The sequence below is a fragment of the Chondromyces apiculatus DSM 436 genome (assembly GCF_000601485.1).
In the GTDB taxonomy this organism is placed as follows: domain Bacteria; phylum Myxococcota_A; class Polyangia; order Polyangiales; family Polyangiaceae; genus Chondromyces; species Chondromyces apiculatus.
Genome location: NZ_ASRX01000088.1, coordinates 1 through 51,645, shown reverse-complemented (window position 1 = coordinate 51,645; position 51,645 = coordinate 1). Strand labels below are relative to the sequence as shown.

At 71.3% G+C, this 51,645-nt stretch carries 40 protein-coding genes and 1 pseudogene; 32 read left to right on the top strand and 9 right to left on the bottom strand.

All coding sequences use genetic code 11. From position 1 onward, the window contains the following. From CAP_RS54515 to CAP_RS37765, 4 genes are all read left to right on the top strand, one after another. Window positions 1-2,317: GNAT family N-acetyltransferase (locus CAP_RS54515; protein ID WP_231511933.1), on the top strand; the 2,317-nt coding region annotated here is incomplete at its 5' end. Between the two features lie 228 nt (window positions 2,318-2,545). Beyond that, the gene (locus CAP_RS37775; protein ID WP_156041498.1) at window positions 2,546-3,805 is read left to right on the top strand and encodes a GNAT family N-acetyltransferase; all 1,260 of its coding nucleotides are present in this window, start codon (window positions 2,546-2,548) and stop codon (window positions 3,803-3,805) included. Between the two features lie 140 nt (window positions 3,806-3,945). Next, window positions 3,946-6,243 carry a hypothetical protein gene (locus CAP_RS37770; RefSeq protein ID WP_052376692.1) on the top strand — a complete coding sequence of 766 codons (2,298 nt, stop codon included), beginning with the start codon at window positions 3,946-3,948 and terminating at the stop codon, window positions 6,241-6,243. Window positions 6,244-7,214: 971 nt separating this feature from the next. Further along, window positions 7,215-7,805: a Uma2 family endonuclease gene (locus CAP_RS37765; protein WP_044249993.1), complete on the top strand. Its 591-nt coding sequence runs from the start codon at window positions 7,215-7,217 to the stop codon at window positions 7,803-7,805. On the opposite strand, the gene CAP_RS37760 is transcribed toward CAP_RS37765, so the two are convergent. Both CAP_RS37760 and CAP_RS37755 read right to left on the bottom strand, forming a co-directional pair. Beyond that, on the bottom strand, window positions 7,806-9,266 hold the full coding sequence (locus tag CAP_RS37760; RefSeq protein WP_044249992.1) for a POT family MFS transporter: 1,461 nt from the start codon (window positions 9,264-9,266) through the stop codon (window positions 7,806-7,808). Window positions 9,267-9,275: 9 nt separating this feature from the next. Then, window positions 9,276-9,812 carry a nuclear transport factor 2 family protein gene (locus CAP_RS37755; RefSeq protein ID WP_044250010.1) on the bottom strand — a complete coding sequence of 179 codons (537 nt, stop codon included), beginning with the start codon at window positions 9,810-9,812 and terminating at the stop codon, window positions 9,276-9,278. Window positions 9,813-10,033: 221 nt separating this feature from the next. On the opposite strand from CAP_RS37755, the gene CAP_RS37750 reads away from it, so the two are divergent. From CAP_RS37750 to CAP_RS37685, 13 genes are all read left to right on the top strand, one after another. Beyond that, window positions 10,034-10,462 (top strand): response regulator, encoded by a 429-nt coding sequence (locus CAP_RS37750; protein WP_052376691.1) that lies wholly within the window; start codon window positions 10,034-10,036, stop codon window positions 10,460-10,462. 276 nt (window positions 10,463-10,738) lie between these two features. Then, entirely contained in the window at window positions 10,739-12,274 is a 1,536-nt protein-coding gene (locus CAP_RS37745; protein ID WP_197041526.1) for a lipase family protein, read from the top strand. A 1-nt stretch (window position 12,275) separates the two neighbouring features. Further along, window positions 12,276-13,241: a hypothetical protein gene (locus CAP_RS37740; protein WP_044249990.1), complete on the top strand. Its 966-nt coding sequence runs from the start codon at window positions 12,276-12,278 to the stop codon at window positions 13,239-13,241. Window positions 13,242-13,436: 195 nt separating this feature from the next. Next, entirely contained in the window at window positions 13,437-13,874 is a 438-nt protein-coding gene (locus CAP_RS47235; RefSeq protein ID WP_063748815.1) for a FeoA family protein, read from the top strand. Then, the gene (gene feoB, locus CAP_RS37730; protein WP_044249988.1) at window positions 13,871-16,174 is read left to right on the top strand and encodes a ferrous iron transport protein B; all 2,304 of its coding nucleotides are present in this window, start codon (window positions 13,871-13,873) and stop codon (window positions 16,172-16,174) included. Before CAP_RS47235 ends, feoB begins: the two co-directional genes overlap by 4 nt. Window positions 16,175-16,185: 11 nt before the next feature. Continuing rightward, a complete protein-coding gene (locus tag CAP_RS37725) occupies window positions 16,186-16,368 on the top strand; it encodes a hypothetical protein (RefSeq protein ID WP_044249987.1) in 183 nt (60 codons plus the stop codon). Then, window positions 16,364-17,305: an AEC family transporter gene (locus CAP_RS37720; RefSeq protein WP_306413935.1), complete on the top strand. Its 942-nt coding sequence runs from the start codon at window positions 16,364-16,366 to the stop codon at window positions 17,303-17,305. Before CAP_RS37725 ends, CAP_RS37720 begins: the two co-directional genes overlap by 5 nt. Before the next feature lie 155 nt (window positions 17,306-17,460). Then, the gene (locus CAP_RS37715; protein WP_044249983.1) at window positions 17,461-19,518 is read left to right on the top strand and encodes a carbon starvation CstA family protein; all 2,058 of its coding nucleotides are present in this window, start codon (window positions 17,461-17,463) and stop codon (window positions 19,516-19,518) included. Between the two features lie 14 nt (window positions 19,519-19,532). Beyond that, a complete protein-coding gene (locus CAP_RS37710; RefSeq protein ID WP_081865688.1) occupies window positions 19,533-19,763 on the top strand; it encodes a YbdD/YjiX family protein in 231 nt (76 codons plus the stop codon). Between the two features lie 20 nt (window positions 19,764-19,783). Further along, window positions 19,784-21,268 (top strand): hypothetical protein, encoded by a 1,485-nt coding sequence (locus CAP_RS37705; protein WP_044249980.1) that lies wholly within the window; start codon window positions 19,784-19,786, stop codon window positions 21,266-21,268. A 23-nt stretch (window positions 21,269-21,291) separates the two neighbouring features. Further along, on the top strand, window positions 21,292-22,698 hold the full coding sequence (locus CAP_RS37700; RefSeq protein ID WP_052376690.1) for a DUF418 domain-containing protein: 1,407 nt from the start codon (window positions 21,292-21,294) through the stop codon (window positions 22,696-22,698). Between the two features lie 81 nt (window positions 22,699-22,779). Then, window positions 22,780-23,763 (top strand): M15 family metallopeptidase, encoded by a 984-nt coding sequence (locus tag CAP_RS37695; protein ID WP_081865683.1) that lies wholly within the window; start codon window positions 22,780-22,782, stop codon window positions 23,761-23,763. A gap of 83 nt (window positions 23,764-23,846) precedes the next feature. Further along, on the top strand, window positions 23,847-25,415 hold the full coding sequence (locus CAP_RS37685) for a hypothetical protein (protein WP_156041497.1): 1,569 nt from the start codon (window positions 23,847-23,849) through the stop codon (window positions 25,413-25,415). A gap of 43 nt (window positions 25,416-25,458) precedes the next feature. Here the strand turns inward: CAP_RS37685 and CAP_RS37680 are convergent, their stop codons facing one another. Continuing rightward, entirely contained in the window at window positions 25,459-26,958 is a 1,500-nt protein-coding gene (locus tag CAP_RS37680; protein ID WP_156041496.1) for an ARPP-1 family domain-containing protein, read from the bottom strand. A 198-nt stretch (window positions 26,959-27,156) separates the two neighbouring features. On the opposite strand from CAP_RS37680, the gene CAP_RS37675 reads away from it, so the two are divergent. The 6 genes from CAP_RS37675 (at window position 27,157) to nadE (ending at window position 35,287) form a co-directional block, all read left to right on the top strand. Further along, window positions 27,157-29,541, top strand: a complete 2,385-nt coding sequence (locus tag CAP_RS37675) for a sulfatase-like hydrolase/transferase (protein ID WP_052376689.1) — start codon at window positions 27,157-27,159, stop codon at window positions 29,539-29,541. Between the two features lie 377 nt (window positions 29,542-29,918). Continuing rightward, complete coding sequence (locus tag CAP_RS46480) at window positions 29,919-30,959, top strand: formylglycine-generating enzyme family protein (RefSeq protein WP_052376688.1); 1,041 nt, start codon at window positions 29,919-29,921, stop codon at window positions 30,957-30,959. Window positions 30,960-30,969: 10 nt separating this feature from the next. Continuing rightward, window positions 30,970-31,506, top strand: a complete 537-nt coding sequence (locus tag CAP_RS37665; protein ID WP_044249977.1) for an adenylyltransferase/cytidyltransferase family protein — start codon at window positions 30,970-30,972, stop codon at window positions 31,504-31,506. Between the two features lie 51 nt (window positions 31,507-31,557). Further along, on the top strand, window positions 31,558-32,577 hold the full coding sequence (locus CAP_RS46475; RefSeq protein ID WP_052376687.1) for a vWA domain-containing protein: 1,020 nt from the start codon (window positions 31,558-31,560) through the stop codon (window positions 32,575-32,577). A gap of 5 nt (window positions 32,578-32,582) precedes the next feature. Continuing rightward, the gene (locus CAP_RS37655; protein WP_197041524.1) at window positions 32,583-33,563 is read left to right on the top strand and encodes a pyruvate kinase; all 981 of its coding nucleotides are present in this window, start codon (window positions 32,583-32,585) and stop codon (window positions 33,561-33,563) included. Further along, a complete protein-coding gene (gene nadE / locus CAP_RS37650; RefSeq protein WP_044249972.1) occupies window positions 33,560-35,287 on the top strand; it encodes an NAD(+) synthase in 1,728 nt (575 codons plus the stop codon). Before CAP_RS37655 ends, nadE begins: the two co-directional genes overlap by 4 nt. 27 nt (window positions 35,288-35,314) lie before the next feature. On the opposite strand, the gene CAP_RS37645 is transcribed toward nadE, so the two are convergent. After that, complete coding sequence (locus CAP_RS37645; protein ID WP_275936561.1) at window positions 35,315-36,256, bottom strand: ADP-ribosylglycohydrolase family protein; 942 nt, start codon at window positions 36,254-36,256, stop codon at window positions 35,315-35,317. A 197-nt stretch (window positions 36,257-36,453) separates the two neighbouring features. Next, entirely contained in the window at window positions 36,454-36,804 is a 351-nt protein-coding gene (locus tag CAP_RS37640; protein ID WP_044249968.1) for a hypothetical protein, read from the bottom strand. Window positions 36,805-37,273: 469 nt separating this feature from the next. Between CAP_RS37640 and CAP_RS37635 the strand changes: the two genes are divergently transcribed. Beyond that, window positions 37,274-38,491, top strand: coding sequence for a vWA domain-containing protein (locus tag CAP_RS37635; RefSeq protein ID WP_044249965.1), 1,218 nt, complete (start codon window positions 37,274-37,276; stop codon window positions 38,489-38,491). Between the two features lie 262 nt (window positions 38,492-38,753). Continuing rightward, window positions 38,754-39,308 (top strand): chalcone isomerase family protein, encoded by a 555-nt coding sequence (locus tag CAP_RS37630; protein WP_044249962.1) that lies wholly within the window; start codon window positions 38,754-38,756, stop codon window positions 39,306-39,308. A 463-nt stretch (window positions 39,309-39,771) separates the two neighbouring features. On the opposite strand, the gene CAP_RS37625 is transcribed toward CAP_RS37630, so the two are convergent. Continuing rightward, complete coding sequence (locus CAP_RS37625; protein WP_044249960.1) at window positions 39,772-40,407, bottom strand: TetR/AcrR family transcriptional regulator; 636 nt, start codon at window positions 40,405-40,407, stop codon at window positions 39,772-39,774. A 147-nt stretch (window positions 40,408-40,554) separates the two neighbouring features. On the opposite strand from CAP_RS37625, the gene CAP_RS37620 reads away from it, so the two are divergent. The 7 genes from CAP_RS37620 (at window position 40,555) to CAP_RS46465 (ending at window position 49,034) form a co-directional block, all read left to right on the top strand. Next, window positions 40,555-41,859 carry an HlyD family secretion protein gene (locus tag CAP_RS37620; protein WP_052376686.1) on the top strand — a complete coding sequence of 435 codons (1,305 nt, stop codon included), beginning with the start codon at window positions 40,555-40,557 and terminating at the stop codon, window positions 41,857-41,859. A 115-nt stretch (window positions 41,860-41,974) separates the two neighbouring features. Beyond that, window positions 41,975-43,504 carry a DHA2 family efflux MFS transporter permease subunit gene (locus CAP_RS37615; protein WP_044249959.1) on the top strand — a complete coding sequence of 510 codons (1,530 nt, stop codon included), beginning with the start codon at window positions 41,975-41,977 and terminating at the stop codon, window positions 43,502-43,504. 61 nt (window positions 43,505-43,565) lie between these two features. Then, window positions 43,566-44,372, top strand: coding sequence for a tetratricopeptide repeat protein (locus CAP_RS46470; RefSeq protein WP_081865679.1), 807 nt, complete (start codon window positions 43,566-43,568; stop codon window positions 44,370-44,372). Between the two features lie 148 nt (window positions 44,373-44,520). Continuing rightward, window positions 44,521-45,621: a retropepsin-like aspartic protease gene (locus CAP_RS37605; protein WP_044249958.1), complete on the top strand. Its 1,101-nt coding sequence runs from the start codon at window positions 44,521-44,523 to the stop codon at window positions 45,619-45,621. A 558-nt stretch (window positions 45,622-46,179) separates the two neighbouring features. After that, entirely contained in the window at window positions 46,180-46,743 is a 564-nt protein-coding gene (locus CAP_RS37600) for a hypothetical protein (protein ID WP_044249956.1), read from the top strand. Window positions 46,744-46,872: 129 nt separating this feature from the next. Beyond that, window positions 46,873-47,367, top strand: a complete 495-nt coding sequence (locus CAP_RS37595; protein ID WP_044249955.1) for a hypothetical protein — start codon at window positions 46,873-46,875, stop codon at window positions 47,365-47,367. Between the two features lie 149 nt (window positions 47,368-47,516). Next, a complete protein-coding gene (locus CAP_RS46465) occupies window positions 47,517-49,034 on the top strand; it encodes a serine/threonine-protein kinase (protein WP_052376684.1) in 1,518 nt (505 codons plus the stop codon). A 34-nt stretch (window positions 49,035-49,068) separates the two neighbouring features. On the opposite strand, the gene CAP_RS37585 is transcribed toward CAP_RS46465, so the two are convergent. The 3 genes and pseudogenes from CAP_RS37585 to CAP_RS54510 form a co-directional block, all read right to left on the bottom strand. Continuing rightward, a complete protein-coding gene (locus tag CAP_RS37585) occupies window positions 49,069-50,385 on the bottom strand; it encodes a hypothetical protein (protein WP_044249953.1) in 1,317 nt (438 codons plus the stop codon). A gap of 10 nt (window positions 50,386-50,395) precedes the next feature. Continuing rightward, window positions 50,396-51,442 (bottom strand): hypothetical protein, encoded by a 1,047-nt coding sequence (locus CAP_RS46460; protein ID WP_052376683.1) that lies wholly within the window; start codon window positions 51,440-51,442, stop codon window positions 50,396-50,398. Beyond that, window positions 51,442-51,645 (bottom strand): annotated as a pseudogene (locus tag CAP_RS54510) (hypothetical protein); the annotation flags it as partial. The pseudogene CAP_RS54510 and the gene CAP_RS46460, both read right to left, overlap by 1 nt.

Sequence of the window (51,645 nt, the reverse complement as noted above, 5' to 3'; positions counted from 1 at the left end):
GCCGCCCGCGCCGCCCGCGCCCGACGCTCAGGCCACGCCGGCCACGCCGGCCACGCCGGCCACGCCCGACGCTCCTGCGCGCCTCGTGCGCGTCGAGGTCGAACTCAAGCTCCAGGCCTCCGAGATGGCCCAGGAAGAGATCCCGAAGGACATCGCCTTCCTCGACAAGCAGGTCCGCGACATCCAGTTCCTGAACGACGGCAAGTCGCTCGCCTTCGACGCCCCCGAGCACCTCGCCGAGCAACTCGGCAAGCAGGCCATCGAGATCGCCTACCAGAAGCAGCGCAGCCTCCGCGGCCTCGCCCGCAAGATCGTCTACCAGAGCCCCCGCATCGCCACGCCCGAGTTCCACGGCACCGGCATGACCGAGGGCATCCACGCCATGGGTCGCGGCCAGATCGCCCTGGAGGGCAACGGCCTCCGCCTCTACCGCTACTTCGACCGCACCCTCGCGGCCCTCGGGGATCCCTTCGCCCCGACGCCGATGCTCACCCCGACCCTCATCCCCACCACCACCCTGTCGAAGTGCGACTACTTCCGCTCCTTCCCGCACATCGTCACGTTCACGAGCCACCTCCCCGAGGACCGGCTCCGCATCGACGACTTCCGCAAGCGCCACGACACCCGTGACGACCTCGACGACCGCGCCCTCTCCGACCTGGTGACCCCCGAGGCCTGCCTCTCCCCCGCGGTCTGCTACCACGTGTACGCCGCGAACCGCGACCGGGTGATCGCCGCCGAGGGCCTCCGCTACGCCGTCGTGGGCCGGTGCTTCCGCTACGAGTCGAGCAAGATGACCGACCTGCGCCGCCTCTGGGAGTTCACCATGCGCGAGATCGTCTTCCTCGGCAGCCGCGACAACGTCCTCGGCCTGCGCGAGAAGGGCAACGTGCTGGTCTCGAACTACCTCGCCGACCACGACATCGCCGGCGAGATCCGCACCGCCAGCGACCCCTTCTTCATCGCCCCCGACGCCGACGCCAAGACCTTCTTCCAGCTCAGCTCCGACACCAAGTGGGAGATCTCGCTGCTCCTCCCGAACAGCGAGCGCCTCGCCGCCGGCTCCCTGAACTACCACTCCGACTTCTTCGGCCGCGCCTTCGCCTGCGACGTCGAGGGGGCGGGCCCCATGCACAGCGTGTGCGTCGCCTTCGGCCTGGAGCGCTGGGTCTACGCCTTCCTCACCCAGCACGGCGACGACCCCTCCCGCTGGCCCGACATCATCCGCCGCGCCCCCGAGATGGAGGGCACCGGTGCCGCCCGCGGCGCGAGCATCTCCATCCCTCCCCAGCCCGCCTGGCGCGGCAAGACCCCGGGCGAGGGCGGCCCTCCCTCCGTCGACCCCAGCGTCTCCATCGAGATCGAGCGCGCCGACGCCGTGACCGTCTCCCAGCAATCCGTCGAGGTGCTGCGCGAGGCCTGGGTCCCGCCCGCCCTCAACTACAGCGACGCGTACCTCGACTGGCAGCTCCGCTTCCCGGGCGCCAAGTCCATCGCCGTCACCGCGCGCGCCAGCGCCGAGATCGGGGGCTTCGCCGCCATCACCCCGCGCCGCCTCCGCCTCCGCGGGGAAGCGTCCCTCGCCTACCTGCTCTCCTTCGTCGCCGTGCGCCCTGCCTTCCGCGGCCGCGGCGTCGCCGGCAAGCTCTACGACGAGCTCCTCGACGCCCTCCGCGGCACCGGCCTCCCGGCCGTGGTGTACGTCGACGAGCACACCCCGGCCGCGCAGCGCGCCCTGCTCGGCTCCGCCGAGCGCGTGGGCATGCGCGCCAAGTCCCTCGGCCAGTACGCAAACCACGGCTTCGTCTCCTCCCACGAATCCGAGCGCACCCCGCTCGCCGTCCGCGAAGCCACGAACCTGGACGAAGTGCTCACCCTCATCGACGCCTGCAAGGACGACCAGGTGCTCTGGTCCGCCCCCGACCGTCTCCAGCTCGAGCACTACGCCCACGACCCTCGCGGCCGCAAAATCCTGCTCGTCGAAGAAGAGGGCACCCCGGTCGGCGCCGCCGCCGTCACCCTCGGCGAGATCATGAACACCCTCGGCGAGCTCGATCACATCACCACCGTCGACGCCCTCTGGGTCCCCGAGTCCACCCCGGCGCGCATCGCCAACCTCTTCCGCGCCGCCTCCCTCTCCTTCCCTGGTCAGACCAGCACCCCCGTCGTGAGCGCCCCCAACGTCGCCTGCATCCCCGCCGACGTCCTCCGCGCCGCCCGCATCCGCCCCACCGGCGCCGTCTACCAGGCCTTCGCCCTCCACGGCGAAGACCACCCCTTCCTCCAGGCCGAGCTCACCAACCTCGAAGTCGTCTGACCCACCCCACGCCCTGCAGAGCCACCGTCACGCTCTTCAGGGCTCCCCCCCGCACGCGCACGCTCCACCCGCACTCTCCACGCCCCTGACACCAGCGGCGAGAGAGCGTCCTCACACCGCGCGCTCACCGCACGGATCGCGTCCGGGTCGCTCCACACGATCTCGCACTTCTCCGCGCGTTTCCTCCGTCAATCCCCGCGCCCGCTGCCACACTCAGAGCAGGCCACCATGGATTCCCCGCATGCCTTCTCCATCCTGGCGCACTCGCTCCTCCGCACCGCACGCCTCCTCCGTCGCGCCGCCAGCGGACTGACCTCGCCCCCCAGCGCCTCCCCTGCAGCGCCCGGGAGCAACCCCCCGTCCTCCCACGCTCCCTCCGCAGCGTCCTCGTCGCCTTCCCCAGTGCCCCTCGCGCCCAGCACCACCCCTGCTGCCGCGACGCCCAGCACCACCCCTGCCGCCGCGACGCCCAGCACCACCTCCGACCCTCGCGTCCCCGTCCTCCAGATCGTCCTCACCCACCCCAGAGCCCCCCGCGTCTCGGCCGACGCCGGCCAGATCCTCCGCGACGCGTGCCCACCCCCCACCCTCCATTACAGCGACGAATACGTCGCCTGGCACCTTGGCTTCCCTGGCCCCTCGGCCACGGCTGCCATTGTCCGCAGCGGCTCCCACCCTGCGGGCGTCTTTGCCATCACCCCGCGCCGCTTCCAGCTCTCGGGCGCCACCAGCACCGGCCACCTCCTTTCCCTCCTCGCCGTGCGCCCCGAGCACCAGGGCCAGGACCTCGACGCCCGCATCTACACCGAGCTTCTCAACGTCGTGCAGAACCGCGGCCTCCTCACCCTCCTCTTCGCCGACGCCCACTGCGCCAGGAGCCAGCTCCTCCTCATGCGCACCGTCGAACGCCTCGGCTTCCGCATGAAGCGCCTTCACCCCCTGGTCAACCACGGCTGGTCTGCGCGCCGCGCTCCGCCGCGTACCCGCGATGCGCGCGTCGCCCGCGTCGCCCGCGACATCGGCGAGGTCATCGACGTCATCGGCGCCTGCGACGACGATCACATCCTCTGGGCCGCACCGGACGCCGCCCAGCTCGAACATTACCTCCGCGATCCCCGCACCCGGCGCCTCCTCGTCCTCGAAGAGGAGGGTCGACTCACCGCCGCCGCCACCGTCATGCTGGGCGAGGTCGTCAACAAACCGGGCAGCATCGTCCAGCTCCCCATCATGGATGCCCTCTGGATCCCCGAGCCCACCGTCGAACGCATCACCGCCCTCTTTCGCGGCACCGAGATCCTCTTCGAGGGCAGCGAGAACGTCCCGAGACGCGCCTCGCTGGTCAGCGCGCCCAACGTCTCCACCCTCCACCCCAAGCTCCTCAGCGCTGCGGGTCTCCGCCCTACGGGCGCGGTCTACGACGGCTTCCTGCTCCACCCCACGGGCCATCCCTTCCTCCACGCCGACGCCACGAACCTCGAAGTCGCCTGACGACGGCGCCGGGCGCCGTTGCTTGACACCCCCACGAAGGCCGCCCGACGATGCGCTTCACCGCATCACGCGCCGAAGGGCACGGGCGTCGCCGTCACGGCGCCTGGATCCAGCGAGCGCGCCGCTACACTGGAGGCATCATGTCGTCGCTGCTCGGCCTGAACGTAGAGAAGCTCCTCCCCGGCATCCCCGACAAACCGCTCGGCGCCCCGGAGATCCCCGTCAGCCTCGGCAAGGGCGCCGTGGAGGAGCCGGTCACCCTCGCGCTCGCTGGCGTCAACCTCGCCATCGCTGCCTCTGCCGAGGCCACCGTCGAGGCCTTCAACGCACCTGGCGACGTCGACCGCGAGGGCATCATCGCGGACAAGCCGAGCGCCACGGCCGACGCGAACGACCCCACCAGGGCGACGCCCGTCCTGTTCCTCGGCAAGCACGGCTGGCTCAAGTACGCCGTCCGCGTCCAGGCCAAGGCCACGGGCGAGGGCTCCATGCCGTACCTCTCCGGCAGCGGCAGCGGCGAGACCACGGCCCTCATCGCCGACTACCGCACCCACGCCCTCACCGAGAACACCCGCACCGCGGTCGCGGCCGACATCATGTCGCTCCGGCTCCCCTTCCTCGCGGATCACGTGGCCTCGCTCAAGATCGACGAGGCCCTCGTCCTCCGCGTCGGCGGCAACCTCTCCACCAGCCTCACCCTCCGCTGGGCCGACGTCTTCTCCACGAACCTCACCGCCCTCGGCCGGCTCATCCCCGCGGGCTCGGCCCTCGGCCTCACCATCGCCGCGGGCGCGTCCGTCACCGGCCTGGTCCGCCTCGCGGACACCTTCAACCTGGTCTTCTACCGGAGCGAGGCGGGCCGCATCCGGGTCCTCGTCCAGAAGGCCTCCGCCCGCGAGGTCAAGGTCGACGCAGCGCTCGCCGTCACCCTCGAGGCCACCGATCCCGCCGCCATGCGCGAGGCCGTCACCGGCGCGCTCGACGCGCTCGTCGGCACCACCGGCCTGCAGCGCTTCGAGGCCCTGCTCGCCAAGCTCAACGCCGACGACCTCACCGCCGAGGAGCGCGCCATCCTCCAGCGCATCCTCGACCGCATCGGCCTCGCCCACCTGGAGCAGGCCCCGGCCGAGCTGCGGCACGCCTGGGAGGAGCTGAAGACGAAGACCCGCGAGACCCTCGTCACCCTCGCCACCGAGAAGATGACCGCGGGCTTCACCTACGAGTACGAACGCCTCGCCGAGAACGCGACCCTCGCCGAGCTGAACCTCAGCGACACCCGCCTCCGGGAGCTTCACCCCCAGCTCATCACCCTGCAGCTCGCGTCCGTCCTCGCCCACCTCAGCCGCGACGAGCTGACGCATTACCTCCACCAGCAGACCCTCACCGCGTCGCAGGCCTGGGGGTTCTCCCTCGGCCTGCGCACCTGGTCCGTGCTCGGCAGCAAGGACGGCAAGACCCTGCGCGAGGTGCGCCTCTACAACACCCCCGATCACGTCGCGGGCCCCCAGAAGATCGCCTTCCTCGGCGCCCGCACCTACGAGGGCAGCCTCCTCGGGTGGAAGGCGGGCTGGGGGGGCGATCTCAAGGCGGGGATGACCCGCTTCCGACCGCACCCCACCGCGTCGGACTTCTCCTACGGCCTCTACCTGCACATCGCCCGCGGCGGCGCGCTCACCGAGCAGGAGCTGCGCGAGGCCATCGACGAGGGCGCGATCTGGGGCGCGTACCCCACGAGCGACATCGACGAGGTGCTCACCAAGATCAAGGCCACCGCCGCTGGCCGCCCGGTCCGCGCCCGTCTCGAGATGCGCCTCGACGACGACCTCCTCTTCCGCGAGATCGTCCGCCTCCTCTCCACGGGTCCCCGCGATCCTTACGCCCGCGCCCTGGCCCGCGCCCTGCCCTGGACCTCCAACCTCGCCAGGAACACCCCCGAGACCCGCACGCGCATCTACGCCCCGCTCTGGGCCCTCTACCTCCAGGACAAGGGCCGCGACTGGACCCCGACCGTCGCCGCCCGCAACGCCGAGTACCACCTCAAGCAGCGCCACCCCGACGCCTCCGACTACCGCCTCTGGGAGCGCGAGCAGCGCGCCGGCAGCCTCGCCGACGTGATCGGCAAGGAGTCCCGGAGCGGCGGCCCCAACGACTACCTGGGCATCTACCGCAAGTGGAGCGCGATGACCGTCGCCATGCTCCGCCTCCACCAGGCCATCCAGACCCGCACCGACTGGACGAACGTGAAGGTCGCCTTCCAGTCGCTCGACGACCTCTGGAAGAACTCCTTCGAACTCCGGACCTTCGGCGCCCTGCTCCTCGACGTGGCCGCGCAGACCGCCATCGGCAGCGTCGGCATCGAGCGCACCCTCACCGTCACCCTGGGCGAGGGCACCTCCGCCCACACCCTGACCTACGGCACCGCCCACCCCGACGACTGAGCGTGCCGTGGAAGCCGGCGCGCTGCTGGCCACGGGACGCACCACGCGGCTGCCTTGACGCGGAGACCCCTCCCCGGCGCAGAGCGGTCTCGTCGGGTCGCGATGCCGCCGCTCTGCCGGGAGGAAGGGGTGTCGTCGGAGACCGACGGCGCCATTTCCGCCGCGGGAACAGGTACGAAGGGCGCCGGCACCTCCCTGTCCACCGCGGGAACAGGTACGGAGGGCGCCGGCACCTCCCTGTCCACCGCGGGAACAGGTGCGGGAGGTCGGCAACGGCGCCCCCTCCGCCGGGGAACAGGTACGGGGGGACATCGACCGACGGCACCCTCCACGACCGAGAGGGGTGGAGGAGGCGCCACCCGCATGCTCTCCACCGGGAGCGAGGTGCGGGGGGAGCTGCCCTGCTCTTTCCGCCGTCGGAACAGGTGCAGGGGCTCTCCGACAGCAGGGCTCCCGGCGCGGGAAACCTCCGGAGGAGGAAAGCGCCGCACCCATGACCGCGGTGGACAAGGGCCTGTCGGAAACCGACGGCACCTCTTCCGCGGCGGCCCGCGCCTGTCGGAAACCGACGGCACCTCTTCCGCGGCGGCCCGCGCCTGGCGAGAGACCGACGGCACCTCTTCCGCGGCGGCCCGCGCCTGGCGAGAGACCGACGGCACCTCTTCCACGCAGGCGGAGGGCGACCTGGACCCCTCCTGCGCTTTCCGTCCCGCGAAGGAAGCGCCCTACGCCACCACCCACCCCTCGCTGACGCCCGCCATGGCACCGCCAGTCTCCGCCACACTCTCGCGAGGAAGCGAAAGGCTTGTTTGTCCGACAAAGAAGCTCATTTCTGAGCAGCAATGAGCACGGCATGGAGTGTGCCAGCGGCTGCTGATGTGCAACGAAGCCAGCATGTGCATCTGGAGAGAGCCTGGAGTAGCCTCCGTCCCGCTGCCGCGGATCTGCCACCGCGCTCACCGGAGACATTCATGGGTCACCCGGCTGAAAAACGACAACGGCCAGCCACGTACGCCGATCTCGAAGCCGTACCGGAACACCTGGTCGCGGAGATCGTGGGCGACGTGCTCTACACGTTTTCTCGCCCCGGTCCGGCGCATACCCGGACAGCAGGGCGCCTCGGCGCCATCCTCAATGGCCCGTTCGACATGGGCATGAACGGGCCGGGGGGGTGGATCATCCTGGGCGAGCCCGAGCTTCACCTCGGCCGGGAGGTGCTCGTCCCGGACCTCGCGGGGTGGCGCGTCGACAGGCTGCCCCGTGAGCCCGAGGAGGCGTACATCACGGTCGCGCCGGACTGGGTCTGCGAGATCCTCTCGCCGTCGACGGCGACGCATGACCGGAAGCGGAAGATGCCGGTGTACGCCGCGGCTTCGGTGCCGTGGGTGTGGCTCATTGATCCCCTCAAGCGCGTGCTGCAGGTGCTCCGCCTCGGGCCCGGTGGCGTGCTGGAGGTCGCGCAGGAGCTGAGGGGCGAGGACCGCGTGCGCGCGATGCCATTCGATGCGATCGAGGTGAGCCTGTCGGCGCTGTGGCCGCGCTGGAGTGGCCTGGATCCGTAGTCACCCGCGGGGGGGGGCGGCCTTGGGCTGGTAGTAGTCGACGACCGTGTAGCGGCGGGCGATGAGGCCGAGCACCACGGCGGCGACGAAGGCCATGACCGAATAGAAGAAGAACTGGGCCGAGCCGCGGAACACGTTCAGGTAGGAGGCGACCGCTACGGCCAGGTTGGCGGCGGTCACGGTCAGGTTCCAGAAGCTCATCACCGTGCCCTTCAGCTCGTGGGGCGCCTGGCTGTAGGCGAACTCCAGGCCCGTCGTGGAGATCAGGATCTCGGCGATGGTGAGCACGATGTACGGCGCGATCTGCCAGAGGATGGACAGGGTGGCGCCGCCCTCGATGGAGACCTCCAGGGAGCCGGCGATGATGTACGAGAACGCGCCGACGGCCATGCCGATGGTCATGCGCCGGAGCGGGGTCAGCTCGTAGCCGAGGCGCTTGAAGAGGGGGTAGACCACGCCGGCCGTGAAGGGGATGAGGAGCATCACCAGGGCCGGGTTCACGAGCTGCATCTGGGAGGGCTCGAACTTGAAGCCCCACACCATGGGGTCCATCTTCTTCGCCTGCACGACCCAGGTGGAGGCCTTCTGGTCGAAGAGCATCCAGAAGAAGGGGATGGGGGCGAAGAGCGCGAGGAGCCGGATGACGGCCTTGGCGCCCTCCACGGCGCGCTCGGGGTGCACCTTCCTGGCGGCGTCGAGCCAGTGCGTCCCAGCGCCCGCGGCACCGGCCCCCGCAGCGCCAGGGTCCGCGCTGCCCGCGCCCGCGCTGCCGCGATCCTTGAAGGCGCTGGCGATGACGCGCAGGAAGGAGTGGGGGTTCGGGCCGGTGGGCGGGATGACGACGTAGTGCTTGCGGCCCAGCCAGAAGATGAGGAGCGAGATGGCCATCAGCACGCCGGGGATGCCGAAGGCGACGGAGGGGCCATAGAGCTTCAGGGTCTTCGGCATCAGCAGCGACGCGAAAAAGGACCCGAAGTTGATGGTCCAGTAGAACATCGCGAAGACCTTCTTCACGAGGTGCTTGTTCTCCGCGGTGAACTGGTCACCGACCATCGCGGAGACGCACGGCTTGATGCCGCCCGAGCCGAGCGCGATGAGGAACAGACCGGCGTAGAAGCCCTCGCGGTTGTTCTCGAAGACGGCGAGGAAGGCGTGACCGAGCACGTAGAAGAGGCTCAGCCAGAAGATGACCCGGTACTTGCCGAAGAAGCGGTCGGCGAGGAAGCCCCCGAGCAGGGGGAAGAAGTACACGCCGCTGACGAAGAGGTGGAAGATGCCCTTGGCGGCGCCCTCGCGGGCGGCAGGATCGGGGTTGTGGTGGAGGAGCAGGTACTCGATCAGGAACACCGTGAGGATGTTCCGCATCCCGTAGAAGCTGAACCGCTCGCACGCCTCGGTGCCGATGATGTACGGGATCTGCCGCGGGAGCTTGTCGTCCGCGGTCGCGCTCGGGGTCGCCATGAGGCTCCTCTACTTGCCCTGGCTGCCCTGGCTGCCCTGGCTGCCCTGGCTGCCCTGGCTGCCCTGGCTGCCCTGGCTGCTCATGTACGCGCGCAGGCCGGCGTCACCCTTCTTGCGGATGGCGTTCTGCATGGGCGGGAGCCACCCGAAGAGGCGGCCCGTGAGGCCGAGGGCCTGGCCCGCCCAGCGGTGGAGGTCGAAGGAGTCGACGTGGCGCACGATCTTGCCGTCACGGAAGGTGAAGCGCGCGTCGATGACGTTGTGGACCATCCGCCCCGTCCCCGAGAAGAGGTAGTCGGCGTCCCAGTGGGCGCGGCCCGAGGTGTCGTCGGCGGCAATGTCGCTGGCGACGACCTTCAGGTCCTTCCCGCGCGCGCAGAGCATGCGCCACATCGAGCATGCCTCCTCGCCGTGGAGGTTCTGGAAGACGGCGTCGGAGAAATGGATGTCGGGCGCATAGTGGGCGACCATCCCCTCCGCGTCCCGGCGCGCAAAGCTGTCGTAGAAATCGCGGATGATCTTGGCATTGGGGTGGTTGGCATCCATGGGGGGCGGGAGCATACCCGGTTCTGGTACGGCGGATGCCCTGGGTGAGCGGCGCGAGGGCGGCGGGTGAGCGGCGGGCAGGCGGAAGCACAGGGAGGGCGGATGCGCTCCGGAAGGCGACGGGCAGGACCACCCCGAGGCCGGCCGTCGGTGAGGTGACTTGCACTGCAGGCCGGCTCCTTGCGCCAGGGTTGGCAGCAACTTTGCTTGCAGCGCCGTCCGTGGCCGACAAACCCGTGATTCTGGTGGTCGATGACGAGGACGACATTCGCGATGTGGTCAAGGAATTCATCCAGATGGAGACCGACTGCATCGTCGAGACGGCCTGTAATGGTCGGGAGGCGCTCACCATCCTCTCCGGCGTTTCGGGGCCATGTCTGGTGCTGCTCGACATGATGATGCCCATCATGGATGGCAAAGAGGTGCTCGACGCCATGCGGCAGAACGACAGGCTGGCGGCCATTCCGGTGGTGGTGGTCAGTGCGTCCCACGATGGGCCAGCGGAGGGCGCGGTCCGCTTCATTCGCAAACCGGTCTCGTTCAATGCGCTGATCGCGCTGGTGAAGGAGTTCGTCGCGATGGCGCAGGCCGCGTCCCAGGGCGCCGAGGAGCAGAGCGAAGCCAGCGACACTCCAGGCGACGGAATCTGAGTCTCCACGAGAGGCGCACCGGGTGCTCGGTCGCTCCGCTGCAATGGCCGTGTGTCCGCGCGTCCGTCGCCGCGTGAGCGCTCACGTGAGCGCTCATTGGGCGCGGCTCTCCGAGGCGGTGACCGTGTGGATTGGTGCGCCATAGCGGGGCGGTGACGCATGGAGGCCGGTGACCAATGCAGCGCCGGGAGGGGCCGCGGCGTGGATCGGTTTCTCCGAGGCGTCGGCGCGTTGGCTCGTGTAGGCTGCGCGCGTCTCACACAACGAGGTGATTCCATGCAGCTTCTTCGTTCCCGGCTTCCCTTGGTGCTGACCCTGCTCTCCGGCGCGGCGATCCTGTCCGCCTGCGAGGATGATGGCTCCGAAGTGAGCACGACGTCGACGTCGACGACGACCACCACCTCCAGCAGCAGCGGCGGAGGTGAAGGAGGCGAGGGCGGCACCGGAGGCACTGGTGGCAGCGGCGGCGAGGGTGGCGGAGTCGCGGCCTGGGATTTCCCGGCGCCCGTCGTGGCGGGGACGCCGGAGACCGACGCGGTCGCCGACGCTCCGGCGCGCTGCGGGCAGCCCGCGCACACCTGGCTCCGTGACGCGGACCTCGGGAGGATCGTCGCGCACGAGGACCTGGGCAGCTACCCCGCAGCGCTGCTCGCGGTGCTCGCCCAGCAGGCGGTGGGTGAGCTGCCAGTGGAGCTGGAGTACGACGTGGATCTGCACCTGGTCACGTACATGACCCAGGACCGCGGGGTGCCGCTGGAGGCGACGACGCTGGTGGCCTGGCCGAAGAACGTGCCGGCGGGGACGGCGGAGCTGCCGACGCTGCTCCTGCTGCACGGGACGACGGGTTTCCGGGACGGGTGCGGGCCGTCGGAAGAGCAGGAGTGGGGCGGGCTCGCGGCGGTGCTGGCGTCGGCGGGGTACGTGGTGGTGTCGCCCGATTACATCGGTCTCAAGGCGCGGGAGCCGGAGACAGGGTTCTTGCACCCCTACCTGGTGGGTCAGGCGACGGCGATCGCGTCGCTCGACGCGGTGCGCATCTTCGGGAGCTGGCCGGAGGAGCTGCGGGTGGGCGGGGCCGTGCCGTCGCCGAACCTGGTGGTGGTCGGCGGGTCGCAGGGCGGGCACGCGGCGCTCTGGGTGGATCGCCTGGCGCCGTACTACGCGCGGGAGCTTTCGCTCACGGGCATCGCGGCGACGGTGCCGCCGGCGGACCTGGTGGGGCAGGCGGAGCTGGCGCTGACGCAGCTCAGGCCGTCGACCGGGAACATGGTGGCCTTCTTCGGGGCGAGCGCCGGGTGGTACGGGGCAGGAGACAGGCTGGACGAGGTGCTGGTGTCGCCGCTCGACACGCAGGTGCCGGAGACGATGGAGTCGTCGGCGACCTGCGAGATCGACGGCGCGCTCGGGCAGCCGACGACGCTCAATCAGATCTTCCAGCAGCCGTTCCTGACCGCGGCGCAGGGCGGGAACTTCGAGGCCCTGGAGCCCTGGGGGTGCATGGGGTCGGAGAACGGCCTGACCACGACCTCGATCGCGCGCCTCCAGGACGATCCGGAGAGCTACGGGATCCTGTTCGTGACCGGCCAGGCCGACACGCTGGTGGACACGCCGAACGAGCGCGCCGCGTTCGAGACCCTGTGCAGCGGCGGGATCCCGATGCAGTACCTGGAGTGCGCGGGGGCTTCGCACACCGACGCGACCTTCGAGTCGATGCCGGAGATCCTGACCTTCCTGCAGGCGCGCCAGAACGGCACGCCGTTCGAGGCCGTGTGCACGGCAGGCGCGGCGGTGACGTGCATGGGTGCGCAGTGACGTGAGCCCGTTCAAGGTCGTGCTGGAGGGCGAGCCGATGGAACTCGCGGCGTTCGCTGGACAGGAGCCTTCCTGGGTGAGCGACGCCGCGGCGCTCCGCGATCTCGTCCGGCTCCCCTCCGGCATGGCCCTGCCCCCGCGGCCGCGCGGTGACACCAGCGAGACACCGGTGCTCGCGCCCTGGCGGGAGGGGATGCTGGCGACGGCGGTGCTGTGCCAGCCGCTGCGGCTGGGGCACCCGGACAAGGTGGTGGAAGCGCGCCCGGATCGTTCGTTCGGGCACGGGCGGGTGGCGTTCCTCGCGGAGCCGGTGTGGCCCGCCTGCAAGCAGTGCGAGACGCCGCTGGAGCTGTGTTTCCAGCTCGCGCCCGGCGACCTGGGGCCCTGGCTGCACGCGAAGGGATCGCTGGTGGCGATGTTCTGCTTCCGCTGCTTGCCCGGGTCGCCAGAGACGGTGTTCCTGAGCGTGGTGACGCCGTCGTTCCGGGTGGAGCGGCCCGCGGGGCCGACGCGTTCGTCGTCGCACACCAGCACCACGACCACCCGGAGCGTGGGGGCGCTGCCCGTGCGGTGGCAGGTGCCGCCAGCGATGGCGATGCGCTACCTGCTCGATCGCCACGGGCTCTGGGAGACCGGGGCAGGCGCGGCGGGGGTGCTCCTCGCGCGGGAGGACGAGGGGATCGAGGTGGTCGACGAGGTCGAGGACTACACGCTCGACATGCTGGAGGAGTACTCGGCGTGGGCCGAGGCGGTGAACGGGGTGACCTCGCAGAGCTGCGGGAGCCTCGGCGGTTACACGGCGTGGGACCAGGCCGACGAGACCCCGGAGTGCACAGCGTGCGGGGCGCTGATGGAGCACCTCCTCGACTGGAACGGGGAGCAGTTCCTCGATGGAGCGCTCCACGTGTTCGTGTGCGACCGGACTGCAGCCTGCGGAGGTACGCTGGAGTTCGTGGCGGAGTTCTGAGCCGCAGCAGGGGCGTCGCCCGGACAAGCTCCAGGAGGCGCCCGAGCTACCAGAACATGGTCATGAAGACGCGAAAGGCGGCCCGAGAGCGCGGGCCAATGCTTCCGTGCATGACTTCGTGTTGAAAGCCATTATCATCTCGACGTGCTCTTCCGGCAGCGCAGAGGCCGAGGAGCGCCCGAGGAGCGCCCGAGGATGTCCACGCCCGTCGATGCCGATCACGACTCCGTCTCTCAGAAGAGCCCGTCCTCCCAGAAGAGCCCGTCCCAGGACCTGAGCCAGCTCGCGCCGGGCAAGGCGGGGGTCGTTCGTCGTATCCGTGGGGAGCGTCGCACGGTGGTGCGCCTCCTGGAGATGGGGCTGGTGCCCGGGACGCGGGTGGAGGTGAAGCGGAAGGCACCGCTCGGTGATCCGCTGGAGCTGCGGGTGCGCGGCTACACGCTGAGCATCCGGCGGAGCGAGGCGGCGGGCGTGGAGGTGAGCGACGTGGGCGACGCGGCTCCGGCGCGGAAGGGCGCAGCGCGGAAGGGCACGGCAGAGACGCGCGCGCGGGCCGAGGGGGAGCCGGTGCTCGACGTCGGGAGCGCCGAGCCCGTGGGGCGGGTGGGGTACGCGTCGAAGGGTACCTCGTGACAGGACAGGCGCCGGTCGTCCTCCTTGCCGGGAACCCGAACGCAGGCAAGACGTCACTCTTCAACCGCCTGACCGGCTCGCGCGCCAAGGTGGGCAACTACCCCGGCGTGACCGTGGAGCGCCGCTCGGGGAAGCTCACGGTCGGCGACGCGCGCGGCGCGGAGCTGGTGGATCTGCCGGGGACCTACAGCCTGACGGCGCGGTCGTCGGAGGAGAGCGTGGCCGTGGACGCGCTGCTCGGGCGAGGCAGCGCGCCCCCCGACGCGGTGATCGTGGTGGCCGACGCGACGGCGCTGCGGCGCGGGCTGTACCTGGCGACGCAGGTGCTCGACGCGGGGCGGCCGGTGGTGCTGGCGCTCAACATGATCGACGAGGCGCGCGCCTCAGGGCACACGGTCGACGCAGAGCGGCTCGCCGGGGCGCTGGGGTGCGAGGTCGTCGAGACGGCAGCGACGAAGAACCAGGGGGTGGCCGAGCTGGCGCAGGCGACGGCGCGGGCGCTGAAGCAGGCGCCGAAGCAGGCGACGGCGCGGGCGCTGAAGCAGGCGCCGAAGCAGGCGCCGAAGCAGGGGGAGGGCGCCGAGGCGAAGGGCGAGCCCTCGGGGACGGAGGACGGTGACCCGAACGCGGCTCCAGCGATGCCGACGACGCCGGCGATGCCGGAGGCGCTCGCGCGGTCCATCGCGCAGGTGGAAGAGGTGGTGCGGCGCGAGGACGCCAGGGCGGACGCGGCAGGGGCGCGGGCGCTGGCGATGTGGGCGATCCTGTCGCTCGGGGACGACGAGCTGACGGCGCCCTCCTGGCTGCGGGAGGCTGCCGCGCGGGCGCACGAGGAGGCGCAGCGCGAGGGGCGGAACCTCGACGAGGAGCTGGTGGCGTGGCGCTACGGGCGCGTGGACGCGGCGCTGGAAGGGGCGCTGACGGAGGCGCGCGAGGAGGGGGAGAGCACGTCGAGCCGGGTGGACGCGGTGCTGGTGCACCCCGTGTGGGGGCTCGCGGCGTTCGCGGTGGTGATGCTCGTGGTGTTCCAGATGCTCTTCGCGTGGTCCGAGCCGCTGGTGGGGGCCATCGAGGGCGCGGTCGCGGCGGTGCAGGATCTGGTGCGGGGCGCGCTGCCCGCGGGGGCCATCCGGGATCTGATCGTCGACGGGGCGATCGCCGGGGTGGGCAACGTGGTGGTGTTCGTGCCGCAGATCGCGCTCCTGTTCGCGTTCATCACGGTGCTGGAGGACTCGGGCTACCTCGCGCGGGTGGCGTTCGTGATCGACCGGGTGATGGCGGCGGTGGGGCTGCACGGGAGGGCGTTCGTGCCGATGCTGTCGGGGTACGCCTGCGCGATCCCGGCGGTGCTGGCGACGCGAACCCTGGAGAACCGGCGCGATCGGTTGATCACCATGATGGTGGTGCCGCTCGCGTCGTGCAGCGCGCGGCTGCCGGTGTACGTGCTGGTGACGGCGGTGATCTTCGATCCCGAGGCGAAGGTGCTCGGGGTGCTGAGCGTGGGCGCGGTGGTGCTCCTGGCGATGTACGGGCTGAGCATGGTGGCGACGCTCGTCGCCGCGGCCGTGCTGCGCCGGACCGTGCTGAAGGGGCCGAGGACGGCGCTGGTGCTGGAGCTGCCTCCCTACCGGCTGCCGTCGGTGCGGGACGTGCTGCTCGCGACCTGGGCGCGGGTGCGCGACTTCCTGACCGCCGCAGGGACGGTGATCCTGGCGCTGTCGGTGGTGATCTGGGGGCTGCTGTCCTATCCGAAGGACCCCGCGGCCGAGGCGCGGTGGGAGGCAAAGCGGGCCGAGGTGACGGCGAGCGTGGCCGAGGGCGAGGAGCGCGACGCGGCGCTGGAGGCAGCGAGCCAGGCGGAGGCCGGCGAGGCGCTGCGGCACTCGGCAGGCGGGAGGCTGGGCCACGTGATCGAGCCGGTGATCGAGCCGCTGGGCTTCGACTGGCGGCTGGGGGTGGGCATCATCGGGGCGTTCGCGGCGCGCGAGGTGTTCGTGTCGACGCTGGGGATCGTGTTCGACGTGGGCTCGGTGGACGAGGAGAGCCAGCCGCTGCGCGAGGCGCTGCGGGACGCGCGGCGCCCGGACGGGAGCAAGCTGATGACGCCCCTCGTGGGGGTGTCGTTGATGGTGTTCTTCGTGCTGGCGTGTCAGTGCATGAGCACCATCGCGGTGGTGCGGCGCGAGTCGGGCGCCTGGAAGTGGGCGGGGCTGATGTTCGGGTACATGACGGTGCTGGCGTACGTGGCGTCGCTGGGCGTCTACCAGGTGGGGCGGCTGCTCGGGCTGGACGGGGCGTAGCGGGGGCGCAGATGGGGTGGCAGGACGTGACGTCGCTGGTGATCTGCGCCGGGGCACTCGGGTGGCTCGTGCGGCGGCTCCTGGTGACGCATGGCCCTCCCGCGTCGAAGCCGGATGTGACCCGGGCGTCGCTGGTGAGGAAGGCGCGGGCGCAGAAGAAGCAGCGGGCGCGGGGCGACGGCGCGTGCCATTGAGGCGGGTGGGCACCGAAGGAGGCGCGCGCTGAGCCGGATCCTCCCGTTCTTCCTGCTCATCGCGGCAGGAGCCGTGCTCACGCGCACGCGGATCCTCCAGGCCGAGGGCGTGAAGGGCCTGTCGGCCTACGTGCTGTGGCTCGGGTTCCCCGCGCTGCTGATCCGGGCGCTGGGGACGGCGCCGCCACCGGACCCGGCCATGGCGCGCGGGCTGCTCGCGTACGGGACGGCGGCCGTGGCGCTGCTCGGGGTGACACTGCTGGCAGGGAAGGTGCTCCGGTGGCCCGGAGGTGCGCGCGGAGGCGCCGCGATGGCGGGCGTCGTGGGGAACACGGCGTTCCTGGGGGCTCCTTTCGCGGTGTCGGTGTTCGGCGCGGAGGCAGGGGGGCTCGCGGCGGGGGTGATCGCCGTGGACTTCGTGGTGCTGATGGCGTTCGCCATGGCGGCGATGCAGGCGACGTCCGGCGCCGGGAAGCTGCGGGTCGCGCTGACGCGCACGTTCCTGAACCCGGTGGTGGCGGCGGCGATCGTGGGGGCGGTGCTGTCGTTCGGGCGGGTCGGGTTGCCAGGGCCGCTGGCGCGAGGGCTCGACATGCTGGCGGCGAGCGCGAGCCCGGCGGGGCTCACGGCGCTCGGGGCGGTGATCGGGCTGGAGGCGGGGCGGCCAGCGCCGGGGGAAGTGCAGCCGGTGGTGACCGCGATCCTCGTGAAGCTCGTGCTGATGCCCGCCCTCGTGTGGGTCGCGGTGACGCTCGCGGGTGCGCCGCCTGCGTTCCGCGCGGTGGCGGTGCTGCTGGCGGGGTGCCCCACCGCGGTGAACGTGTTCATTCAGGCGCGGGAGTACAGCGATTTCGGGCGCGGCGCTGCCCAGGTGGTGGTGACCGCCACCTTGTTCAGCGCGCTCACCCTTCCGCTCATCGCGGGGTGGATGCGCTGAGCGCGATCTCTGTTGCCAGGCAGACGCCATCCAATGAACCATCGCTGGTCGTCGCCCGTCCGCGCCCAGCCTTCCTCGGTCCTCCGCGGGAGGCGCGGAGGTGCGAGGGCGCGTGACGTGCGGTGCTTTTCGCCTGGTGCGAGGAAGGTGATGCGATGTCAGGGCTGAAGAAGCACGGTCCCTGGGCCCTCGTGGGAGCCCTCGGCGCGCTGGCGCTGGGCACCGTGGCCACGTCGCGGGGCGAGCCGGTGAACGCGCTGTGGGTCGTGGTGGCCGCGATCGCGGTCTACCTGGTGGCCTACCGCTACTACAGCCTGTACATCGCGGAGCGGGTGATGCGGCTCGACCCGCAGCGCCAAACGCCCGCCGTGCGGCACAACGACGGGCTCGATTACGTGCCCACCAACCGGTACGTGCTGTTCGGGCACCACTTCGCGGCGATCGCGGGGGCCGGGCCGCTCGTGGGGCCGGTGCTGGCCGCGCAGATGGGCTACCTGCCGGGGACCTTGTGGATCCTGTCCGGCGTGGTGGTGGCCGGGGCGGTGCAGGACTTCATGGTGCTGTTCATCTCGATGCGGCGCGACGGGCGCTCGCTCGGGGAGCTGATCCGCTCGGAGCTCGGGCCGGTGCCGGGGGTGATCGCGCTGTTCGGGACCTTCATGATCATGGTGATCATCCTGGCGGTCCTGGCGCTCATCGTGGTGAAGGCGCTCGCCGGGAGCCCGTGGGGGACCTTCACGGTGGCGGCGACGATCCCCATCGCGATCCTGATGGGCCTCTACACGCGCTTCATCCGGCCGGGGCACGTGGGCGAGGTGTCCATCCTCGGGTTCGTGCTGCTGATGCTGGCGATCGTGTCGGGGCAGCACGTGGCGGAGTCGCCCACGCTCGGCCCGGTGTTCACCTTCACCGGGACCCAGCTCTGCTGGCTGCTCATCGGCTACGGGGCGGTGGCGTCGGTGCTGCCGGTGTGGTTGCTCCTGGCGCCGCGGGACTACCTGTCCACGTTCCTCAAGATCGGCACCATCGTCTGCCTGGCGGTGGGCATCGTGGTGGTGGCGCCGACGATGCAGATGCCGGCCATCTCCCGGTTCGCCGACGGGACCGGGCCGGTCTGGAGCGGGTCGCTCTTCCCCTTCCTGTTCATCACCATCGCGTGCGGGGCGGTGTCGGGGTTCCACGCGCTCATCGCGTCGGGGACGACGCCGAAGCTCATCGAGAGCGAGGGGCACGCGCGGTTCATCGGCTACGGCGGGATGCTGATGGAGTCGTTCGTGGCGATCATGGCGCTCGTGGCAGCGTCGATCCTGGAGCCGGGGATCTACTTCGCGATGAACAGCCCCGGCGCGGTGGTGGGGGTGACCGCGGAGAGCGCGTCCGCAGCCGTGGGGCAGATGGGGTTCCCGGTGACGGCGGAGGTCATCGCCCAGACGGCGCGGGACGTGGGTGAGACGTCCATCGTGTCGCGCGCAGGCGGGGCGCCGACGCTGGCCGTGGGGATGGCGCACATCTTCTCCAGCATCATCGGCGGCAAGGCGCTGATGGCTTTCTGGTACCACTTCGCGATCCTCTTCGAGGCGCTGTTCATCCTCACCGCGGTGGACGCGGGGACGCGCTCCGGTCGCTTCATGCTCCAGGACCTGATCGGGATGTTCGTGCCGCGCTTCAAGGAGACGTCGTCGCTCGTGCCGAGCCTGGTCTCGACGGGCCTGTGCGTCGCGGCCTGGGGCTTCTTCCTGTACCAGGGCGTGACGGATCCGCTGGGCGGCGTGAACACGCTGTGGCCGCTGTTCGGGATCTCCAACCAGATGCTGGCGGCGGTGGCGCTGACGCTGGGCACGGTGGTGATCTTCAAGATGAAGCGGGAGAAATACGCCTGGGTGACCATCGTGCCGGCCGTGTGGCTGATCGCCTGCACGGCGACGGCGGGGCTCCAGAAGATCGCCTCGTCGGACCCGCGGGTGGGCTTCCTGGCCCACGCCCAGGTGTTCCAGGAAGCGCTCGCCCGGGGGCAGGTGCTCGCGCCGGCGAAGAGCCTGGAGCAGATGGAGCAGATCATCCGGAACGACAGGATCGACGCGTCGCTCGCCGGGCTGTTCGTGGTGGTGGTGGCGAGCATCGTGGTGTTCGGGGTGCTCTCGTGCGTGAAGGCCTACCGGGCGCAGCGGTGGACAGCGCTGGAGGTGCCGCCGACGGCGGCATTGATCGAGTGAAGGGCGCAGCGGGCATGGCTGAGGGCGGGTGGGGGGTGCGGGTGCGCGCACGCGCGGGCGCCGTCGCGCGGGGGCTGCGCGACATGGCGCGGCTCATGGTGGGGGTGCCGAGCTACGAGACGTACGTGGAGCACATGCGCAAGGCGCACCCCGGAGAGGCGCCGATGACGTACGCGGAGTTCTTCCGCGAGCGGCAGGAGGCGCGGTACGGAGGGAGGGGGCGCGGGGGGTTCCGCTGCTGCTGAGCACCCGGTTGATCACGGGGATGCCGGGCGCAGCGGCGGTGGTGGGCGCCGCCTTCGCGGGGCTCGCGGTGCAGGCGGCGACGCGGCCGATCGATGACCCCGACGTGTGGTGGGTGGCGGCGGCGGGGAGGTACGTGCTGGCGACGGGCGAGGCGCCGGTCGAGAACATGTACTCGTACCTGGAGCCAGGGCGGCCGTGGGTGATGCACGAGTGGCTGTTCGGGGCGCCGTATGCGCTGGGGCTAGAGCGGCTCGGGCCGTCGTTCTTCGCGCTCGCGGCGCTCGGGTGGCTGACGATCGCCGCGGCGCTGGTGGCGCAGGCGACCCTCGGCGCGTGCAGGAGGCCGGTGGTGGGGGCTGCGCTCGCATTGCTGGGGCTCGGCGTCTTCGGAAGCCGGCTGCTGTCGGCGCGGCCCGCGAGCGCGGCGATGGTGTTCCCGGCGGCGATGGTGCTCCTGGCCTTCGCGCCGCGGATGACGCGCGGGAGAGCCCTCGCCGCGGTGGTGGTGGAGCTGCTGTGGGCGAACGCGCACGGGAGCTTCCCGCTCGGGGTGGTGCTGCTGGGGGCAGGGGCGCTGGAGCACGCGGGAGGCGGCGGGCACGGTGGGGCGGCGCGTGACGGGAAGCTGCGGGTCGCGGCAGCGATCGCGGCGGCCGCGGTGACGCTCGTGAACCCGTACGGCGTGGCGCTTCACCGGCTGGTGCTGGGATACCTGGCAGGCGACAGTGGAGGGACGTACAGCTTCATCCGCGAGCACCTCACGGAGTTTGCGCCCCTGTGGCGCGACGGGGGGCGTGTGGTGGGCGCGGTGGAGGTCGCAGGGCTCGCCCTGGTGGCGGCGCTCGCGGCGAGCGCGGCGTGGGTGCCGCGGTGGCGGGTGCGGGCGCTCCTCTGCGCAGGGCTCGTGGGGATGGCGGTCAGCCACGTGCGGCACGTGGAGCTGTGCGGGCTCGTGGCGGTGATGCTGCTGGCCCCCCACGCCGATGCGCTGGCAGGAAAGCTCGGGGTGGCAGCGCGGCAGGGTGCTCCGTCGCGAGGGCTCGCGCTCGCCGCGCTGGGGCCCGGCGTGGTGGCCGCGCTGGTGGCGCACGGGGCGGCGCACAGAGAGAGGGTGGCGCGAGGAGAGCGCGGGGTGGCGGGATGGATCGCGCCAGGGCTCGGGGGTGAGGCGATGGTGGGGCTCGCGGAGGCGCTGCCGGACGGGGCGCGGGTGTTCGCGCCCTTCAAGGCGTCGGGGCTCCTGATCTGGCTCACGGCGGAGCGCGGGGTGCGGGTCACCCGGGATCCGCGCAACGACTGCTACGGGCGCGAGGTGCTGGAGGCGGCGCTCGCGCTGGACACCCCCGCCGAGGACGCGGCGACGGCGCACACGCGGCTCTTGCGGGCCGGTGCGGACCACCTCCTGCTCGGGCCCGGAGCGCCGCTCCGGCGCTGGGTCGAGGGAGATGCCGCGTGGCGCACCGTGAAGGAGGCGCACGGGTACGTGCTACTGTCGGCGCGGTGAAGGCTTGTGAAGGGTGAGGGGCCATGAGCACCGAGACGGTTCCAGAGGAAGGCGACGGAGGCCCGCGAGCCCCGGCGGAGGTCCCTGCAGCCCAGGCGTCAGAGGCGTCGCCAGAGCGCACGCCTGCGGGTGAGGCCCAGGCCAGGGCCGAGGACGAGGCGGCGGACATCGCGCGGCCGGTGAACACGGGCGAGCGGATGACGGTCATCGACACCCTGCGAGGGTTCGCGCTCGGCGGGGTGTTCCTCTCGAACCTCTACGTGTGGCAGAGCGGGCGGATCTTCCTCTCGATGGAGCGCATGAAGGAGCTGATGGCGGTCCCGCTGAACATCGTCATCGGGACGGTGCTCGGGTTCACGCTCTTCGGCCGGGCGATGACGGTATTCACGTTCCTCTTCGGGCTCGGCTTCGCCATCCAGATGGAGCGCGCCGCCGCCCGGGGGGACACCACGGGCCGGGTGTACGCGCGGCGGCTCGGGCTGATGTTCCTCATCGGCGTCACGCACCTGCTGCTGCTCTGGTACGGCGACATCCTGCACCTCTACGCGATGGTCGGGCTCCTGCTGCTGCTGCTCCGGCGGCTCCCCGACCGAGCGGTGCTCGTGCTGGGGCTGGTGCTCGTCATCGGCGGCGAGCTGGGAGGTAGATACCTGCCCACCTTCGTGCCGCGCCTCTGGCACTCGAAGGAGGAACTCGAGGCGATCGCGGCGCTGGAGCGCGCGCACAACATGGCCTGGCGCGCCGAGGCGTTCGCCGGCTTCACGAGCGGCGCGTACCTCGACGTGGTGCGCGCCAACGTCATGACCTGGTGGGAGACGTTCTTCAGTCTTCGTCACCTCGGCGGGAACCTGGCGGTGCTCGGCAAGTTCCTGATCGGCGCCTACTTCGGCCGGCGGCGGCTCTTCCGCGAGGTGCCGGCGCACCGCACGCTCTTCCGGCGGATGGTCGGCTACGGGCTCCTCGTGGGGCTCATCGGGGGCGCCGTCAACGCCCTGACGCGGCTGCCGAGCATGCAGACCAGGCTCGGGCCGGACAGCCTGCTCATGCAGATCGTCTCTCCCGTGACCTCCGAGATGGCCACGCTCGGGATGGCGAGCTTCTACATCGGAGGGGTGACGCTGCTCTACCAGCACGCTCCGTGGCGCAAGGTGCTCTCGGTGGTCGCGCCGGCAGGGCAGATGGCGCTCACGAACTACCTGAGCCAGAGCGCGTTCTCGCTGGTGATCTTCACCGGGGTCGGCTTCGGGCTGCTCGGGCAGTTGAACCCGCTGGGGTGCGTGGTGCTCGTGGCGGTGCTGTTCACGCTGCAGGTGGCCTTCAGCCACGTGTGGCTCGCGTTCTTCCGCTTCGGACCCGCGGAGTGGGTGTGGCGTTCGCTCACGTATGGCAAGGCACAGCCGATGCGCAAGCCCCGGGGCGCGGCCACGTAGGCCGGGCCGAACGGGCGCGACGAGCAGGATCGCGACCTCGCCGGTGGCCTCCGCGGGTAGCGGCCCCACGGGAGTTCATCTATGAACCGACCCGTGGGATCGCCGCTCGGAAACCGATCAGAGGAACGGGGACGGGCGCTGGTGCGGGCCCTGGTGGTCACCGCCGTCGCGCTCCTCGCGCTCCTGCCCACCTTGACGGCGCCTCCCGCGCTGGCGAAGGAGAGCAAGGGCCCCTCGGAGTACGGCTGCCGGGTGCAGAAGCCGCAGGCCTTCCTGAAGCGCGGGTCGTTCGTGATCCACGGCCAGCTCGACGGCGCGAAGCAGACGAAGGCGGTGCGCTACTTGACCGAGCATTACGGTCACGTGGACGAGACGCTCACCGCGGCGTGGAACGGCCAGAGCGCGCGGTCGGAGGCGAAGAGCATGCGCTTCATGGGGCTGCCCATCTCGGTGCACGCCAAGATGGCGCCGGCGCTCGCCTGCGTGGAGAAGCGCATCCAGCAGAAGTGCCGGGGGAAATCGGCCTACACCCCGAGGGCGATCGGTGGGTTCCGCGGCGCCAACACCTACCGCGGCGGCGAGGTGTCGAACCACCTGTTCGGGATCGCCATCGACATCGATCCGGACCGCAACCCCTGCTGCGGCTGCGTCGACCCCTGGCCGAGCCACCCGCTCTGCAAGCTGAAGGGGCGCACGGCCGAGGAGCGCACGGCGATGCCGTCGTGCTGGATCAAGTCCTTCGAGCGGTTCGGGTTCTACTGGCTGGGCGACGACACGCTGGAGGACACGATGCACTTCGAGTTCCTCGGCGACCCCGACAAGGTGAACCCGGCCGCGGAGAAGCGCGCCGCGGAGAAGCGCGCCGCGGAGAAGCGCGCCGCAGACAAGGTGGCGGCCGAGAAGCGCGCCGCAGACAAGACGAGCGCCGACAAGGCAGCCGCCGAGAAGAAGGCCGCAGAGAAGGCCGCTGCGGAGAAGCGCGCCGCAGAGAGGGCTTCCAGCAGGAAGCGCACGGACAAAACGGGCGACAGGAAGCGCACCGAGGGGAAGGCGGGCGGGAAGTAGCGGCCTCGCGCAGGGGGGATTTCGCGCACTTCCCCGGTTGCTTTCGCTTTGGGTCGGCCCACTCCCCCGCTACCCTCCCGGGCATGAGGGTCTGGACAGATGGGACCACCCACCTCGTCGTGGGTACCCGCGGGCTGGAGATTCACCGCTCCGGGCCGCCCAAGGCGATACGCGAGCTGGGTGGGGGCCCGGCCGGCGGGTGGACGTCGCGCCACGTGCTCGCCGTGACTTCGCGGGAGCCGCTCAAGGTGTGGGTAGGCCAGGGCGCGTCGGTGAAGCGGGTGACGCTGGGCGAGGAGACGCAGGTGGGGCGGACCGTGCCCGCTTACGTGCTCGACGCGGTGGGCCTGGCCGATGGTCGGGTGCTCGCGTGTGTGGGACCGACCCGAGCCCCGGAAGAGGGGCCGCCGCGGCGCGCGCGCCTCGTGGTGCTCGACGACGACGCGATGGACCTCGACGCCGCCGAGGAGATCGCGGTGCCGGAGGCCACCCGCGTGCGGTGGCCAGGAGGGATCTGGGCCGAGGGCGAGGTGCCCTGGCCCGAGGACGAGGCGGAGGAAGACGACGAGCCGACGCTGCTCGACGCGCTGGCCGTGGCGGTCCCGCTGCGCGACGGCGCGGCTTCCTACGACCCGGTGACGTGCTCGCAGAACGAGCACGGCATCGCGCTGGCAGGCGCCTACGCGGGGCTCGTGGTGGCGCTGCCTCCCGGCGGCGGGCGGCCCGAGTTCGCGCTGCGGGTGCCGACGCAGCGGGACAACACCGAGATCCACGCGACGCGGACGGCGGCCGGGGTGCTGGTGGTGATCTGCGTGGAGCGACAGCTCGCAGCCATCGTGCACCTCGGCCCGGACGGGAAGGTGCTGGCCCACCGCGACAAGATCGGCAAGGACGCCGCGTGGGGCCTCGGGCCGCCGGTGGTGCAGGGCGACAAGGTGCTGCTCTTCGAGGCGGGCAACGGCGGGGGCGAGCGGCTGCACGAACTCTCTCTCGCGGACCTGAAGGTGACGAAGAGCGTGGAGGGCGCAGGCAAGCAGCGGGGCGAGCTGTCGGCGACGACCGGGCCCGGTGGGGCGCCGGTGCTGCTCGGGCTCGGCGACACGGCGTACGTGGTGGAGCGCGGCGGGCGGGGACGGGTGACGCTGAAGGCGCTGGAGGCACCGGCGCCGCCCCCGCCGAAGCCCCTCCCGAGGACGGGCCCCGCGCGCGCCGTGGGGACACCGTCCCTGGCGCTCGCCGGTCCCGGTGAGCCGCGGACGTGGACGATCGCGGCGGGCGAGACGCTGAAGGTCAAGATCCCGTTCACGAACCACGGAGGCCCCGGCAAGGGGCTCGCCATCGAGGTGAGCGGCCCCGCGCTCACGGCCGGCCTCGTGAAACCGGAGCGGGCGACGCTCGGCGACGTCGAGCTGCCGCTGGAGATGAAGGGCGCCGCGGCGCGCGCCGAGCTGCCCGACTTCGCGGTGCCACCGGGGCTGCTGGAGCGAGGGCCGAAGAACAGCCCGCTGCCGGACCCGGCGGCGATGCAGGCGCGGCTCGAGCTGGCCGGGGCGAAGGCAGGTTCAGGGGTGCTGACGGTGCGGCTCATTCCCCTGGGAACACCCGGGGGGCGCGGGTCGGTGCTGCAGGGCAAGAGCCTGACGGTCACCTGAAGCCCCGGGCCTCCGGTACTCACCTCCTCACCTCCTCACCTCCTCACTTCGCGAGGAAGTCGCGGGTGATGGCCTTGGGCTTCGCGAGAGGCGCCGGGGGGGCATGGCGCGCGTCCGGCTCTGCGAGTTCGGCTGGCGCGGCAGGCGCTGCTTGCGCGGCCGCGGGGCTGAAGACGGCCGAGCCGTAGCCCTTCTCGGCCACCTGGTAGTGGTTCACGTTGCCGGCGCGCGTCGCCTGCGCCTCGGCCTTGGCAGACGCAATGCCGGCGATGAAGCGCGTCACGGCCTGCTCGTCGGCCGCACCCGAGGCCACCGGCCGGTGCTGGGCGCGGGCCTCCTCGGCGGCGGTGATCGCGTCCTGCGCGGCGGTGCCCGTCAGGGTCGCCTCGAACATCTGGAACAGCTTCCGGTTCATGAAGAAGCGCACCCCGCGGACCTGACCATCCACGGCGTAGGCGAGGCCGACCACGTCCTCCACGGAGGGGACGCTCCCGAGCCAGGCAGAGGCCTTGCCCGCGAGCGCCTCGCGCTGCCGGGCCACCGCGCCATCCTCCACCGCGGCCACCATGGTGTCGGAGGCCGTCTCCTTGCGGTGGGCGCGGTTGAACTCGCTGACCTTGGACCACACCTCGCCCTGATCGCGCTTGTACTGGCCGGCTTCCCGCACCTTCGCGGAGGCGAGCACCTTCATCGTGCTGAACTTGCCGTCGGTCGAGGCGCCCTCGCGGATGCCCGTCCAGCGCCCGTGCTCGACGCAGAAGGCGTCGACCGGCACGGTCTGCCGCGCGCCGACGAGGAAGTCCTGGCCGATCTGGCGGTCCTGCTTGCCGCCCTTCACGATGGTGCCGGCGAGGACCAGGATGGGAAGGTCCCCCTTGTTCTCGATGACCAGGGTGTTCACCTGAGCCCCGACGTCCGAGGGGACCGCGTGCTGGGCGCGCTGGGATTGCTCGTGGTCCTCGGTGTCGATCAGGCGCGGGTGCCTCCGAGGATGCCGGGGATGCGGCGGCGGCGAGGGCTGCGGAGACGGGGTCGGCGGCTCCGCCGTGGCGGTGTTCGCAGCCTGCGCTGGCGTGGGAGGAGCAGGAGGCGGCACGGGCGCGGCGCCGAGCTCCCGGACCACGGCCGTCTCCTTCTCCAGGGCGACGTCGAGCGTGGTGAACTCGCCGAGGTCCTCCTGCACGCTGGCGTAGACCGGGAACACCGCCAGGTTGTCGAAGATCTGCGGCGCGCCCACGGTGTACCCATCCCCGATCGGGTGACCTGGCACCTGCTTCGGGGCGCGCTTGCCGACTGCCGCACCCGCGCCCGTGCCGCCGGGTGAAGCACCTGCCGTCCCTGACCCTCCCGCCGCCGCACCTCCGCCGGGCTGCGCGGCGCCCTCCGCGCGGGGTTGCGGGGCCCCTGACGAGGGACCTCCGGTACCAGGTGCCCTCCGCGAGCACCCCAGGAGCGCGCAGGCCAGGAAGATCGCACAGCTCCAGGCGACGAGCACACCTCGCCCCGCGCGGCGCCATGCGCGCCGCAGGTCACGTCTCTGCATGTCCCACCTCGGCGCGCTCCGACGGGCGAGGCGAGGAAAGGATCTGCACCATCGTCCCTTTCTGCCTCGCCCGTGCGCGGGGGGTGCGCGGGAGTGCCCGGAAGCACGCGGGGACATGCGGGAACACCTGCGCCTGCGCCCGCGCGTGATCCGGGCTGGGCTTCACGGCGCGTGGAGCTGGTGCTACTGCCGCGCGCGATGGCGCTCGGCACCCAGAACTCCCAGGCGCCCGGCCAGGCCACCGTGCCGGCCGCGCCCCCTCCTGCCACCGAGGGATGGACCACCCGCCTCGGTGAGGCATGTCTGCTCGGCCTCGGCGTGGCGTCCCTCGCCGCCGTACCCACGGGCCTGCGCACCGCGGGCGCGGGCGGCGCCTTCCCCGAGGGGTTGCTGGTGGGAGCCGCCGTGCTCCTGCCGCTCATCACCCTGGCGCTGGCGCTGGCGCGCGTCGCGGGCCGCGGGTTCCGCAGCATCGTCGGGCAGCAGGGCTCGGCGCGGCTCACCGTGCTGCGCGTGGCCCTCTGGATCGGGGTGGCGATGCCCTTGCTCGCCGCCATGGCCGCGCTGCTCAAGGCGGTCACCAACCACCGCGGCCTCGCGGGCACCACCTTCGGCGTGTTCGGGCTCGCCGCCGTCGCGGGGGCAGCGCTCGTGGCCCACCGGCTCGTCGCCCTCGGCGACCGCCTCGCAGCGCGCGGGGTGAGCCCGTCGATCCTGGCCGCGGCCGGGACGGCCATCGGCGCGCTGCCCCTCCTCCTCGTGGCCTCTCCCCTGGCGTTCGGGGGCGGCGCCGGGAGCGCCCAGGCGATCCGCGCGGCCCTCGTCGACGGCGCGATCGCCCTCGTGGCGACGGCCCTCGTGGCGTCGGTGGCCCTCGGCACGGGGACGCGCCGCGCCGCGCGCCTCGCAGGCGTCCCCGCCGCGGCGCTGGTGCTGATCGCCGCCGCGGCCAGGCTGGAGTCGTCACCGCCCCTGGGGCGCGCCGTCCACGCGGGGGGTGGGCTCGCGGCGACGCTGCTCGGCGCCATGGAGCGCTGGACCGACCGCGATGGCGACGGGCAGGGCGCCCACTTCGGAGGCTACGACTGCGACGAGGGAGACCCGGCCCGCGGACCTGGCGTGGAGGAGATCCCCGGCGACGGCATCGATCAGGACTGCGACGGCATCGATCCGGAGGGACCGACCCGCCTCGCGGCGCTCACACCCGCCTCCGCCGCGTCCCCGACGACGGCGCGCGACAGCGCCCCCGCGCTGACCAACACCGCGGTCCCTGGTGCGACAGCCGCCGCGGCGGGTGCCCAGGCCGGCGCGCCCGCAGCACTGGCCACCGCTCCGGGCACTGCGGCCGCTGCGGCCGCTCAGGAAGCTCCCCCGCCCGGCACCGGACAGCGCCCCGACATCGTGCTCGTCACGCTGGACACCGTCCGCGCCGACCACACCTCGGCCTACGGCTACGAGCGCAAGACCACCCCGCGCCTCGAAGAGCTCGCCTCGCGCGGCGTCGTCTTCGAGCACGCCTACGCGCCTGGCAGCGACACCCAGCGGGCCATCACGCCCCTCGTCGTGGGCGGCCGGTTCAGCAGCGTCGCGCGCGACAGGCGCGAGTGGCCCACGCTGTTCACCGAGAACGACACCGTGGCCGAGCGCCTGAAGCGCGCCGGCTACCTCACGGCGGCCGTCAGCTCGTTCACCTGGATCAGCGAGGAGCGCGGCTTCGCGCAGGGCTTCGACCGCTTCGAGGAGGCCTTCCGCGACGCGCACCCCGAGCGGGAGGTGACCGGCCACCACGCGGTGAAGCGCGCCACGCGCGTGCTCGCGGACCTCGCCGGGCGCGCCGAGCCGATCTTCCTCTGGGTGCACCTCTTCGACGCCCACGACCGCTACGTGGAGCACCCCGGCATCCGCTTCGGCAAGGGCACCACGGCCACCTACGACGGCGAGATCGCGTACGTGGACCAGCAGCTCGGCGCGCTGCTCGACGCCATCGCCCAGAGCCCGCGGGCCGCACGCACGGCGATCCTCGTGCACGGGTCACACGGCGAGGCGCTCGGCGAGCACGACGTCTCCGGGCACGGCGTGGAGGTGTACGAGGAAGCGATCCGGGTGCCGCTCGTCATCGCCCTCCCCCCGGCGCACGCCGCCCGCACGAAGGCGGGCCCTGCCCCCAAGCAAGACGCTGCGGCGCAGGACGGCGCCCCCGCCGCGGCGCAGGGCGCACGCCGCTATGCCCTCCCGGTGAGCACCGTCGACATCGCTCCCACCATCCTCGACCTCGCCAGCGCCAAGGCCGAGTCGCAAGGAGTCGAGGGCCTGTCTCTCCTCCCGATCGCCGAAGGAGACCTGACCCTCCCGCACGGGCCGGTGTACGCGCGTGGCCCGCGGCGGGCCGCCCTGATTGACTGGCCGCTCAAGCTGGTGGTGATCGAGCGTAAAAAGCGGAACCGTTACCTGCTCTTCGACCTGAACGCCGACCCGGGCGAGCAACACGATCTGTCGGCCGACCGCCCCCAGGACCGCGAACGGCTGGTCACCGCCTGGAAGGCAGCGGAAACCGCGGCCAGCGCCGCATCCTCCTCACGCTGATGCGCTGACCCGCTGATGCGCTGATGCGCTGATGCGCTGACCCGCTGACCCGCTGACCGCCGCACCGGAATCCAGCGATGCTGCGGCGTCACGACGCGATGACGCGCGGCGGCGCGAGCGCCACGCAAGCGCCACGCAAGCGCCACGCAAGAACCCGCGGCCATGCGCGACGGAATGCGCAACGGAATGCGGAAAGCGCGACAGTGAGCGCGAGCGCGAGCGCACCCCCATCCCCGAGCACCGCCAAGGAATCGGCGACGCAGTCATGCGCACGGCGTGAGGAGGCAAGCATTTCCGCCCGAGGCCGCGTACACTGACGTGAAAAGGTTATGCTTAATCTTGGCCCGTCTCCCGATAGGCGCCCACGATCGCGGTTCATGTCCACCCGGGTCGCCTTGGCGGTCGGCTTCACCCTCGGCGCTGCAGCGCTCGCGACCTTCGCAGTCCGCTCGGGCATCACCGACAACCTGCCAGCAGCCTACCTGGCCAAGGGTGCGATCCGGGGGGCGGTGCCGGAGACGCTCCGCTTCCAGTGGCAGCTCCAGCGCAACCGGCACTGGCAGATCGTGAGCAGCCCGTCCGAGAGCCGCGAGACCACCGATCAGCTCGAGAACAACCGCGGCGCGTGTCAGGCGGGCATGATCGAGGTGAAGGGGCGGATGAAGTACGACGTCTCCCCGAACGCCCACCTCGACGGCAGCTCCATCGAGGAGCTGCAGAAGACCACCTGCAAGCGCTGGATCAACCGCGACTACCCCGAGCGCTGCGGCGAGTTCGATCGGGACAAGTGGCTCAAGGTCTCGAAGGATCTCCCCACGAAGGAGATGAGCTTCTGCATCGACCGCTTCGAGTACCCGAACCAGAAGGGCGAGAACCCCTGGATCATGGTCTCCTGGTACGAGGCGAAGGACATGTGCGCCGAGGAGGGCAAGCGCCTCTGCAACGAGTCGGAGTGGACCTTCGCCTGCGAGGGCGAGGAGGCGATGCCCTACCCCTACGGGTACGTGCGCGAGCCCGAGGCGTGCATCGTCGACCAGAAGTGGCGCGCCTTCCACGAGTCGGCCTTCCAGCCGCGCAACGCAGCGCCCGCCATGGCGGAGATGGATCGCCTCTGGCAAGGGCTGCCCTCCGGGACGCAGCCGCGCTGCCGCAGCCCCTTCGGCGTCTACGACATGACCGGCAACGTGGACGAGTGGACCCGGTCGTCGCGCGAAGGTGAGCGCCCCTCCATCCTGAAGGGCGGTTACTGGGGCCCGGTGCGCACCCGCTGCCGCCCGGCGACGCGCTCCCACGACGAGAACCACACCTTCTACCAGCAGGGCTTCCGCTGCTGCACCGACCCCGGCGCCGAGGCCGTGCAGCGCGCGTCCACCTGGCAAGACCCCGCCTCCGCCCCGCTCCCCCGCGAGATTAAGTAATCTCCGGGGCGTGCCCCGCGCCATCCCCAGCCACGTCGGGCGCCTCGCGATGATCGCGCGGTGGAAGCCAGTACACCTCGGCCACGCCGCGGTGCTGGAGTCGCTCCTCGAACGCGCCGACGAGGTCATCGTCGGGATCGGAAGCTCGAACCGATACAACGCGCGAAACCCCTTCACCTCGGGCGAGAGCGCCACCATGATCCATCTGGCGCTGCGAGGGCACGCCGGCTACCGCGTCGTGGAGGTCCCCGACCTCGACGACGGACCGCGCTGGCGCCTCATGGTCAAGGACATGCTCGGCCCCCTCGACCTCTTCGTCACCGCCAACGGCTACGTCCGCAGCTTGCTTCTTGAGGACTACCCCATCCTGCACCCCGTTCACCTCGTCCACCCCGAGCGGCGCGTCCCCCTCGACGGCTCCATGGTGCGCGCGGCGATGGCGCGAGGAGACGGGTGGCGCGCGATGGTCCCGGAGGCCATCGCGCAGTACCTCGACGCGCACGGCCTCGTGGAGCGGCTCCGGGCCGAGTTCGGGGAAGCGCTGTAACCTTTCACCGCGGCGAGGCCGCGGCATGCGACATCATCGAGGAGACACACCATGTATTCCTGGGGCGACGACACCAGCGACTGGGCCAAACCGGGCGCATACGCCTACTCTCCCGCGGCCAAGAAGGAGCGCGCCGAGGACGCCGCGCGCGCCGACGCTCACGGCCCTCGCACCTACGGCAACCGCAACTCTCCCAACGAGCAGCTCACCACCCCCCGCAAGCGCGTCACCTCCCAGTCGGCGACGCCGCTCATCGTCGCCGTCGACGTCACCGGATCCATGCAGCGCTGGCCCGCGGAGATCTTCGACCGCCTCCCCCTCCTCTACCAGACGCTCTCGCAGTACCGGCAGGACCTCGAGATCTGCTTCGTCGCCATCGGCGACTCCCGCAGCGATCAATGGCCCCTCCAGGCCACCCATTTCGCGCGCGGCTTCGACCTGGAGACCCAGCTCCACGCCCTCTACGGCGAGGGCGGCGGCGGCGACATCCCCGAGAGCTACGGCTTGTTCGCCCACTGGGTGCACACCCACGTCAGCGCGCCCAACGCCGAGCGCCCGTTCCTCATCGTCTTCGGCGACGCCCCCATGCACACGGAGATCTTCAACGAGGAGATCAAGCACGTCCTCGGGGACGACCCGGGGCAGTCCGTCAGCGCCATCGCGGCCTGGCACAACGTCTGCCGCACCTGGAACACCTGGTTCCTGCGCCGGCCCGGCGGCACCCGCGGCGACAACATCGACAAGCAGTGGGCCAGCGCGATCGGCGCCCAGCAGATCGTGCACATGGACGACGAGCAGCGCGCCGTCGACTACGCCATGGGCCTCATCGCCAGGAGCTGGGGCCACTTCGAGGACTTCAAGACCAACATGAAGGCGCGCCAGGACCCGCAGAAGGTGCGCGAGATCGAGGAGCGGGTCGTCGCCCTCGAAAAGGCCATCGAAGGAGCGCGCGGGCCCGTCGCCCTCGAGTGCCCCCGCTGCAGCGCGCCCCTGCGCGACGTGAGCGGCTCCCGGGCGACCTGCTCCTTCTGCAACGTCGTCGTCAACGTCCCGTCCTCGACCTCCCGGTGATGGGCGTGGACGTCCGCGCGATCGTCACCCTCCCCCCCTACGCCCCCTTCGCCGAAGACGTCGCGCGGCACCCCCTGTGCGCCGGCATCCGCCTCAACACCGTGATGCCCATCGCCGGCCCGCCGCGCGCGGTGCTGGAGCGCCTCTCCGCGCTGGGCGTCCCGCTCTGGGTGGACCTGAAGGGCCGGCAGCTCCGCGTGGTCGGCGCCGCCATCCCGCCCTTCACCGAGGTGCGCGTCAGCCACCGCGTGCAGGTCAACGTCCCCGCGCTCGCCTTCTTCAACGACGGCGAGGAGCAGGCCCGCATCGTCGCCGTCGACGGCGATCGCCTCATCCTCGAAGACGGCCCCCGCCGCCTCGTCGGCCCGGGCGAGTCCATCAACATCCTCGACCCCTCGCTCGCCATCCTCGGCACCCTGACCGACACCGACCGCGCCTACCTCGACGCCATGCGCGACCTCGGCCTGCGCAACGTCATGCTCTCGTTCGTCGAGCGCGAGGAGGACGCCATCGAGGTCGAGGAAGCGCTGCCCGACGCGAACCTGGTCCTCAAGATCGAGTCTCCCCGCGGCATCGACTTCGCGCGCCGCCTCGGCGGCAAGGCGGCCCCGAAGCTCCCGGGCAGGACCGACGCCGAGGACGAGGCCATCTCCAGCCTCTCCGCGTCGGCGGCCTCTCCGCCCCCGCGCCGCCACCGCCTCATGGCCGCCCGCGGCGACCTCTACGTCGAGGTCCTGAGGCCCCACCGCATCCTCGGCGCCCTCCGCGACATCCTCGCCGCGGACCCGAACGCCATCGTCGCCAGCCGCCTCTTCAACTCCCTCTCGCGCAGCACCGTCCCCGACTGCGCCGACATCAGCGACGCCGCCTACCTGATGACCCTCGGCTACCGCACCTTCATGCTCGGCGACGACGTGTGCCTCGCCCGTGACAGCGTGCTCGCCGCCCTCAACCTGCTCGGAGCCGTCGCGGCGGAGCTAGGGTGAGGATCGGCCTCTGCCAGATCGACACCCGCGTCGGCGATCTCGCCGGCAACGCCGCGCGCATCCTCGCCGCCGCCCGCGCCGCCGCCGATGCGGGCGCCGAGCTGTGCGTCCTGCCCGAGCTCGCAGTCACCGGCGTCCCTCCCCGCGACCTCCTGGAGGACGACGCCTTCGTCGAGGCCGCCCTCGCCACGACCCACCGCCTCGCCCGGGATCTCGCCGACGGCCCCCCCGTGCTCGTCGGCACCATCGCCCGCACCACCGCCCGCACCACCACCCCGCTCCCCGGCGCACCACGCCGCCGACCCCTCGGGCTCCCGGGCCCCCCGCGCCTCCACAACGCGCTCGCCCTCCTCCACCGCGGCACCCTCGCCGCCGTCCACGGCAAGCGCCTCCTTCCCGGCTACGACGTCTTCCACGAGCCCCGCTGGTTCGCCCCGGCGCCCCCTGCCCCTCCCTTCCCCTGCCCTCCCTTCCCCTGCCCTCCCTTTCCCGGCATGGCCGACCCCTCCAGCGTCCTCGCCGCCATGCCGATCGGCCCTCTCGTCTGTGAAGACCTCTGGTCCGAGGGCTATCCCGAGGACCCGGCCGCCGACCTTCGCCGCCAGGGCGCGCGCCTCCTCGTCTGCGCCTCCGCCTCGCCTTTCCGACACGGCGTCCTCGCCGCCCGCCTCCACCACGCCCGCCGCGCCCAGCGCCCGCTCCCCACCGCCGCCCCGCCCCTCCCCCACGCGCCTCCCGCCGCGCTCGTCTACGTCAACGCCGTCGGCGCCCAGGACGAGCTGATCTTCGACGGCCGGAGCTTCGCCCTCGATCCCGAGGGCCGCCCCCTGCTCGTCCTCCCCGCCTTCGAGGAAGCCGTGGAGGTCGTCGACCTCGCCGTTCCCACCCCCACCACCTTCCCTCCCCCCACCGCTCCCGAGGTCGACCTGCGCGCCGCCCTCGTCCTCGGCATCCGCGGCTTCGCGCGCAAGAATGGCGTCCGCCGCGCCGTCCTCGGGCTCTCGGGCGGCATCGACTCCGCCCTCGTCGCCTGCCTCGCCGCCGAGGCCCTCGGCCCCGCCGCGGTCACCGCCATCGCCCTCCCCTCCCGGCACACCGACCCCCGCTCCACCGAGACCGCGCGCGCCCTCGCCCGCGCCCTCGGCATCGGCTTCGAGGTCAGCCCTCTCGAGCCCCTCCACGCCGCCGCCGAGCAGGCCCTCGCCCCGCTGCTCGCGGGCGCGCCCCCCGGCGACACCACGCTGGAGAACATCCAGGCCCGCCTGCGCGCCATGGTGCTCATGGCCCACCTCAACCGGCAGGGCGGCATCCTGCTCAACACCAGCAACAAGACCGAGCTCTCCCTCGGTTACGGCACCCTCTACGGCGACATGGCCGGCACCCTCTGCGTGATCGGCGACCTCACCAAGCCCCAGGTCTACGCCCTCGCCCGCCACATCGACGCTGGCCGCGGCCTCATCCCCCCCTTCATCCTCGAACGCCCCCCGAGCGCCGAGCTGCGCGACGACCAGGTCGATCCGTTCGCGTACCCGCGCATCTCCCCCGCGGTCGAGGCCCTCATCCAGGGCGACCCGCTCCCCGAGGACGTGACCCCCGAGGAGGCAACGCGCTTCACCCGGATGATCCGCGGCGCCGAGCACAAGCGCTGGCAGGCCGGCATCGTCCTCAAGGTCACCGATCGCGCCTTCGGTACGGGCCGGATGATGCCCATCACCCGGGCCTGACCTCGACGCCTCACCCGCACCGCGCCCTCACCCGCACCGCGCCACCAGCCGCGCCACGAGGGGCTCCGCGATCTCCTTGCCGCGCATGGCTTCCAGGAACCGCCTCGGGATCGCGCCGATCCCGTCCCGCAGCCCCGCGATCCCGCCCGCCACGCAGGCCGTGGTGTCGGTGTCGTGGCCGAGCGCGAGCGCGCTCTTCACCACCGCCTCGTAATCCCCCTGCGCGACGGCCCACCGCGCCGAGCGCAGGCAATCGACCACGTATCCCGAGCCCCTCCCGGGGGACGGATCGTCGGGCCGGACGGTCTGCTCCAGCTCCTGCCGGAACACCGAATCCTCCCCGTAGAGGCCCCGCAGCACCGCGACCGCCTCCCCCCATGGATCCGGCGCCTCTGCCTGCACCCGCCGCGCCCAGAGCACGTAGAGGGCGCAGCAGGCCTGGCTGCGCGGGTGCCCGTGCGTCACCACGCTCTGCAGGTGGGCATCGGCGACGAGCGCCGCATCGTCGCCCTGGTGGAAGAGCGCGAGGGGCAGCACCCGCATCAGGCTGCCGTTGCCGTTGCTCCTCTCGTCGGTCTCGCCCGCCAGCGCCGGGCGCGTACCCTCCATCATGGTGCGGATCGCGCGCGAGGTGGCCACGCCGACGTCGAACACGCGCGCATCCACCGCGTACGCGCCCTCCTCGTACCAGCGCTTCAGCCGCTCACCGAAGTCGTCCGCGTCGAGCTTGCCGCGTTCGAGCAGTGAATCGAGCAGCGCCAGCGCCAGCGCCCCGTCGTCGGACCACGTCCCGACCGGCGTCCCCCGGTGCGCGCGCATGAAGCCGGGCGGGGGCGTCATCTCCAGGGCCTCCCGCGGCGGCAGCATCTCTGGATCGTGAAACTCGTAGGGGACGCCGAGCGCGTCGCCGACGAGCAACCCCCACATGGCTCCCTCGATCTTCTCCCGCACCGTGGGCGCGGATCGCACCGATGACGCTGTTTGCAGCCCTTGTTCCATGGGTGAACCGTATCACCCCGGCCTCGCTGCGATCGACGATGCACGCCGCGGGATGCCATGCCCACGGCGTGCCGTCGTCACGCGATCGTGCCCCACGCGTCCCTACCCCGAGGTCGGGGGCGGCACAGCGCGTTCATTGGCACCCTCGCGTCACCACCCCTGCGGCATCAACCGCAGGTATCGTCGATCAGGCTGAAGCAAGCATTGACGGCTTGCTGAGGCGTGCAGTTCCTGTAGGTGCAGTACGGGGCGCCCGTGACCGGATGCTCGCACCATTCGAGGGTCACCCAGCACTCTGCGCTGGGGAGCGGCTCGCCGCCCGAATCTCCCGGCTCGTACGCCATGGGCTCGCGCAGCTCACCCAGGGACTGCGTGGGCTCCTGCCCCTCGTGGACCGTCACCTCATCGACCGTGATGACCCTGGCTCCGTCACCTCCTTCCTCCGTTTGCGTCGACGCCGTACATCCAGCAGCCACCGCCATGGCGATGGCCGCGCCTACGAGTGAGGACGTTTTCATGTCGCCTCCTTTTTTCCTCACGGGCGATGAAGTCACGCGCGACGAGCACGCAGCACCGCCCACGGCACCCTGAACGTGGGTCAGCATCCCCGGACCGCAACCCTCGAAAGAGCACCGGAGCGCATGAAATCGAACGCAGCGCGCCCGCTATGACCAGCGTCGCGGGTACGGTCAATGCAGCGTGATATGACGTCGATAGTGCGCGTCCGCGCCTCGACGCCAGGGATCTCCAGAATGGGCGCTGGGTCCTCCCGTGGCTCCCTGGCTGCACGAATCAAGCTCGGGACTGCACGAGCGTCCAGCGCGACGATTCTTGCTTCGCTGCATGGAATTCCGAGGCGCTCCAGCACCTCTGCGCGCTGAGGCGGCGCCCATCGGGCATACCGTCTCGACAGCGGCCTGTGAGTTCTGGCACGCTCCGCGACGCCTTCGGAGATTCTCCGGATCGCTTCCGTCGGGTGGTGCTTCCATGCAGAACTTTCCCCGCTTTCTCCTTCGAGGCCTCGGCATCCTGAGCGTCTCCGGCCTGATCGCCGCCGCGTGCTCCGCATCGGGCGATGGCGCTCCCACCCCCGGCGCCTCCGGCGACCCGGGCTCGGCCGGCCCTGGCGGCTCGGGGACCACGGGCACCGGCGGCTCTGGCGCGGCAGGCGGCGGGGAACCCGGCCTTGGCGGGGGCACCTTCGCCGCGGGCACGGGCGGAGGGGGGACCGGCGGCTCGTGCGCCGCGGTGTCCTCCGAGGCAGAGACCGAGGTGCAGCCGGCGGACATCATCATCGCCGTCGACACCTCGGGCAGCATGGACGAGGAAGCCGCGGAGGTGCAGGCGAACCTCAACAACTTCGCCGCGCTCATCATCGCGGCCAACATCGACGTGCACGTGATCCTCATCGCCGACACGACGGTGTGCATCCCCGCCCCGCTCGGCGCGGGCGCCTGCCCTGGCGCCGACGAGAACCTGCCGGTCTACCGGCACGTGAACCAGGTCGTGAACAGCACCGACGCCCTGCAGCTCATCCTCAGCACCTACCCGCAGTGGCGGGACTCGCTGCGCCCGAACGCCACCAAGACCCTCGCCGTGGTCAGCGACGACAACTCGGACCTCTCCGCCGCGTCCTTCACGAGCCAGCTCCTCGCGCTCGACCCGCCCACCTTCCAGGGCTTCAAGTTCGACGCCATCGTGGCCTACGAGAACCCGCAGTCCTGCATCTTCGGCTGTTTCGGCGGCACCACCACCCCTTGCTGCCCGGGCCCCGCGCCCATCTGCGACCCGCTCGCTGCCGCCGAGGGCACGGTCTACAAGCAGCTCGTCCAGCAGACCGGAGGCGTGAGCGGCAACCTGTGCGTGCAGGATTTCGATCCCGTCTTCGCCAGCATGGCCACCTCGGTGGTCACCACGTCGAACATCTCCTGCGAGTACGCCATCCCCGCGAACCCGGACGGCGCGTTCGACCCCACCAAGGTCAACGTGGAGTTCACCTCGGGGGGCGGCACCACGCAGACCATCGGCAACGTGTCGGGCGCGAGCACCTGCACCTCGCAGGTGGGCGGCTGGTACTACGACGACCCGCAGAACCCGACCAAGATCAACCTCTGCCCTGGCACCTGCACCGCGGTGCAGGGCGATACCAACGGCCGCGTCGACGTCCTCTTCGGCTGCGACACCATCCCCGCCGTCCCCCAATAGCGAGACCCCGAACCTGCGTCGGATCGAGCCTGGGGCATTCTGCCCCAGACCACGACACCACGTGCGCGTGCCGCAACGCGCAATGCGTGTTTCCGGCGGGAAACATCCCCTCGCGCACGAAATACGCTTGGGGTTGCATGTTCTTCCGCTCCGTCCGTCGAACGAGTAACTTCACGAGCGCCTGGCCGGGAGCGGAGATTGGCTCCGCCCCGCCCGCACGAGAAGTTCTTCACACCGGCGGGGCCGGCAGAGGTGGAACCCGATGAAGACCGCACGCAGCAAGATCGCTCTCCTCGTTCCGGCGCTGATGGCCCTGATGCTCGCCGTCACCAACCTCTGGGCCCTCGAACCCGGGCCCGACGGCTACTACCAGACGGGTGAAGGTATTCGCGTGAAGACCTTCGCGTTCATCGACGTGAACGTCTACCGGATCACCCACTCCATCAAGCAGCTCCCCGGGACGAAGTCGAAGCAGGCGCTGATCGATGCGGACGTGGACAAGAAGTTCGTGCTGACGCTGATGCGCGACGTCGACCTGGAGAAGATGCAGAACGCGCTGAAGGACTCGCTGGCGCTGAACGGCTACAAGAACAAGGCCAACGTCGACAAGTTCCTCGGCGCCATGACCAAGGAGCTGAAGGAGAACTCTCGCGTCACCATCTCCTACAGCGCCGAGAAGAAGGCCACGACCATCAAGCTCGACGGCGGCACCGCCACGGTCGAGGGCGTGGATTTCATGAAGGGCGTCTGGAGCATCTGGTTCGGCAAGATCGACCAGCCGAAGCTCACCGAGCAGCTCATGAGCAAGCTGCCCTGAACGACCTTTGAAGCCGGCGCTCCCCTCGCCGGCCCCCGCCTTTCTCGACCCCCTCCAGGACATCGACCCACCTCGTCGAGGACGTCACCGACCTCGTCGAGGACGTCACCCATCTCTTCGAGGACGTCGCTGACCTCTTCGAGGACGTCACCCATCTCTTCGAGGACGTCGCTGACCTCGTCGAGGACATCGCTGACCTCTTCGAGGACGTCACCGACCTCGTCGAGGACGTCGCTGACCTCGTCGAGGACGTCGCTGACCTCGTCGAGGACGTCACCGACCTCGTCGAGGACGTCGCTGACCTCTTCGAGGACATCGCCGACCTCTTCGAGGACGTCACCCATCTCTTCGAGGACATCGCCGACCTCCTCGAAGAGGTGCCCCCCACCTCCTCGAAGAGGTGCCCCCCACCTCCTCGAAGAGGTGCCCCCCACCTCCTCGAAGAGGTCGCCCTTCAGGGGGCTCAGGGACGGCTGGAGGGGGGGATGGCGTGCCCGGCTCGGGCTCCGGACGCCACGAAGTGCACCAGGGCGGCGAGGTACGCCTCGTCGACAGGCTCGCCGTGCTTGACCAGCCGCGAGAACACCGCGGAGAAGGCCAGCTCCACGAGCAAGGAACCGTCGGTGCCGGGGGGAAGCTCGCCGCGCTGGAGGGCCCGCTCGACCACGATGAGACGCTGGACCTGTCGCTCCTGGCGGAGCTCGCGAATGATGGCCTCGACCTCCGGGTGGGCGCGCTCGGTCTGGATCATCCGGCCCAGGCCGCGGCCGAGAGGTGAGGTCAGGAGCGCGACCGTGCTGCGGAGGACGGCGAGGAGATCGGTGTCGAAGGCGCCCGTGTCCTCGATGGGCTCCGGCTCCAGCAGCTCGCGCAGGACGGTGGTGACCAGCGCGGCCTTGGTGGGCCAGCGCCGGTAGATGGTGGTCTTGTTGACGCCTGCCCGCTCGGCGACGTCCTCGATGCGAAGGGCGGCGTAGCCCGAGCGGCCCAGCTCCTCGGCCGTGGCCGTGAGGACCTCCTGCACGATGCGGGCGCTGCGGCCCCGGCTGCGGATGCCCTCGGTGCGGCGCGTCGATCGTTCGGCGGGGGTCTGGCTCATCCTCCTGGCTCTCCGTTGGGGGGGCAGCTCAGCCGAGATGACCTGCCCTTGTCCAGCGTCAGGGAAACAATGGCAACATCACGTTGCCTTTTCAAGGCTCAGCTCTTACTATGGCAACAAATAGTTGCCTGAATGGAGCCACGCACCATGAGCACCTCTGTCGCCGTGACCGATGTGAGCGAGGGGAACGACAGGAACGACAGGGCAGAGCGGGCCTCGAAGGTGGACCCTGCGCCCACCGCGCAGGACGTGCCGCCGGTTGCGGGCGTGGCGTCGGCGTCGCCGAAGGGGAGGGCGCGCAAGCTGCTGCTCGCCGTGGCAGCGGCGGGCGTGGTGGCCGCAGGGGTGGGGTTCTGGGCGTCGCGGCGGGGGATCGAGGACACCGACAACGCGCAGGTCGACGCGGAGCTGGTGGCGGTGGCGCCGCGGACCGCGGGCATGGTGACGGTGGTGCACTTCGCGGAGAACCAGGCGGTGAAGGCGGGGGATCTGCTGGTCACGCTGGATGACGCGCCGGCGAAGGCGCGGCTCGCGCAGGCGCAGGCGAACCTGGACGTGGCGCTGGCGAACGCGGAGGCGGCGGAGGCGGACGCGCGCACGGCGGCGATCAACGCGCGGGGGAACCGCTCGGTGACGGAGGCGTCGCTGAAGGCGGCGAGCGCCGGGGCGCTGTCGTCGAAGGACCAGATCGCCGAGGGGGAGGCGCGGGTGAAGGCCGCGGAGGCCGCGTTCGCGCAGGCGAGGACGGAGAAGGAGCGCACGATGCGCCTCCACGAGGGCGGCGCCATCGCGCAGGCCGAGGTGGACATGGTGCAGGCGAGCCACGACAGCGCGGCGGCGGCGCTGGAGCAGGCGCGGGCGCACCTGCAGGGGCTCCGGTCGTCGGCCGCGCAGGCGCGCAGCATGGTGCAGGAGGCCTCGGCGCGGGCGACGCAGGCGCAGGACGTCGAGGTGATCGTGTCGCAGGCCGAGGCGCGGGCGCGGGCGGCGCGGGCCCAGGTGGGGACGGCGGAGGCGGCGCGGGATCTGGCGGCGCTCGACCTGTCGTACACGCAGGTGCGCGCGCCGCAGGACGGGGTGGTGTCGAAGAAGAACGTGGCGGTGGGGCAGACGCTCTCGGCGGGGACGCCGGTGGTGCAGCTCGTCCCCGAGCGGCAGGTGTGGGTGACGGCGAACTTCAAGGAGACGCAGCTCGAGCACATGCGGCAGGGCCAGCCGGTGACGGTGCACGTCGACGCCTACCCGGGGTTCTCGCTGAAGGGAGAGGTGGAGAGCTTCTCGGGCGCGACGGGGGCGAAGTTCGCGCTCCTGCCGCCCGACAACGCGACCGGCAACTTCACCAAGGTGGTGCAGCGGGTGCCGGCGCGGGTGCGCCTGACGGAGATCCCCGCCGGGGTGACGCTGCGTCCGGGCATGAGCGCCGACGTGTCGGTGGACACCCGCGGGCGCTGAAGAGGTCCCGATGAGCACCGCAGCACCTGCCCTTTCTCCATCGTTCGGCGCGGCTCCGTCCGCGGACCCAGCCCCACCAGCAAGGCCTGCCGCGCCTGCCGCGCCTGCGCAGGCCGTGAACAAGTGGGCCGTGGCGATCGCGGTGGCGCTGGGGGCGATCCTGGAGCTCATCGACAGCTCGATCGTCAACGTGGCGCTCACGGACATGGCGGCGTCGCTTGGGGCGACCATCGAGCAGATGAGCTGGGTGGTGACGAGCTACGGGATCGCCAACGTGATCATCCTGCCGCTCGCGGCGTGGCTCGGGCACCGGTTCGGCAAGAAGCGGTACTTCCTGTTCTCGCTGGTGGGGTTCACCGTGGCGTCGGTGATGTGCGGGATGTCGACGAGCTTGCCCACGCTGATCGTGGCGCGGGTGCTCCAGGGGCTCACCGGCGGCGGGCTGATGGCCAAGGCGCAGGCGATCCTGTTCGAGACCTTCCCGAAGGAGGAGCAGGCGACGGCGCAGGGGTTCTTCAGCGCCATCGTCATCGCCGGGCCCACCATCGGGCCCACGCTCGGTGGCTACATCGTGACCAACATCGGGTGGCGGTGGATCTTCTTCGTCAACCTGCCGCTCGGGGTGCTGGCGGTGATGATGGTGAGCATGGCCCTGCCCAGAGACCCGCCGCGGGAGGCGCGGGGGTCGATCGACTGGACGGCCATCGCGCTCCTGGCGCTGGGCCTCGGGTGCTTGCAGACGCTGCTGGAGGAGGGCAACAGCGAGGACTGGTTCGACTCGCGGTTCATCGTGGCCATGACGGTGGTCGCGGCGGCGGGGCTCACGCTGTTCGTGGCGCGCGAGCTGCGGTCGAAGAGCCCCGTCGTGGACCTGCGGGTGCTGCGCCACCGCTCCTTGTGGGCGGGGAGCATCCTGTCGGTGGTGGTGGGGATGGCGCTGTACGGGGCGCTGTTCTCGGTGCCGCTGTTCGCGGCGCAGGTGATGAGGTTCACCTCGCAGCAGACGGGCTTGCTCCTGCTGCCCGGGGCGCTGGTGTCGGCGCTGGCAATGCCGTTCGTGGCGCGCGTGGTGCGCCGCTACCCGCCGCGCGCGCTGATCGTGGTCGGGGCGCTCGTGCTCTCGGTGGCCGTGCTGTGGCTGTCGCGCCTGAGCCCGCAGACGTCGCAGGAAGACCTCACCATGCCGCTGATGGTGCGCGCCTTCGGGCAGGTGCTGATGTTCCTGCCGCTGAGCATGGCGACGCTCGGCCCGATCCCCAGGGCGGACATCGCGGCGGCGACGGGGTTCTACAGCCTGACGCGGCAGCTCGGAGGGAGCATCGGGATCGCGCTCCTGAACACGCTGCTGAGCCACCGGGAGGCGTTCCACCGCTCGGTGCTGGTGGAGCACCTGTCGGCCACGGCGCCCCAGGTGCAGGCGCAGCTCGCCGCGACGGCGGCGGGGCTCGCGGCGAAGGGCGTGGCGCCGCTCGATGCCCAGCAGCAGGCGCTGTCGCTCCTCGATCGGTCGGTGAACCTGCAGAGCGCGGTGATGTCGTTCGGGGACACGTTCGTGATGACCGCGGTGCTGGTGCTCTGCACGCTGCCTTTGGTACTGCTGCTGGGGCGCCCTCCGCAGGGAGCAAAGGTGGAGGTAGGGCACTGACGCCCCCCGGGTGGAGGCCGCGGGCTTCTCCCTCGGGCCGTGTTCCCCTAGGCTGTCAGGGATGCGGAGGCCTCTTGCCCGCGCGCACCTGGTGGTCGCGCCCCTCGTGGCGCGAGGGCTCGCGCTCACGCTCGGGGTGCCCGCGGGGCTCGCGGGGCTTGTGGGGCTCACGGGGTGTCACCTCTCCGGCTCCCCTGCCGCACCGCGCACGGCCGAGGCGGTGGTGCCTGCGTCGAGACCGGCAGACGCCTCGCGCAACGGCGCGGCAGAGGAGGCGGCAGGCGAGGCGCGCGCCGCAGGAGAGGAGCGCGCAGGAGCACCGCGTCCACGGGGGACGCCCCGCACTCGCGGCAGGGGAGGCGACGAGCCGTCGTGCGCGGACGGGCTCGCGTGCGCCACCCTCGGTCGGGCGTACGAGACCGGCATCAACGGGCAGGCGCCGGATCCAGCGCGCGCGCTCGACTACTACCTGAAGGCCTGCGATCTCGAGGAGAGCACGGGCTGCAACAACTACGGGTACATGGTCCTCAGCGGGGTGGGCACCGACGCGGACGCGCGGCGCGGCCTGGCGTATCTGGAGAAGGGCTGCGATCTCGGCAGCGGCGCGGCCTGCCACAACATCGGGTTCGCCTACGAGAACGCGCAGGGCGTGGCGCGCGACGTGGGCGTGGCGGCGACGATGTTCCGGCGCGCCTGCGAGCTGCGCCAGGCGAGCGGATGCCGGGCGCTGGGGCTCTGTTACCACTACGGGCTCGGGGTGACCCTGGACCGGGTGCAGGCGCGCGTTTTCCTGCGCAAAGGGTGCGAGGGAGGCGACAGCGTGGCATGCGAGAAGCTGGAGGAGATCGGGCCTCTGCCCTCTCCGTGAACGACCCGTACGCCCCCCGGAGGACGCGACGATGCCCTGCTCGACGACACGGTGGTTGGCGCGACGGCCACGCCTGGTGATCGCAGGCCTGGGATGGCTCGCACTCGCAGGATGCGGCGGGGCGGGGGGCACGGGGGAACAGGGATCCGTGGCCCAGGCGCGCGGCGCGGAGGCGGGAGCGTCTACCAGGGCCGCGGGCAATCCAGGGACGGCGAGCCGTGCCACGGGCGCGGGGGCCTCGGGCGTGGCAGGCGTGGCAGGCGTGGCAGGCGCGGCGGGCGCGGCGGGCGCGGCGGGCGTGGCGGGTGCTCAGGCAGAGGTCGCACCGGAGGGCGCGGGGGCGACGGCAGCTCCGGGAGCCGCGGAGGCAACGACGGCGCGGAGGACGACGCTGCGCTTCTCGCTCGGGGAGCGTGACTTCCCCGCGCCGCTCGTGGACGCGGTGGTGGGTGGGCAGCCCACCACGCTGATCGTCGACACGGGCGCGACCCACCACGTGATCGCGCGCTGGGTCGCCGAGGAGCTGGCGCTGCCGGTGGCATCGGGGGGGGACGTGGGGGTGGATCACGCAGGGCAGGCGGTGCGCGTGGGGCGCGTCTCGGGGGTGAAGCTGTCGCTGTCGGGGTGGGGGGCGGTGGAGGCGCCGCACCTCCTCGTGGTGGAGGTGCCGGAGGCGCTCGCGCGCGCTGGCATCGGCGGGGTGATCGCGCCGCAGGCGCTGGCGTCGGCAGGACGCGCGGTGGTCCTCGACCTCGGAGGCAGGGTGCTCTCCGAGGTGCAGCTCTCGGAGGCGTTTGCCGCAGAGCCGGCAGGGGCGGGAGGTGCTGGCGCGGCGAGCCGTGGGGACACGCCGCTCGAGCTCACGCTGTGCGGGGCAGTGCAGGAAGGCCAGCAGGTCCTGGCGCGGGCGGAGATCGAGGGCGTGCCGATCACGCTCAAGATGGATTCGGGCGCGACGCAGACCTCCATCTGGGCGGGATCGGGCGCCGGCAAGCGCCTCGCGGGCAAGGCGAAGGGGGTGCGGAGCGCCTACGCGGCCTCTGGCAAGCACACCGTGCCCGTCCTGCGAGGCGTGCGGGTGCAGCTCGGCGGGAAGGAGATCGAGAGCGACATCGATCTGATCCCCGGCATGCCGCGCGCCGTGTGCCCTGCAGATGGCTTCGCGGGGATGGACCTGATCGCGGGATGCGCGCTGGTGTTCGGCGGCGGGCGCGCGCTGGCGCGGTGCGGGAGAGCGGCGCCGCGCTGACCACACGGTGGGGGAGACGCGCGGCATTCACCACGCTGGATACCTCAATCACCTGTGGGAATGGCGGCGACACAATGGGCAGCGTCACCGGATGACGGTGACGGAGCCGCGCAATCGCGTGGTCGTGGGGACGGCGCGGTGGGTGCCAGCCCTCACGTTGGAGAGCCAACAAGCCAGCGCGACCCGTGCTGATTGCGCCCACTCGGCAGCGCTGGCGGGCCGACGGGGCTGTCTCCACCGTTCTCGGAGCAAATGTGGCCGGTGAACGGGGCCCCGCGTTGTATCCACGGCGCACAGCGAGGCCTCGGGGATGTCACCAAAGTTCACATCCGCCCCGGCCACTCACCAGGTGATTTCCATCCCGGTCGTCGGGCGCTCTGACGGAAACACAATCCATCATTCCGAGACGTATGCCCGATGAGGCCGCAACAGAATGGGTAGGCGCGTTCGGCAACGCGCCTCTCGGCACGCCTCTGGCTATGAATCCCTCGCGAGCCACTCGAACGAATGAATGGAATCAACGACATCCAACTGGAGACAACATTGCTGAACAATGTCATGAAGCGCGCGCTCCTCACGATTGCCACTGCGACTGCGGTGATGGGTTTCACCGGCGCTGCCATGGCCGTCGGCCCCAGCTCCCCCGTGGTGGGTACGAGCTTGCCCACGGTCCCCGACATGCCCACCGGCGGCAGCGGCGGCGGCAGCGGCGGTGGGGGCCCCGTCGAGCATAGCCCTGCCGAGGCGCCCGGCTGCGAGGCCGATCCGTGGAGCTGCATCTGCAGCTCGGGCAGCGCCTTCTACTCGCTGACCCACTGGGAGAACACCTTCGAGCTGCTGTCGGTGCTCGAGTGGGTCTCGATCGAGGACGTGTACCTGGTGAATATCGAGGAGGCACTGAACGGCGACATCATCGACATCCTGAACTTCTATCAGTCGCGGGTGCTCAATGACGTGAACGTCGGGCTTCTCCAGGACCTCCTCACCAACGTGGTCGTCGTCACGGCCGGCGACGATGTCATCGAGATCGACGAGTTCCTGAACGGGAACGACATCGACATCGGCGACGTGGTTTCTCTCGACATCCTGAGCGGCAATCAGATCATCATCTTCTATCAGTGACCAGGCCCTCTCGTGTTCCCACCCTTCGGTAATACGGCGGGTGGACGGCTCTCGCTTCGAATAGAAACTGGATGCTTCGTTTCAATGGGGGGCCCTCTGGGCCCACAGAATCGGGAAGAGGAGACAGCGATGAAGAACATTATCAAGCAGGGTCTCGTTGCGGTCAGCGCTGCCACCATGATGATCAGCGCCACGTCGGTGGCGCAGGCGACCCAGCCGGGGCCGGTCGCGCAAGAACCGTCAGCCGACTGCTGCTCGATGGACGCCTCGGAGTGCAGTAGCTGCAACTCGACCAGCGTCTGGTACGCGATGGAACACCTCCAGTACGAGCTCGGCCTGCTGGAGCTGATCGAGAACCTCAACGTGGAAGACGTGGCCCTCGTCAACGTCGAGAAGGCGCTGAACGGCGACATCCTCGACCTGCTCAACTTCTACCAGTCCACGGTCCTGAACGACGTCAACGTCGGCCTCCTGCAGGACATCCTGTCGAACGTGATCACGGTGGCCGCCGGCGACGATGTCATCGAGATCTCGGAGTTCCTGAACGGGAACGACATCGACATCGGCGACATCGTGGCCCTCGACGTGCTCGCGAACAACCAGGTCGTCTTCTTCTACTGGTAGTCAGGGCCCGAGGTCCTGCGCGGGGACCGGGGCGAGGTTCAGCCGCCGTGCGCTGCGCGGCGGGAGCTTCGCCCCGGTCCCTTCGTCGATCCTCGGCTGCCGTGACGAGACCGCCGCTCGACTGACGCTGAGCCCAGCCCACCGCGCCTATGCCCCACCGTTCGTTCATGACCCTCCCCGACGGCGACGATACCCCGGAGGCCCTCGCCGGGTCGTCCGGCTCCGCGGAGCTTCCCGTGCCCTCCTCACGCCCGCCATGGGACGACGACGAGGCGCCCCGGAGCTCTCCCTGTCGCGCCGGGTTCGCGGTCGGGGGTCGCTACCGGCTGCAAAGCCTGCTGGGGAGCGGCTCCATGGGCGAGGTGTGGCGGGCACAGGACCTGCTGCTCGGCTCGGAGGTGGCCATCAAGGTGCTGCTCCCCGTGGCGATGGACCAGTTCCCGCGGGCGCGGGAGCGGTTCCGTCAGGAGGCGCAGATCGCGTTCAGGCTGGGAAAGATGACGCCGTACGTGGTGACGGCGTACGACGCGGGGGACGATCCGGACGCGGGGTCGTACCTGGTGATGGAACACGTACGCGGGATGACGCTGCGGGACGAGATGATTCATCGAGGGCCGCTGCCCGTGGACGTGGTGGCAGAGCTGCTCGATCAGGTGGCCGAGGCGCTGAAGGTCGCCCACGGCCGCGGGATCCTGCACCGGGATCTCAAGCCTTCCAACCTGCTCCTCGTGGACAGGGAAGACGGGAGGCTGCACGTGAAGGTCGCCGACTTCGGGCTGGCGAAGGCGGCCCCCGGGGTCACCCACCTCGACAGGCCGCGGAGCACCTGCGAGGGGACCATTCTCGGGACGCTTTCGTACATGAGCCCGGAGCAAGCGCAGGCGCTGCCCGTGGATCACCGGACGGATCTGTGGGCGCTCGGGGTCATCGCCTACGAGGCGCTGCTCGGGCAGACGCCCTTCCGGGCGTCGAGCTGGGGGCAGGTGCTGAAGCAGCTCCTGCTGGAGCGCCCGGCGCCGCTGTCGACGGCGCGGCCCGATCTGCCCGCGAGCCTCGACGCCTGGCTCGCGCGCGCGCTCGCGAAGGATCCGGCCGAGAGGTTCGACAGCGGCGAGGAGATGGCGCTGGAGTTTCGCCGGGCGCTCGCGGGGAAGAAGCTCCTGCCGAAGCTGCCGCTCCCGAAGGACGTGGCGCCGAGGGTACGCGGCGGGGGTGCGCGAGGGATCATCGCCGGGGTGGTGGCCATCGCGGCGGCGACGCTGGCGACGACGCTCCCCTGGTTGCCCGAACCGCAGCCGGCGGTCGCCGCCGGGATCGCGCCGCCCGAAGGCGAGGCGGCAGGCACACGGCAAGCGCCAGCGGGGGAGGATGGGACGCGCGAGGTGGACGACACCCTCGCCGCTGGGGCGACGCACGAGGCGGGAGAGCCGCGCAGAGCCCCGAGGGAGGGCGCGTCCCAGGCGGCCCTGGAGGGGAACCACAGTCCAGTCCTCATGGAGGGTGGCCGGGCGGATCACCCCCACACGCCCGACGTCGGTACGCAACGCGCTGTCGGCCCGGGCGTGGTGAGCGGGGTAGGAACGCTGCCCGGGCCGCCGGTCATGCCAGGTGCGACGTCCAGCCCTCCAGGGAGGCCTGCGCGCGCCAGCAGGAGCGAGGTTTTTTGAACCTCACGAGGGGACCGGCATCAGGCCCGAAGCGCTAGGGACTCGCGACGGGGCAGATCGTCTCTCCGGGCTTCAAGCAGCAGTCTTCCGCTGGATCCTCTCCGGGGTCGCAGGAAGCGGCAGGCGGCAGGGATGGCTCGGCGACGTCCATGATCGCCTGCACCTTCACGGCGGTGAAGGCGATGCCGAGGGAGAGCGCGTCGCAGGGGACGGTGCGCCCGGCAGGGATCAGGTGCATGTCCGCGGCGGCGCAGAGCTGGCTCTTGGCGGTGCCGTAGAAAGGCGAGTCCTTGCAGTAGGGTTGCTGGTCGGAGTCCCGGTAAGAACCGATGCCCCGGAAGACGTCTTTCAGGCCGATGCGGCCGGCGACCCTGCCCTTGGTGATGACGAAGTCCGTGCTGGGTGGGACGAAGCCGAGCTCGGCGACGATGAACGCGCCGGAGAGCGTGAGCTCCATCGTGGCGCCCATGTCGTCCGGCGAGCCGCCGTTCGCCGCGCCCGGATCGCCGAGCCTGATGGGAAGGCTGGGGACGGCCCCCACGAGCACGCCGTCAGCCACGTAAGCCAGCTCGTCGGAGTAGGCGGGCGCGTTCACGTCGCCTCCCATGACGTTGTCGCTCTGCACCGACCACCGGTCCGCGCCTTCCCAGGCCGGGGCCGGCGGAATGGACGGGTCGGGCGGCGGATCGGGGGGAGGAATGAAGTCCGAGGCGATGAACCAGTCGAGCCTCACCTTCGGGTCGTTCAGCGAGTTGTTGTAACCGCTGACGCGCAGGAGGATGGACCAGGCGCCGCGCTCGATCTGCTGGCTGTAGAAGCTCGATCCGAAGTCGCCGTTCGAGGCCAGCCTGACGATGCTGAAGATGCTGTTCGCCGCGTTGTCGACGCCGCCGCCGAGATCGCAGCCGACGCCCTCGCGGAAGGGGTCGTTGATGTCGAGGCCAGGCTCGCCGCCGAGGGGCGTGCAGGAGAGGCCCTCGCCCTGGCAGGAGCAGGTCCGGTCGAGGTCGAAGCCGATCGGATTGCTCGCAGGGCTCTCTCCGAGGTCGATGGTGCGGAACGCGACGACGAACCCCTGATCGCCGGCGGACTCCGTGCTCGGGTCCGGAGGCTCCGGGATGAGGACACGCTCACACGTCGGCTCCACGTCGGCATCGCTCCCGGCGTCAGTCCCGGCGTCGTTGTCGGTCGGCGGTGCGTTGCCGACCTGCTCGAAGCCGCCGAGGAGGCAACCAGGTCCCCACACGGCCAGCGGAGCACAGACGGCCAGCGCGAGGGCCGTGGCCCGCGCGAACCGGCGCCAGCGAGGCCCGCCTCGATCGACGCTGCTGGAGGGGGGCGAGGGGTTCACGCAGATCAGTCTAGAAGATCCCGCGGACCGTGGCGCCTCCCCAGTCAACGCTCACGCCGAGCCGGAGGGGAGGGTGACGCGCCGCGTCTCGCGCTGCATCGGGTGCAGGGGGGGCGGGGGAGGCGGGGTGATCCAGGTCGAGGACGAGCAGGGTGACCCCAGCGGCCCCGAGCACGGCACCGCCGATGAGGCCTGCGGACGTGATGACGCGGGTCACATCGTAGAGGTCCGCGGCGCCGTGCTGCTCGGGCAGGCAGCGCTGTTCCGGGCAGTCGTCGAGCAGGGCGCCGCGCTGGATGAGGGCCGCGACGCCGTTGGCCGCCCCGAGCAGAAGCAGCCCTCCCCCTGCGCCGACGCCGACCCAGCCCAGGGTGCGGTAGGTGGAGCGCTCGGGGGGCGGTGGCTCCAGAGAACGGGCCACCACCGGGAGCGGCGGAAACTTCAGCGTGAGCGTCTCCTGCTGACCTTCCCGGAGGTCGATGCTGCGGCGCAGGGTGTAGTCCTTCCGCACGGCCGCGATCTCGTGCTTCCCCGGATCCAGGGGCTGCTTCTGGCCGAGGAGCGCCGCCGGGAAGGGCTTGCCATCGAGGGAGACCTCGACACCTTTGCCCAGGGGTCCATCGAGGTTCAGGAGCAGGCTCGGGATCTTCGGCAGGAGCTGCTCACGCTCGTCGAGGGCCTCGACCTGGGCCTTCTTGTGCTGGAAGGGCGCGTTCGCGGGGACCTTCATCCGGACCACGTCGAGGTAGCGCTCCGAGGCCTCGACGAGGCGCCCGAGCTGCACGAGGCAGCGGGCCGAGCGGACCGCGAGGGTGGGCGCAGGCGTGAGCTGGTTGGCGATGTCGAACTTGTCGAGCGCGGCGGCGTAGTCCTTCTGGTCGAAGAGCTTGAGGGCCTCGTCCGCGAGCTTGCGCGCCGTCATCCGGGTCGAGAAATCCGGCGCCTGGGCAGCGGCATCGCCGGCCGAGAGGGTCAGGGCGGCGCAGGAGAAGAGCGCGGCGCTCAGCGCGGCGCAGCGGTGGGCTCTGGAGCGGCGGGGGCGCGGGTGGTGGCTCATCACAGTCCCAGGTCCTCGATCGCGCGCTGGCCTTCGTACGTCACCTTCGGCGCTCGCGCCGGGGTGGAGGGCTGCTGGGGAGGAGCCGCTCCCGGGGGGACGGCGCTCGCAGAAGGAGCCGTCTGGGGTGCGCCCCGGTCTCCCGACGGCTGCCCGGACGCCGCAGGCGGTGCAGGCTGGGGCGCGGGGGCGGGGGTGGGGGC

What these genes read in the sequence shown, in the direction of transcription:
- CAP_RS37775 (WP_156041498.1), top strand. Translation starts at nt 2,546, where the DNA reads ATGGATTCCCCGCATGCCTTCTCCATCCTGGCGCACTCGCTCCTCCGC.
- CAP_RS37770 (WP_052376692.1), top strand. Translation starts at nt 3,946, where the DNA reads ATGTCGTCGCTGCTCGGCCTGAACGTAGAGAAGCTCCTCCCCGGCATC.
- CAP_RS37765 (WP_044249993.1), top strand. Translation starts at nt 7,215, where the DNA reads ATGGGTCACCCGGCTGAAAAACGACAACGGCCAGCCACGTACGCCGAT.
- CAP_RS37760 (WP_044249992.1), bottom strand. Translation starts at nt 9,266, where the DNA reads ATGGCGACCCCGAGCGCGACCGCGGACGACAAGCTCCCGCGGCAGATC.
- CAP_RS37755 (WP_044250010.1), bottom strand. Translation starts at nt 9,812, where the DNA reads ATGGATGCCAACCACCCCAATGCCAAGATCATCCGCGATTTCTACGAC.
- CAP_RS37745 (WP_197041526.1), top strand. Translation starts at nt 10,739, where the DNA reads ATGCAGCTTCTTCGTTCCCGGCTTCCCTTGGTGCTGACCCTGCTCTCC.
- CAP_RS47235 (WP_063748815.1), top strand. Translation starts at nt 13,437, where the DNA reads ATGTCCACGCCCGTCGATGCCGATCACGACTCCGTCTCTCAGAAGAGC.
- CAP_RS37725 (WP_044249987.1), top strand. Translation starts at nt 16,186, where the DNA reads ATGGGGTGGCAGGACGTGACGTCGCTGGTGATCTGCGCCGGGGCACTC.
- CAP_RS37715 (WP_044249983.1), top strand. Translation starts at nt 17,461, where the DNA reads ATGTCAGGGCTGAAGAAGCACGGTCCCTGGGCCCTCGTGGGAGCCCTC.
- CAP_RS37710 (WP_081865688.1), top strand. Translation starts at nt 19,533, where the DNA reads ATGGCTGAGGGCGGGTGGGGGGTGCGGGTGCGCGCACGCGCGGGCGCC.
- CAP_RS37705 (WP_044249980.1), top strand. Translation starts at nt 19,784, where the DNA reads ATGCCGGGCGCAGCGGCGGTGGTGGGCGCCGCCTTCGCGGGGCTCGCG.
- CAP_RS37700 (WP_052376690.1), top strand. Translation starts at nt 21,292, where the DNA reads ATGAGCACCGAGACGGTTCCAGAGGAAGGCGACGGAGGCCCGCGAGCC.
- CAP_RS37695 (WP_081865683.1), top strand. Translation starts at nt 22,780, where the DNA reads ATGAACCGACCCGTGGGATCGCCGCTCGGAAACCGATCAGAGGAACGG.
- CAP_RS37685 (WP_156041497.1), top strand. Translation starts at nt 23,847, where the DNA reads ATGAGGGTCTGGACAGATGGGACCACCCACCTCGTCGTGGGTACCCGC.
- CAP_RS37680 (WP_156041496.1), bottom strand. Translation starts at nt 26,958, where the DNA reads ATGCAGAGACGTGACCTGCGGCGCGCATGGCGCCGCGCGGGGCGAGGT.
- CAP_RS37675 (WP_052376689.1), top strand. Translation starts at nt 27,157, where the DNA reads ATGGCGCTCGGCACCCAGAACTCCCAGGCGCCCGGCCAGGCCACCGTG.
- CAP_RS46480 (WP_052376688.1), top strand. Translation starts at nt 29,919, where the DNA reads ATGTCCACCCGGGTCGCCTTGGCGGTCGGCTTCACCCTCGGCGCTGCA.
- CAP_RS46475 (WP_052376687.1), top strand. Translation starts at nt 31,558, where the DNA reads ATGTATTCCTGGGGCGACGACACCAGCGACTGGGCCAAACCGGGCGCA.
- CAP_RS37640 (WP_044249968.1), bottom strand. Translation starts at nt 36,804, where the DNA reads ATGAAAACGTCCTCACTCGTAGGCGCGGCCATCGCCATGGCGGTGGCT.
- CAP_RS37635 (WP_044249965.1), top strand. Translation starts at nt 37,274, where the DNA reads ATGCAGAACTTTCCCCGCTTTCTCCTTCGAGGCCTCGGCATCCTGAGC.
- CAP_RS37630 (WP_044249962.1), top strand. Translation starts at nt 38,754, where the DNA reads ATGAAGACCGCACGCAGCAAGATCGCTCTCCTCGTTCCGGCGCTGATG.
- CAP_RS37625 (WP_044249960.1), bottom strand. Translation starts at nt 40,407, where the DNA reads ATGAGCCAGACCCCCGCCGAACGATCGACGCGCCGCACCGAGGGCATC.
- CAP_RS37620 (WP_052376686.1), top strand. Translation starts at nt 40,555, where the DNA reads ATGAGCACCTCTGTCGCCGTGACCGATGTGAGCGAGGGGAACGACAGG.
- CAP_RS46470 (WP_081865679.1), top strand. Translation starts at nt 43,566, where the DNA reads ATGCGGAGGCCTCTTGCCCGCGCGCACCTGGTGGTCGCGCCCCTCGTG.
- CAP_RS37600 (WP_044249956.1), top strand. Translation starts at nt 46,180, where the DNA reads ATGAAGCGCGCGCTCCTCACGATTGCCACTGCGACTGCGGTGATGGGT.
- CAP_RS37595 (WP_044249955.1), top strand. Translation starts at nt 46,873, where the DNA reads ATGAAGAACATTATCAAGCAGGGTCTCGTTGCGGTCAGCGCTGCCACC.
- CAP_RS46465 (WP_052376684.1), top strand. Translation starts at nt 47,517, where the DNA reads ATGCCCCACCGTTCGTTCATGACCCTCCCCGACGGCGACGATACCCCG.
- CAP_RS46460 (WP_052376683.1), bottom strand. Translation starts at nt 51,442, where the DNA reads ATGAGCCACCACCCGCGCCCCCGCCGCTCCAGAGCCCACCGCTGCGCC.